Origin of the sequence: Neoroseomonas terrae (assembly GCF_018129025.1) — a bacterium.
Taxonomy (GTDB): domain Bacteria; phylum Pseudomonadota; class Alphaproteobacteria; order Acetobacterales; family Acetobacteraceae; genus Neoroseomonas; species Neoroseomonas terrae.
In genome coordinates this window covers 1-47034 of record NZ_JAAEDI010000041.1, presented here as the reverse complement: position 1 = coordinate 47034, position 47034 = coordinate 1, and the positions used below count along the sequence as shown (strand labels likewise).

Genomic DNA, 47034 nt, shown 5'->3' with positions numbered 1-47034 from the left:
TGCCGCGCCGCCGGACAATTCGATCAGCGCCGCGCCGCGCGGCGCGGCCAGCACCGCGCCGACGGCGCGCGTCGCCGCCTCGCCCGCCGCCATCTGCCCGACCGAAAGCTGCACCTTCGTCACCGGAGCCATCATCGCCGCATGGTCAAAGTACTGATGCGTCGCGAATTCGCGCTCCGCCGGCGCGAAGCCATCGGCCAGCAGCACGACCGGTGCGCGGTCCAGCGCCGCATGCGCCATACCGTTCGCCGCATTCCCCACGCCGGGTCCTCGCGTGCACAGCGCGACGCCCGGCGAGCCCGACAGCTCCGCCTCCGTTGCGGCCATGATCACCGCCGAGGTCTCATGCCGGGCCAGCACGAAGTCGATGCCACGTACCTTCGCGGCGGCGATCAGGTCGAGGCTCGAACCACCGCCGGGCACGCCGTAGATCCGCTTGGTGCCGGCATCCGCGAAGGCGGCGGCAATCGAATCGGCAGCGGTCGTCGTGGCGGTGTCGTTCATGGCATTCCCCCGGCTCGTTGGACAGCGCCAGGATAGGGGCGCCGCCGCGTGCTGCCCATCCGGGGGACAGGTTTCGCCCGCTTCCTGGGCAGAACGAGGCTGGATGTTGCGCCGCGTCACCAACACAGGCTTGCGCCGCCCCCCGGCCCCGGCGAGGCTGGCGGCCGGAGGACTTCGCGCCGGTGACCACGACCACCCCCGCCTTCGACGAGATGACGGCCGACGGCCTCTTTCGCGGACCTTACGCCGAGATCGCCCGCTGGCTCGCGGCGACGCCGCGCGAGGCGCTGGAACGTCGCCGGCACGAGGCCGAGCTGCTGTTCAAGCGCATCGGCATCACCTTCGCCGTCTATGGCGAGGGCGGCGACCCGGAGCGGCTGATCCCCTTCGACATCATCCCGCGCATCCTGGCGCGCGCCGAATGGGAATCGCTCTCGCGCGGGCTGGTGCAGCGGGTGAAGGCGCTGAACCTCTTCCTGCTCGACATCTATGGCGCGCAGGAGATCCTGAAGGCCGGTCGCATCCCCGCCGCGCTGATCCGCCAGAACGAAGCCTTCCGTCCTGAGATGAAGGGATTCGTGCCCCCCGGAGGCGTCTACACCCATGTGGCCGGCATCGACGTGGTGCGCACCGGCACGAACGATTTCTGGGTGCTCGAGGACAATTGCCGTACGCCTTCCGGCGTCTCCTACATGCTGGAGGGGCGGGAGGCGATGCTCCGCCTCTTCCCGGGCCTCTGCGCCGCGCATCACGTCGCACCGGTGAGCCACTATCCCGAGGAACTGCTGGAGACGCTGAAATCGGTCGCGCCACCCAACTGCCCGGGTGCGCCGCGCGTCGCGATCCTCACCCCCGGCTCCTACAACAGCGCGTATTACGAGCATTGCTTCCTCGCGGACGAGATGGGGGTCGAGGTCCTGGAGGGCCCGGACCTCGTCGTTGAGAACGACGTCGTCTACATGCGCACCACGACCGGGCCGCAGCGCGTGGACGTGATCTACCGCCGCATCGACGACGACTACCTCGATCCGAAGGTCTTCCGTCCGGAAAGCGTGCTCGGCGTGCCGGGGCTGATGGCGGCCTACAAGGCCGGCAACGTCGCGCTCGCCAATGCGCCGGGTGCTGGCATCGCCGACGACAAGGCGATCTACCCCTATGTGCCCGAGATGGTGCGGTTCTATCTCGGTGAGGAACCGCTGCTCGCCAATGTCCCGACCTATCTCTGCGAGCGTGAGGACGACCGCGCCTATGTCCTCGACCACCTCGACGAGCTGGTGGTGAAGCTGACGCATGGGTCGGGCGGCTACGGCATGCTGGTCGGGCCGCACAGCACGGCGGAACAGCGCGCCGAATTCGCCGCGCGCATCAAGGCGAAGCCCGCCGAATACATCGCCCAGCCGACGCTCGCCCTGTCCACCGTGCCGACGCTGGTCGAGAAGGGCATCGCGCCCCGCCATGTCGACCTCCGCCCCTTCGTGCTCTGCGGCAAGGAGGTGCGCATCGTCCCCGGCGGGCTGACCCGCGTCGCGCTGCGCGAAGGCTCGCTCGTGGTGAATTCGTCTCAGGGTGGCGGCACCAAGGACACCTGGGTGCTGGAGGATGATCCGGCCGACGTGCCCCGCGTGCCGGCCACCTCCTCCCAATCTCAGGGCCAGTCGCAATGCTGAGCCGGACCGCCGACAGCCTCTACTGGCTCGGCCGCTACATGGAGCGCGCAGGCAACAATGCGCGCGGCCTTCAGGTCACGCTGCGCATGGCGAGCCTGACCGGCGCAGTGGACCGCCGCAACAACGCCTGGCGGGCGCTGCTCACCGTCTCCGGCGCCGCGCCGGGTTTCGCGACGACGGGGCAGGAACTCACGCAGGACGCCGTGGTGCGCTACCTCGCCGCCGAGGCGAAGAACCCGTCTTCCATCCGGTCCTGCATCGAGGCCGCCCGCAGCAACGCCCGCGCCGTGCGCACCGCGCTGACGGTCGACATGTGGGAAGCGGTGAACGAGACTTGGTCGGAAAGCCGCCGCAGCACCGACGACACATTCACCCCGGACCACCTGCCGGCCTTCCTCGACTGGGTGAAGTCCCGCACCGTCCTGTTCAACGGCGCCTATGCCGACACCATGCTGCGCGACGAGGCCTGGAGCTTTGTCCGCCTGGGCACGATGGTCGAGCGCGCCGACAACACCGCCCGTGTGCTGGACGTGCACCACCACGCGCTGATGGGGGCGGAGGAGGGTGGAACGCTCGCCCATTTCCAATGGCAGGCGATCCTGCGATCGGTCTCGGCGCTGCGCGCCTATCACTGGGTCTATCACGCGCGGCTCGATCCGCAGCGCATCGCCGAGCTGTTGATCCTGCGTCCCGAGCTGCCCCGCTCAATGGTCGCCTGCTACGCGCGGATCGAGGAGACGCTGGACGGCATCGCCACACTGCATGGCGGCCGGCGCGGGGAAGCACATCGCCTCGCCGGCGAGATGCACGCCCGGCTGCGCTTCGGGCGCATCGGGGACATCATGGAAGGCGGCCTGCACGAGTTCCTGACGGCGACGGTGAACCGGAACCTGGAACTGGGGCGGCAGATCCAGGGGTTTTATCTCCAGGCCTGATCCGGCCCGGCATGCATCACGCGCTGCCGCGAATGATCAGTTCGTAGCCGACGTCGACACGGGAGGTCGTCGCCCGGCCGGCAGCGCGTTCGACCACCAGGGACGCCGCCGCCCGCCCGATCTCATACCCCCGTGTCCGGACCGTCGTCAGGCCGGGAACGACCTCGGCCGCGATCTCGAAATCGCCATAGCCCGCGACGGCGAAGTCCCGCGGCACGGCAATGCCACGGCGCTGGCATTCAAACAGGGCACCGACCGCGAAGATGTCAGTCACGCAGAACAAGGCATCCAGACGCGGCTCCCGCGCACGCAGCTCGGTCATGGCGAGCCGGCCGCCCGCGAAGCCAACGGTTTCGTCCGCATGGAAGATCAGGTCGTCGCGCAGACCGGCCTGCCGCAAGGCGGATTGGAAGCCGCGTTGCCGTTCAAGGAAACGGCTGCGCTCGGCCGGCAGGTAGCCGGCAAAGCCGATATGCCGGTAGCCGCGGGAGACGAGGAACCGCGCCATCTCCCCCGCTGCGTCGCCCAGCGTGAAGCCGACGGCCATGTCCAGGATCGGTTCGCTCAGTATCCAGGTTTCGACGAGCGGCACGCCGGATTGCCGCAGCAGGCGGACGGTGTCCGGATGGTGCTCGTTCCCGGTCAGCACGATGCCGGCCGGACGGCGGGCAAGCACCGATTCCACCGCCTGGAACTCGCTGTCGGCGGTGTCCGCCACCGCGAGAAGAAGCTGGAAGCCGTGCTCGGACAAGGCGTCGCTCAGCCCCTGTATCGTGCGGGCGAAACTGGAATTGCGGATGGACGGCACCAGCACGGCGACAAGGTTGCTGCGCCCGGACGCCAGCATGCCGGCGATGCCATTCGGCACGTAGCCCAACCGCCGCGCGGCGCTGAGGATGCGCTCCCGCGTTTCCGGCAGAACGATCTCGGGCCGCTTGAAGGCGTTCGACACCGTCATCGGCGACACGCCGGCCTCGCGGGCGACGTCGCTCATCCGGACAGCGGGCGGGGGCAGGGGCGGGCCGGATGTCATGGCCGCGCTTACCATGGGGGTCGACGAGGGTCGAACGGCGATTTCCGCTTGATCTGGATAATTGTAGCGCTACAACGACCCCAATTGATGTCAAGAAGGCGGCACTACAATGACGTTTTCCCTGGCAGCCCTCGATCCGGCCACCGGCATGTTCGGGATTGCCTCATCCAGTTCCAGCATCGCGGTGGGCAATCGCTGCCCGTGGGCGCGCGCCGGCGTCGGTGCCGTCCTGACGCAGCACCGTACCGACACGCGCGCCGGCCCGCTGGGGCTGGACCTGCTGGCGCGCGGATACAGTGCCAAGGAAACGGTCGATCTCCTGGTCGCGGGCAGCGAGCACCCGGGCCAGCGGCAATTCGCGGCGCTCGACCGGGAGGGGCGCGCGGCCTTCTTCAATGGTCCGCAGATCGAATCGATCAACAGCGGCTGCATCGGCACCGGTTGCGTCGCCGCCGGCAACTTCCTGGCGACGGCGGATGTCTCCACGGCCATGGTGCAGGCCTTCGAGGCGTCGCCCGCCGGCGCCTTCGTCGAGCGCCTGCTCGCGGCCCTCGATGCCGGCGTCGCCGCGGGCGGCGAAACCCAGCCGGTCATGGCCGCGGCCCTGTTGGTCGTCGACCGCCACTCCTGGCCGCTCGTGGACCTCCGGGTCGATTTCGAGCCTGACCCGCATCTCACGCTGCGACGGCTTTGGCGAAGCTACGAACCTTTGGTCGATCGCTTCGTCACTCAGGTGCTCCGGCCGTACGAGCTGAAGCCCCTGATCAATTCCGCGCTGACCATCTGACGGCACGAAGGGACACCCGGATGACATCTGATGACATGAGCCGCCGCCTGGCGCTGCTTTCCCTCGCCGCGCCGTTCGCCGTCGCGACGCGGGCCGAAGCGCAGGCGCCGTCATTCCCGACGCGCCCGATCACGCTGGTCGTCGCCTTCCCCGCCGGCGGCAGCAGCGACGTCACGGCCCGCATTCTGGCCGATGGTATGTCACGCGATCTCGGCCAGCCCGTCGTCGTGGAGAACCGTCCCGGCGGTGCGACCGTCGTCGGGACCATGGCGGTCGTGCAGGCCCCCAAGGATGGCTACACGCTGCTCTTCGCCTCGACCTCGGCGCTGACGACGAACCCGCATCTGTACCAGAACCTGCCGTACAAGGTGTCGGACTTCCAGCCGGTCTCCCTCGTCGCCGTGGCACCTTGGATCATCGCCATCTCGCTGACCGTGCCGGCACGGAACCTGCGCGAGTTCGTGGATTATGCGCGGCAGCGACCGGGCCAGTTGAACTACCACACTTATGGCCCAGGCACCGGTGCGGATCTGTTCGCCTCGATGGTGCTCGCCTCGACCGGCATTCGGGCTGAGCCGATCGTCTATCGCGGCGAGGCGCCGGCGCTGACGGCGCTCAGCACGGGCGAGATCCAGTTCATGCCAGCCAGCATCAGCGGCGCGCTGATCGAGCAGCACAAGGCCGGCCGCATTCGCATCATCGCCGTGGCGGATGCCGCGCGCAGCCCGGCGGCGCCCGACCTGCCGACTTTCGCCGAACAGGGCTTCACGGGACTTGAAGCGAATTCCTGGTTCGGCATCGCCGCTCCGGCCGGCACGCCGGCACCAGTCGTCGCCCGGCTGCAGCGCGCCGTCGCCGCCGCGATCGCCATGCCGGAGGTCCGCAACCGCATCGATGCGACCGGCTTCACCGCGCAATCCTCTTCGACCGAGGAACTGGCCCGGATCATCGATGAGCATTCGCGCCTCTGGGGCGGGGTGATCTCGCGCCTCGGCATCCGGCTGCAGCTCTGATGCGCTACGGAGCCCGACGCGGCGCTGCGCGGTCTTGACGCTACAGCCTTGATCGCTGTCTCTCCGCCCCATCGGAGGCGCCACCCATGACCTACTGCGTCGGGCTCTATCTGAACCAGGGCCTGGTCCTGCTCTCGGACACCCGTACCAATGCGGGCGTCGACCACATCTCGACCTTCTCCAAGATGCATGTCGAGGAAGTGCCGGGCGAACGCGTAATCGCGATGCTCTCCTCGGGCAATCTCGCGATCAGCCAACAGGTCTGGTCGCGCCTGCAGGAAGGCGTCTGGCTGGATGGCGAGCGTCACACGCTGCGCGACATCCCGACGATGTTCCGCGCCGCCCAACTCGTCGGCGCCGCGGTTCGCGCGGTGTTCGAGGCGGACGGACCATCGCTCCGCGCCCAGGGCATCGGCTTCGACGTGGCGCTGCTGCTCGGCGGGCAGATCGTGGGGCAGGGGATGCGGCTGTTCATGATCTACGCCGCCGGCAATTTCATCGAGGCGACCGCCGACACGCCCTTCCTGCAGATCGGGGAGCACAAATACGGGAAGCCGATCCTCGACCGCGTCGTGACGCCCGACACCAGCCTGGTGGACGGCGTGAAGCTCGCGCTGATCAGCATGGATTCCACGCTGCGGTCCAACCTGACCGTGGGCATGCCGCTCGACCTGCTGGTCTATCGGGAGGGCGGCTGCACCGCGACGCTGCGGATGCGCATCTCCGAGGACGAACCCTATTTCCGCTCGGTCCGCGAGGGCTGGTCGAACAGCCTGCGCGACGCCTACCGCGCCATGCCGGTGCCGGACTGGGTGCCCGGCTGAACCCCACGCCGGCGTGATCAGGGGTTGCCTCACCGCCTCGCACGCCGCATCAAGGCTGCCTTCACACGGGAGAACGCCAATGATCCGACCGACCCGCCGCCTCGTGCTCGGCGCTGCCGCCGCCGTGCTCGCCGCGCCTGCCGTGCGCGCCCAGGGCAGCGCCATCCGCATCGTGGTTCCCTTCGCGCCGGGCGGGTCGACCGATGCGGTCGCACGGCTCGTCACCCCTGGGCTGACGCAGCGCCTCGGCGTGCCGGTGGTGGTGGAGAACCGCGGCGGTGCGGCCGGTTCCATCGGCACCGACGTCGTCGCCAAGGCACGCCCGGACGGTCAGACTTGGCTGCTGACCTTCGACAGCCACGCGACGCTCGCCGCGCTGATCCCGCAGCTTCCCTTCAACCCGGATCGCGACCTCGACCCGGTCATGCTGATCGGCGGTGCGCCGTATGTCCTGGCCAGCAAGCCGGACAAGCCGTTCCGCAACATCCAGGATGTGGTGGACCGCGCGAAGGCGCAGCCTGACGGTGTCTCCTTCGGGTCCACGGGCAATGGCACGATCGGTCACCTGACCATGGTGCTGTTGCAGGGCAAGACGAACACGCGCCTGACGCATCTGCCCTATCGCAGCGGTGGCCTTGCGGTGAACGACACCGTCGCCGGCCATGTGGACATGATGATCGGCTCGGCCGCGGTGGTGAATCCGCATGTGCAGGGCGGCACGCTGCGCACCTTCGCGCAGTTCGGGCCGGAACGACTGGCGGGCCTCTCCGGCATGCCGACGGTCTCCGAGGCGGGATTCCAGGGCCTCGAGGCCGAGGCGTGGTGGGGCGTCTTCGCCCCGCACGGCACGCCGCAGGATGCGGTGGCGCGGATGAACGCCGCGCTGAAGGAATCGCTGTCCGACGCACAGGTCCGCCGCACGATGGAGGAGACGCAGCAGGCGCGCCTCGTGATGTCCGACCCGGCGACGCTCGGCACCTTCGTGCAGCGGGAAGTCGCGAAGTGGGGCGCCGTGGTCCGGGAGAACAACATCCGCGCCGATTGACGCCGAATCGTCACGCGCGCCAGAAGCGGCGGGATGTTCCGCCGCCGCCGGACCCTGCCGCCCGAACTGCGTGACGCGCTCCGCTTCGCCGAGCGCGTCACGCCCCGGCGCGGCCGCTGGCGGCGGCACCTGGCGATGCTGCTGCCGGGCGCGCTGGTGCCGTCGATGCTGATCATCATCGGCTACTTCGTTCTGCGCGACCATTGGGTTCAACCTCAGGCGCCGCAGCGCATTGAGATGCCCCCTGCCGCCGCCCCCGCCCAGACCGCGCGGCCGGCGATGCCGCGGGTGATTTATGGCGGTTCCACGCAGGCACCGGCTGGACCATCCGCGACCGGCGGTACCTTCAGCATCCGCGCCACGGTCGTCGATGGCGACACGGTGTCCGCCGGCGGCGACAGGCTTCGCCTGAACGGGATCGACGCGCCGGAGATGGCCCAGGTCTGCGAGCGCGGCGGCAGCGGATACCAATGCGGGGAGCAAGCCCGCGTTGCGCTCGGCCGTCTGCTGGGCAGCGGTGCGCTCACCTGCGAGACGATCGGCACCGACCGCTACGACCGCCGGGTCGTCCGCTGCGTGAACGCCGAGGGCCAGGACATCGCCGCGGCCATGGTCGCCGGGGGCTGGGCCATGGCCTATCGCCAGTTCTCGATGGCCTATGTCCCGCAGGAGGATGAAGCGCGCGCCCGCGGCCGTGGCATCTGGGCCGGGCGGTTCGAACCGCCCTGGGAGTGGCGCCGCCGCCAAGGCCACTGATCCGCAGCGGCATTGTTCCGGAACAGAACATTACGCCGATTTCAAGCCCCCGCGGGTTGACGCTGTGATGCCCGTCACGGCCAATGCCGCCCGGCTTCACCAACGGGAGAATCCCCTTTCATGCGCAAGACGCGCCTGTCCTGCGGCCTGTCTTTGGCCGCGGGCATTGCCGCAGGTGCGGTCGCTGTCATGCCGGGCGCTGCGTATGCCGGCCCCTGTGACGGCTTGCTGCCCGTCGCCGGCGAGTATTCCTCGGGCTTCGGGGGTCGTGGCCGCGGGTTCCACCCGGGCGTCGATATCCGCGCTCCCAACGGTTCCCCGATCACCGCCGCCCGGTCGGGCCGCGTCGTCTTCGCCGGGCGCTACTACGCCTATGGCCTGATGGTGGATATCGAGCATGCGGACGGGTCGGTGGCGCGTTACGCGCATCTCTCCCGCATCGCACCGGGCGTTGCGGTCGGTGCGCAGATCGGCCCCAACGGCAGCATCGGCGCGGTCGGCCGCACCGGCCGGACCACCGGCGCGCATCTGCATATCGAGCTGCGGGTGGACGGCCGCCCGGTCAATCCGTGGCCCTGGCTGACGCAGACCGCCTGCCTCGAGGATCGCCAGGTCGCCGAGGCACCGCGCTGAGACTTCCCGCCATGGCGTGCGCGCCCAACGCCTTCCGCTGAGCTGAACGACCCGCCGCTGCGGCGCACTCGCGCCGATCGGTTCCGCCGGCCCCGTATCTGCGGCCGATCAAGGGCCCTTCGGCCGTGGGTGGGGAGAGGGGCAAAGACCCTCTCGGCTCCTACCCTCGCGCCCGCCGCAACGCCGCCTGCGCCATCGTGTCGAGCGCATTCAGGAAGCGCGACCTGTCCGCCGCCGCCATGGGTGCCGGCCCGCCGGTGATCGTGCCGACCTCGCGCAGGTGGCGCGACAATTCCCGACCGGCCAGCGCGCTGCCAATGTTGTCCTCCGTCCACGGCTTGCCCTTGAAGGACAGCGCAAAGGCACCCTTCGCCAAGCATCGCGCCGCGAGCGGGATATCCGCCGTCAGGCAGACATCGACCGGCGTCGCTTCATCGGCGATCCAGTCATCCGCCTTGTCCGCGCCTTCGGACACCACCACCAGCCGCACGAAGGGTACGCCGGGCGGGCGGATCGGGCGCGACCCGTTCGTCACCAGGACAACACTCAGGCCGAGCCGGCCCGCGACGCGGATGATTTCCTCGCGCACGGGGCAGGCATCGGCATCGACGAGGAAGCGGGGCAAATCGGTCATGGCTCAGGCGTAGCGCCTGGACGGCCGTGCCACCACCCGCCTTGGCTGTCGTCGCTGCCGGTGCGATACCCGCCCCGACGAGTGAGGAGACATCTCGACGATGACGAGCGCGACCGATGCGCCACCGACCACCTGGCACGCCATTCTGCGCCAGGCCCTGAAGGACAACGACGTCCGGCTGGTCACCTATGTTCCCGACAACGTGCTCCGGCCGCTGATCGACGGCATCCATGCCGACCCCTTCTTCACCGCCTTCCCCTGCGCGCGTGAGGAAGAAGCCGTCGGCATCGTCACCGGCGCGAGCATGGCCGGGATGCGCGGCATCGTGATGATGCAGACCTCGGGCTTCGCGACGCTGCCGAACGTTCTGGCCTCGCTGCCCGTCGCCTTCCAGGTGCCGGTGCTGATGGTGGTCTCCGAGCGCGGCACGATGGGCGAGTTCAACCCAGGCCAGGCGATCGTCTGCCGCACCATGCGGCCGATCCTCGATTCGATGGGCATCGAACACCACACCATGACGCGCCTCGATGAGGCCGCCTTCATGGCAGACCGCACCATCCGCCAGGCTTTCGCCACGCGCTGGCCGGCGTGCCTGATCATCTCCCCTCTGCTGAGCGGAGCGCGCAAGTGACCGACAACACCGACAACCTGCATGTGATGAACCGCGCGGCGCTGACGAAGCGCCTGGTCGGCAAGCTGACGAAGCGCGAAGCCGTGATCGGCGGCATCGGCAATTCCAACTGGGACCTCTGGGCCTCGGGCAAGGATCGCGGCGAGAACTTCTACATGCTGGGCAGCATGGGCCTGGCCGCGCCGATCGCCTTCGGCGTCGCCATCGCACAGCCGAACCGCCGGGTCTTCGCGCTCGAGGGCGACGGCTCGCTGCTGATGCAGCTTGGCTGCCTGTCCACCATCGCGGCGCAGAAGCCCAAGAACCTCACGATCATCATCTGGGACAACGGGATCTATCAGATCACCGGCAGCCAGGGGACGCCCTCGGCCAGTGCCGGGACGGACATGGTGGCGATCGCCCGTGCCTCCGGTCTCGCTTCCGCCGCCTGGGCGGCGGATGAGGCGGAGTTCGACGCGCTGGTGGGCAAGGCCCTGACGACCGACGGCCCGCACGTCATCGGCGTGAAGATCGACAGGGAGCCCGGCCGCGACCAGACCGATCGCGACCCGATCCGCTTCCGGGAGACGTTCTCGCGCGCGATGGCGCAGGCGGTCTGATTCAGGTGAGCCGGACATGCGCCGACCAACGCATGTCCGGAACCTGTCACCCTGCGCATGGCGCCGCGACGAAGGCGATGCACGCCAGCCTGCATGCGACGGCCCTTGGGCGGCCCATGCATCCGGCGCGGTTGCCTGGGACGGCGCGATGCCCGCATCTTCCGGCCGCCAACGGACCGGGACCTGATTGATGCGCGTGCTGCCGACGCTCTGCCTACTCCTCGCCACGACGATGCCCGTTGCGGCGCAGGATGCGCGACCGACGCCCGACACGCCGGTGACGCTCGGCACCGTCACCTGCGCGCAGGCGCGGGCCAGCCGGCTGACGCCGCGGCACCTCGCCGCCGCCGAACTCGGCGCCCAGGCTGCGCGGGCAGGGCGCTCGCGCTACTCCACCGCTGCGGTGGATGCGGCCGAAGCCGCGCTGCGCCGCGACTGCACGGGCGATGCCGCGGCCGAGCGCCGCGTCACCGACATCATCCGCGCGCTGCCGGCCACGGCAGCGGCGGCGACGGATATCGACCTCGCCACGATGACCTGCCAGAACCTCGCGCCTGTCTGGCGGGACGGCGCGCGCAACCTCGTGCCCTTCATGGTCGGCTGGCGCGACGGAGTCGCCGGCACGATCACCCGTGCGGCGCTGGACAAGGTGGGGGAGGGCGTGCCCCGCCTCTGCCGCGATCAGACCAACCAGGATCGCCGGATCAGCGAGGTGCTCGCCGAACTCCGCTGACCATCACCCCAGGCGCTGCACGTCCCCGTCGACGGACAGCGCCTGCCCGCTGATCGTCGCGCCGAAGGGCGAGCACAGATACAGCGCCATGTTGGTGATGTCGTGTTGCGTCACGTAGCTGCGCAGGGAGACGTCGCGCAGTAGCTCCGCCTCCTTCTCCTTGAAGGACACGCCCTGCGCCTGCGCCTTCGCCTCGATGACGCGGCGGATGCGGTCGCCGGCGACGAGGCCCGGCAAAATCGCGTTCACCCGGATGCGGTCCGGCCCGAGTTCGATCGACAGCGACTTGGTGAACCCCACCACGCCCCATTTCGCCGCGGCATAGGGGCTGCGCAACGGAAAGCCGAAGCGGCCGGCGGCCGAGGACAGGTTCACGATCGACCCGCCACCGGCGTTGCGCAGATGCGGCACCGCACGCCGCGCGCAATGGAACATGGCGGCGAGGTCGATCCGCAGCGTCGCCTCCAGCGCCTCGGGCGTCACATCCTCGACGCGCGCCGTGGGCCCGGCGATCCCCGCATTGTTCACCAGCACATCGAGCCCGCCGAGCGTCGAAGCGGCGACATCGACGAATTCCTCGCAGGCGGCGGTGTCGCCCATGTCGGTGCGCATCCTGGGGTGCGGGCAGTCTGCCAGCGCCTCGTCATCCACGTCGCAGACGAAGACCTTGGCGCCGCGGCCGGCGAAGCTGTCGGCCATGACGCGGCCGATGCCGCCCGCCCCGGCGCTGATCGCGACCCTCAGCCCGGCAAGGTCCACCGTCAGCGGCTGGTTGCTGCCCTGCATGTCGTTCCCCCCTGTGAAAGGCTTCGGCCATGGTCGGGCCGGGACGCCCGGCGGGCAAGGGCGGCGTTCCGTCGCGCCGGGGTTCCGGTCTATGGTCGGCGCATGAACCAGATTGTGTCCCTGCCGACGATCGTCCTGATCGTCCTGCTGTTCCTGGCGGTGCTGACGGCGCTGCGGGGCATCCGCACCGTGCCGCAGGGCGAAGTCTGGACGGTCGAGCGATTCGGCGCCTTCACCCGGATGCTTACCCCGGGGCTCAACTTCATCATCCCGTTCATCGACGGCATCGGCCGCCGGGTGAACGTACAGGAGCAGGTGCTCGACATCCCCGAGCAGTCGGTCATCACGCGGGACAACGCCACCGTTGCGGTGGACGGCATCGTCTACTACCGCGTGATGGACCCGGCGAAGGCCGCCTATGCCGTGCAGAACCTCGGCTTCGCGCTGACCGCCCTGACCATGACCAACATCCGTGCAGTGATCGGCGAGATGGAGCTGGATGCGACGCTGTCCGGCCGCGAGCGCATCAACTCCTCGCTGCTCGCGATCCTGGACGGCGCGACGGAGCCCTGGGGCGTGAAGATCGCCCGCGTCGAGATCCGCAAGATCGAGCCGCCCGACAACCTGATCCGCGCGATGAACCTGCAGATGACCGCCGAGCGCGAGCGCCGTGCGACGGTCGCCAAGGCGGAAGGCGAGCGCGAGGCCGAGATCAAGCGCGCCGAGGGCGAGAAGCAGGCGCTGATCCTTTCGGCCGAGGGCCGCAAGGAAGCCGCCTTCCGCGACGCCGAGGCGCGCGAACGCCTCGCCGAGGCCGAGGCCAACGCGACCCGCTCGGTGGCCGAGGCAGCAACCGGCGCCGGCACCGACGCCCTGCGCTACTTCATCGCGGACAAGTACGTGAAGGCGTTCGAGGTGCTGGCCGGCAACAACGCACAGAAGCTGGTGATCGTGCCAATGGAGAGCAGCGCCCTGGCCGGCGGCATTACCCAGGCGATGGAACTGCTGCGAGGGCCCGATGGCACTGCGCCGCCGCGCATCCCGCCCCGCCCGCCGGCGGCATCGCCACTGCCGGAGGCACCGTCGCCATGGACCCCGCGCTGATCTGGATCCTTGCCGGGCTGGTGCTGCTCGGCGCGGAGACGATCCTGCCCGGCGTGTACCTGCTGTGGGTGGGGCTCGCGGCGCTCGGAACCGGGCTGATGCTGCTCGTGGCGGCACCGCCGTTCGCCGTGACCGTCACGGTCTTCATCATCCTCCTCGCTGCGGGGATCGCCGTCGCGCTGCGGCTGCGCCGCGCCGCGCCGGCCCGGCCGCAGGTGAACACGCCGGCCTCCGGCCTGGTGGGTCGGCCGGGCGTGATGATGGATCCGGGACCGACGGGGTTGCGCGTCCGCATCGGAGACTCAGACTGGGCCGCGCGGCTGCCGCGCGAGGTCGAACCTGTTCCGGTCGGCACGCGGGTGCGGGTCGAGGGCGTGGACGGCACGACCCTCGTCGTCCGTCCAGAATAAGGTTGCCCGTGCGGCAACGGCAGTGTCCCGGCACGCTCTAGTCACACCAAGGTGACCCCCGGAAATAAGCGTCAGGAACAATGCGCTGGCGCCTGTACTTCCGTCATGGTCGCTGCGGCGACGGTGAAATATCCCTGCCGGAGCATGATCGCGACTAAGGTAAGGATCGTCTGATAAGGCATCAGCCATGCTGAATCGCGTCATGGAGGTCTTGAGGGTCGGCCCCGACCGCCGGCTTTACCAGGTCAGCCTCGGCGAGAATTACGGTCTGGTCGAGATGGTCAGCGATGGAAGCATCCCGCTGCCTGACGACCGCGACCGGGCGTTGGGATCTCCCGATGTGCAGGCATTCCTGGAGGGGTGGCTCATGACGGATGGCGTGCTCCTCGGCAGCGCGCATCCGCCGCACCTTCGGTGGGACGATCTCTGCCGCTTCGTGCCCAGGGCCTGCAACGTCTGACAGGCCGGGGCGGACTGCCGCCGCCACGGAACCCTGGCGGCCTCTCCGCGTTGTCCGACGAGGAGGATCCAGCATGAGCAACACCTCGGCCCGCAACCATGCCCGCTGTCTGTTCGTCGTCGCCAACGGCAGCCGCGGTACCGCCTATCGGAAGCGGAGCGGTGAGAGTGGATACGATTCCGCCCTCGACTGGGATGAGCCGGACGCCCGCACCAAGGATGCCGACCAGGGCGAGGATCGTCCGGGCCGCGCCTTTCCCTCTGCCGGTTCCGGCGCCCGCAGCGGGATGGAACGCGACGGGCTGGACGATGGGCCGAAGGAACATGCCAAGCGCAATCTGGCGCGCCGCATAGCGGAGGATGTCTCCTTGGCGCTCCGGCAGGATGCCGCCGACAGTTTCGTGCTCATCGCCCCGCCGCCGGTAGCCGCGGCCGTGCTCGCCCACATGCCGGGCGACCAGCGTCGCGGCCTCGCTGCCGAGGATCATCACGACCTGACCTCGCTGCCAACCGACGCCCTGTTCCGGCGCCTTGACGACCTTCGCACGGCCGTTTGAGCGGATGCTGCTCGACCACATGGGATTCCGGGTGCGCGACTTGGTCAGCGCCCGCAGATTCTATGAGGCCGCCGCGCAGGCGGTCGGACTGGCCGTGATCGACAACAGCCCGACCTCATTCCTGGTGGTGCGTAGCGCGGGGGAGCCGATTCCCTTCCTGTGGATCGGCACCGACAAGCCGAGCTTCTGGGCGGCCGGGCACCAAGTCTCCGCAAGCCCGATTCATGTCGCCTTCCGCGCACCCGACCACGCTTCCGTCGATGCGTTCCACCGCGCCGCGCTTGCCGCCGGCGGCACGGACAATGGCGCCCCCGGCCCACGCGGGCCGGCTGAGATGGGCTATTATGGCGCTTATGTCCTCGATCCGGACGGCAACAACATCGAAGCCGGATACCGCGCTCCACGTCACGGATCGTAACGGCCCTTGATCCCGGCGCCGCGATGGGCCACGTCCTCAGGGCCATGAACACGCAGCACCGCCCCCCTGTCATCGACATGACCCCGGAAGGTGAGTTCCGCGACCCGGTGCCGCCAAAGCCGACAGGCACCTTCGACCGCCTGCTCGCCCGCATCGGCGGCATCGCGATGCTGGTGGCGCTCGGCGCAGCTGCGCTGGTATTCGCCGGCCTTGCAGTGCTCGCGATCGGCATCCTGCTTCCGGTGGCGCTGGTAGCCGGCGTGATCGGCGGCGGGTCCCTCTGGTGGCGCATGCGCCGCGCGGCGCGCAATGGCGCGCAGCCGATGCGCTTCGTGTTCATCCGCCGCTAGGACTCTGCCCGCGGCGTGGAGACTTGCGCCTAGGCTGCTTTGAGCCCGAATGTTTCCGCGAGCAGTGTATATGAATGCCGCCGCGCCGCCGGGTCGTGGCAATGGGTGATGACGGCGAACTCGGCGATTCCGCCATGCGCCGCCGACAGCGCCTCCAGCTTCGCCTTTACCTGTTCCGGCGCGCCGACCATCGCCGTTTCGCGCATCTTCTCGATCCGGGAGAGTTCGAGATCCGAGTAGGAATGCGCCTCGGCTTCCTCGACGCTGGGCAGGGGCAGATAGAGGCCGCGGTCGCGCTTGAGCCGCCATAGCTCGCGGGAGCGGAACAGTCGCTTCGCCTCCGCTTCCGTATCAGCCACAAGGCAGTAGACGCCGAGCGCCGGATGCGGCGCCGCCAGGCGCCCCGCCATGTCCGGCTTCGGCTGGAAGCTTTCCCGATACACCGCGATCGCCTGTTCCGAGCCACCGCCATCCGAGAAGAAATGCGCGAAGCAGTAGGGCAGGGCGAAATACCCCGCGACCTGGGCGCCGTAATCCGAGGATCCCAGGATCCACATCTCCGGCCTCGTCTCGACCGCCGGCTGCGCGACGATGGCGCGGAAGGGGTGGTTTTCCGGCAGCCCGTCACCCTGCCAGCCGAGCACTTCCATCACCTGCGCCGGAAAGCGGTCGGCCGCTTGATTGGCCGCGGGGTTCAGCGCGAAGGCGGTGCGGCCGTCGGACCCCGGCGCGCGGCCGACGCCGAGATCGACACGCCCCGGCGCGATCGCCTCGAGCACGCGGAACTGCTCCGCCACCTTCAATGACGCGTAGTGCGGCAGCATGATGCCCGCGCTGCCGATGCGGATGCGCTTCGTCGTGGCGCCGATCGCCGCGAGCAGCACCTCCGGCGCGGTGCCGGCATGCGAGGCGGAGTTGTGGTGCTCGGCGCACCAATAGCGGCGGAAGCCCAGCGCATCGCAATGCTGGGCGAGGGCGATGGTCTCCCGGATCGCCTCCCCGGGCGTGCGGCCTGAGGCGACGGAGGATTGGTCGAGCGCGGACAGCGTGAAGGCGGTCATGCGGCCGAGCCTACGCGCGCCGACCGGCCGCGGCGAGGGGCCCCGCCCCCGGGGTGAGGGGCGGGGATGCTGCCGTCAGAGACGGACCTGCAGGCCGAAGTAGAAGGTGCGGCCCTGTCCCGTGCCGTTCGTGCTGAGGAACGGCGTGTAGGCGACGTCGAACACGTTGGTCACGCGGGCATTGAGGTCGAGATTGTCGGTGACCCGCACGCTCGCGAAGAGATCGAACAGGTTGTAGGGCTTGCCGCCCTCGACCGCCGTCGCGCCCGTGAAGGTCGGGTTGAGCCCCGCGGTGAGCCCGCCGGAGACGTAGGTATACCGGGCACCAAGAGTCAGCCTTTCGTCGAACATGCGCCCGCCCGCCGTGACGGCGACGACGTGGTCCGGCGTGTACTGGCTGGCACCGAGCCCCGGCACCTGCGACGCAAGCTTGGAGTCCGTGTGGGTATAGTTGATGCTGCCGAAGGCTACGCGCGCATCGTAGTTCGCCTCGAACTCGAAGCCCTGGACGCGCGAGCTGCCCGGCACGTTCTGGTATTGGAAGGACCGCAGCGGCGCGACGTAGGTCGCGACGATGTAGTCCTCGACATTCATGATGAAGTAGTTGGCGCGGATGCGCAGGACGTCATTGTCGGTCAGCATCTGCCGGCCGCGAAGGTTCACGCCGAACTCCCAGCCCTGCTGGGTTTCGGGGCTCAGCTCCGGGTTCGGCAGGTAGGTGCCGCTGGTGGTGCCAGGGTGCGACCCGCCGAGCATCGTCTCCTGCAGGGTCGGCGCGCGCATGGAGCGGCTCCAGGTCACATAGGGCTGCAGCCAGTCGGTCGCCCGGATGGCGAGGGTGAGCCGCGGGTCAAGCGAGCCTTCGGAATTGTCGACGGTGTAGCGCCCGTACCGGATGTTCGGAATGCCGTCGCCGCTCAAGGAGTAGTAGTTGTAGCGAAGACCGGCCGTGAAATCGACGATGTTGTAGCTGAAGGTGGTGTCGGTGAAGATGCCGAGCAACTCGGAGTTGCCGTCCGCCGGATTGACACCGCTGTTGTTCGACGTAACCGAATCATGGAAGTACTCGACGCCGTTGTTGCTGACGACCTGGACCGGACCAAGTGCGAAGCGCGACAGGTTGGCAATGTCGAAGCCGATCCCTTCGTCCTCGATCGTGCGGTTGACGGCCGTTCCCGTACCGCCCGTGTATTTCATGGTCAGGTCGTTGTAGTAGGCGTTGGCCCGCAGATCGATCCACGGATTGCCGGGATTGTAGCGGTAGTTGGCCGTGTAGGTGCGGTTATTGACGGTCTGGTAATAGGAATTCGCGTAGAAGTCGTTGTCGTAGAGCACCATGCCGAAGCCCAGCGTGTGGCCTTCGCCGAGGTTGAAGTTGAGCCGCGCCAGGCCCGAGATCAGGTCCTGCCCGGTGCCCGGCACGCTTTGGCCATAGCCGTCGTGATAGTTGCGCGAGCTTCGGTGGCTGATCGCCGCCGCCACGCCAACCAGTTCGGTGCGCACGCCGGCCGCCGCCATTTCGGCGAAGTCGACGCCGTTGGAACCCCAGCCCAGCCGCGCGAGCGCGCCATAGGTCTGGCCCTCACGGACGATGTCATCGACGTTCAGCGTCCGGAAATTGGCGGTGCCGGCGAGGGCACCGCCGCCCGTCCCGATCACCGTGCCCCGCGTCACGTCGACGCCCGCGAGCAGCGCCGGGTCGACATAGGTGAAGCCACCGGCCTCGTGACCGGTGAAGCGGAAGTTCTGCCGCACGCCATCGACCGACATGTTCACGCGGCCCACGCCCTCGAACCCGCGGATGTTCACGGCAACGCCAGGCTGCTGTGCATTCTCACGCGTGAAGACGCCGGGCAGCGTCCGCAGCAGGTCGTCGACGCGGTTTCCGGCCTCGAGCCTCAGCATCTGGCCGTCGATCGTGCTCCTGTTCTCGGAGGCGCCCTGGCCCGTCACCTGGATGGGGTTCAGTTCGACCGCCGGTGGGGCAGCGGTCTGCGCCATCGTGGCTGTCGTGAGTGCGAGCGTCACCAATCCCATGGCGGAACCCGCCATGAGGGCATTGCGGGAACGGTACATATGCTTAACCCCCTGATCCTGTGGCCCGGAAAATCTGGCGGCCCGATGGAACGGCCGTGTTGCCGGCAGGCGACCGCCAGGGGCCGCTGTCGGAACGGCACTGTATTGGCGCCAGAATTATTCCGTTTCTTGCCTATGAGGACTGCGGCGGCGTGCCCGATTTCAAAGAGACTGACGAACTATTGGCCGAATCGTGCCATGGTCGGCAGTGATCTCCTTGGTGCCCCGGGCTCCTCGGTGGCGACCGCGATTTAATGATAATGAGAATCATTTGCAAGTGATGTGCGCGGGGCGGCGACGTCGGCGCTCCCCTTACGCGTCTGTCGCCCGTGCGCTCGTGGCGGAGAAGGCGGTTCGCCTTAGCTTGCCACCCGCCCGAACATCGCGCTCAGCAGCGCGAACAGAGCGCCGCCGGCGAGAAACCCGACCAGTGTCCCGTTGATCCGCACGTATTGAAGGTCGGCACCGACCCGCAACTCGATCTTCTCCGAGGCCGATTTCGCATCCCAATTGCCGACCACGCCCGCGATGAAGTCGGATAGCTGCGCCTGCGCGCTGGGCAGCAGCGTCATCAGCACGCGTTCCACCGCCTGGTTGAGCCGCTCGCGCGCACCGGGATCGTCGGCCAGCATCGCGCCGGCATTGGCGAAGACGCCCGACAGCAGCGCGACCGTACGCCCGTCGGGCCTCGCCGCATCGGCGACCAGCGCCGCCCGCAGCCGGCCCCACACATCCATCAGCCACATCGCGACGGAGGGATGGGCCAGGGCCTCCCGCAGCACGCGGCCGATCGCCTCGGCGCGTTCGGGGTCGGTCTCCAGCCGCTCGATCTCATGGCCCAGCCATTCCGCGAAGGCCGCGCGCAGCTCGGAATCCTCCGGCTCGACCTTGCCGAGCTCCGTGTTGATCGCGGCCAGGATGCGCTTCGCCACCGTGGCGCCGGCCAACCAGCCGATCACGGCGCCGCCCTCGGCGCGGATGCGCGCCTCGATCACGCCGCGCAGCGCCTCCTCACGCGCTGTCAGCAACACCTTCAGCTGGCCGATGGCAAGGCTGAACACTTCCTGGTGCCGGCCCGAGGCGACGAAGGCCCGCAGCACCCGCGACACCAGCCGCGCCCCGGCCGGCCCGGAAACGATGCGCGGCAGCAGCCGCACCAGCAGCCTGCGCGCGCGCCCGTCCTCCAGGCTCGCCACCAGCTTCGGCATGTTGCCGGCCAGCGCCTCCGCCGCGGGGCGCATCGCCGCCGGATCGGCGAGGAACCGCTGCACGATGCGCGCAAGGTCGAGCCGCCCGATCACCCGGCGCAGTTCTGCTTCCGTGAACACATGCGACGAGACGAAGCGCCCCAGCGCCCGCCCCAGACGTTCCTTCTGGTTCGGCACGATGGCGGTATGCGGGATGGGGATGCCGAGCGGGTGGCGGAACAGCGCCGTCACCGCGAACCAGTCGGCCAGCCCGCCGACCACGCCCGCCTTCGCCGAGGCCTGAAGCAGATCCGTCCAGTACCCCGGCGGCATCCAATAGGTCCCGACCAGCAGCCCCGCCATTCCGGCGAGCATTCCCGTCGCGAGAAATCGGTGGCGCCGCAGGCTGCGGCGAAGGTCGGCATCGGGGTCGGGTAGGAGAGGGCTGCCTTGCATCAGGCGCGGAGATAAGGCGCCGCGCCGCCCTTGCCCAGCACCGACCGTATGTTACATCATAACCTCATGACGTTCCGCCTGACCGATCCGCTCGCGCTGTCCGCCGGTGCCGCGTCGCGCCTGGTGCTGGCGGCTGGCGTGTCGGCGCTGCTGTGGGCGGCCGTGGCCTGGGCCATGGCGGCATGACCGGCCGGCGCGCACCGGCCGGGATCCGGCTCGACAATCTGACGCTCACCCATGGGGCGCGGGCGGCGGTGCACCATGTCTCCGGCCGCTTCGCGCCAGGCAGCCTGACGGCCGTGGTCGGGCCGAACGGGGCAGGGAAGACGACGCTGCTCCGGGCACTGGCCGGGCTGCACAAGCCGCAGGGCGGGGCCATCCTTCACGAAGGCACGGCCCGTATCGGCCTGCTGCCGCAGCTTGCTGCACTCGACCGCGCTTTTCCGATCGCCTGCCTCGACGTCGTGATGCAGGGGCTGTGGCCGCGCCTTGGCGCCTTCCGCGCCGCCTCCGCCGAGGACCGCGAGCGCGCCCGGCAAGCCCTCGCCGCCGTGGGCCTCTCTGGCTTCGAGCGGCGGCCCGTCGGCTCGCTTTCCGCCGGCCAGACACAGCGGCTGCTCTTTGCCCGGCTCCTCGTGCAGGACGCCGACATCCTGCTGCTCGACGAACCCTTCAATGCCGTGGATGCACGCACGGCCGCCGATCTGCTCCGGCTGGTGCGGGACTGGCACGGGGAGGGGCGAACCGTGGTGGCCGTGCTGCACGACCTCGACCTCGTGACGCGCGAATTCCCCGACACGCTGGTTCTCGCCCGCGACGCCATCGCCTGGGGGCCGACCGCTGATGCGCTGACGGCGGCGAACCGGATGAAGGCGCGGATGATGGCGGAGGCCTGGGCGGACGACGCCGCGGCCTGCGACCGCGCGGCGTGACGCGATGCGGGAGGGGCGCCGCCCCTCCCGGACCCTCCCCGCCAAAGGCCGAAGGGCCTTTGGAAACCTCGACTTGGCGCCCGGCGCCGCAGGCAGGACGAATGTTCCGACGCGCCTTCTGCCCGGTACCGGGTATTGGCCTCCGAAGGCCGCTTGGCTGATGCGGGCCTTGTCCGCGCCGGCGAGGCAGCCTGAGCGGGTGCTCATGGCCGGGTAGGGGACACCCTTTCCGGCCCGTTGCGACGATGCACGACCTTCTCATCGCCCCCTTCGCCGAATTCGGCTTCCTCCGGCGCGCCCTCGTCGGCTGCCTCGCGCTGTCCGTTTCCGCGCCTGTCCTCGGCGTCTTCCTCGTACTCCGGCGCATGAGCCTGACGGCAGACGTGCTGGCGCATGGCGCCCTGCCGGGCGTGGCGATCGCGTTCCTGCTCGCGGGCTTCTCCGCGCCGTTCCTGTGGTTCGGCGGGCTGGTCGCCGGCCTGGTGGTCGCCGTCGGCGCCGGGGCGCTGTCGCGCGCGACTGGCGGGCGGGAGGATGCGACGCTCGCGGCGCTCTACCTGCTCGCGCTCGGCGCGGGCGTCGCGATCATCTCCGTTGGCGGGGGTGGGGGCGCTGACATCACGCACATCCTGTTCGGCAGCGTGCTGGGCGTGGACGACCCGGCACTGTTGCTGATGGCCGGCGTCGCGACGCTGACGCTGCTGGTGCTGGCCTTCGCCTGGCGACCGCTGGTGCTGGAATGCTTCGACCCATCCTTCGCGGCGGCCGCCGGCGCGCGGGGCGGTGCGTGGCATCTGGTGTTCCAGGCGCTCGTGGTCCTGAACGTGATCTCGGCGTTCCAGGCGCTTGGCACCCTGATGGCGGTGGGGCTGATGATGCTGCCGGCGATCGCCGCCCGGCACTGGGCGCGGCAGGTCTCGGGCATGGCCTATGCGGCGGTGGGGATCGCGGTCGCGTCCTCCGTCGCGGGGCTGGTTCTGTCCTACCACGCGGATGTGCCGACCGGGCCGGCGATCGTGCTCATCGCCGGCGGCGCCTGGGCGGTGTCGGTGCTGGCGGGCCCGGTGGACGGGCTTCTGTCACGGCTGCTGCGGCGACGGCACCTCGCGGGCTGAGATCAATGCTCCGTCGGCCCGGCGCAAGGCCTCGCGCCGGGAGCGCATGGCACGACCGCGCCCGCGCCGTCATTGGCCCCGGCGCCGCGGGGATAGCATCCCCAACTGATCTCGACACGCCTTCGGCCTGGGCCGAGGCCGCGGGCCGCGAGCGCACAGCGCGACCGCGCCCAGACCGTCCCTAGTCCGCGGCGCCGGCCGTGCAGGGCGCGAAGGCAAGGCGGCCGGATGGCCGCCGCCCGCCGCTTGAGGGCCTATTAAAATGCCCGGCCTTCCCAGTGTGCCGCGCGCGCCTTCCCGTCGAGGTACTGGCTCGCCAGCAGGGCGGCGAGCACGATAGCGGGTGCCATCGCATGCCCGTAATCCGCGAAGACCAGCAGGGTCGTCAGCGCCCCCAGCATCACGACGGCCGCGATGGCACGGCCGAGTTCGCGGGTCCGCGGCATCGCGATCAGCCCGGAAGCGAGCAGTTCCAGCGTGCCGGTCACGAGGTGAAACCAGGCCGGATAGCCCCAGCGGGCATAGTCCTGCCGGATGGCGTCCGGCGGGAACAGGTTCAGCGTGCCGCCCACCAGGAAGAACACGGCCAGCAGGCCGTTCAGGGCAAAGCGCAGCAGGGATCGGGGCGAGCGGGAAGGGGTCATGTCGGCTCCGGCGAATGGGGGCGCGGCGCTTCCGCGCCCGGCCGACAGGGCTTATAGAACCTCAACCATGGTTGAGGTCAAGCGCACGAAGACGGGTCTGACGGTCGGGGAGGTCGCGTCGCGCAGCGGCGTGCCGGTCTCGACCGTGCATTTCTATGAGGCGCAGGGGCTGATCGCCGGCTGGCGCACCGCAGGCAATCAGCGGCGCTACGAACGTTCGGTGCTGCGGCGGATCGCCATCATCCAGGTCGCGCAGCGTGCGGGGCTGTCGCTGAAGGCGATGGCGGAGTTCCTCGTTGCTATGCCCGCCGGGCGCTCGCCCGCGGCGGATGACTGGCGGCGGCTCGCCGGGGCCTGGCAGTCGATGATCGACCAGCGGATCGAGACGCTGCGGCGCCTGCGCGACGAACTGGACAGTTGCATCGGCTGCGGCTGCCTTTCGCTGGCCGACTGCCCGCTACGCAATCCGGAGGACCGGCTGGCCCGCGACGGCGCCGGCCCGCGCATCCTGCTGCGGCGCTGACCGGAGCGCCGGGTTTCCATCGCCGCCCGACCCGTTCCATCCTGGCCGCAACCAATCGCCCCAGGAGGACGCCCCGCATGGGATCGCTGCTGTTCTCGCCGATGACGCTGCGTGGCCTGACCATCCCCAACCGTGCGGTGGTGCCGCCGCTGTGCCAGTACTCCGCGACCGAGGGCATGGCGAATGACTGGCACATGGTCCAGCTCGGCCGCTTCGCGGTGGGCGGTTTCGGCCTGGTCTTCTCCGAGGTCGTCTCCGTCCTGCGGGAGGGGCGGATCACCCATGGCGATCTCGGCCTCTGGTCCGACGACCACATCGCGCCGCTGAAGCGCATTGCGGATTTCATCAGGACCCAGGGTGCGGTGCCCGCGATCCAGCTTGGCCACGCCGGCCGGAAGGGCGCGATGCAGCGGCCATGGGAGGGCAACGGCCCGCTTGGCCCGGACCAGGTCGCGCGCGGCGAAACCACCTGGGACATCGTCTCTGCCGTGGCGAAGCCGATCGGCGACGGTTTCCTGACCCCCGCGGCGCTCGACGCCGCCGGCATGGCCCGCATCGTCGATGCCTTTGCGACCGGGGCGAAGCGCGCCCGCGCCGCAGGGTTCGAGGCGGTCGAGGTGCACTGCGCCCATGGCTACCTGCTGCACCAGTTCCTCTCTCCGATCTCCAACACCCGAAACGACAGCTTCGGCGGCGACCTCGCCGGCCGCATGCGATTCCCCCTGCAGGTCATCGAGGCCGTGCGCGCCGCCTGGCCGGAGGACCGCCCCGTCTTCGTCCGCATCTCGTCGGTGGATGGCGTGGATGGCGGATGGACGATGGAAGACAGCCTGGCCTTCGCCCATGCCATGAAGACGCTCGGCGTCGACGTGGTCGATTGCTCCTCGGGCGGCATCGGCGGTTCGGCGACAGGATCGAAGCGCGTGCCGCGCGGCTATGGCTTCCAACTGCCCTATGCGGCGGAGATCAGGCGGGAGACGGGCCTCGCCGCCATGGCCGTCGGCCTCATCATCGGCCCGCACCAGGCGGAGGCGGCGCTCGCCGCCGGTGAGGCCGACCTCATCGCCATCGGTCGCGAGGCGATGAACAACCCCAACTGGGCGCTGATGGCGCGCGGCGTGCTGGAGCCGGGCACGACGGAAGATGTCTTCGCGTGCTGGCCGCCCCAGCATGGCTGGTGGATGGAAAAGCGCGCCGCGGTGATCGAGGCCCTGGGTGCGCCGCCGGGATGACCGGCGCGCGGCGGCCCCGGATCACCCTTGCCGCTGCATACAATACGACCCTAGATTGATTATAAGTTAAGCGCAGGCGCATGGCTCTGCGCAAAAATGGGATAATTCTCATGAATTGGGGCGATCGGGAAGCGCTTCGCGTGGGCGCCGTCAGCATCTCCGCGCGCGGCTGGACGCAGAACCATGACGAGAATCCCGGCGACGACCTGACCCTCGTCTACAAGGTCGCGGCCGACAATGCCTACGACATCAACATCAGCAACGAGTTTCTCGAGACCTTCTACCAGTACTGGTACGTCTGGACGACGCCCTCGGGCATCGACCAGGACGACACGCTCTATACGGAGATCTACGGCACCTTCGGCACGGGCGAGGGCGACGACACGATCAGCATCGCCGTGCAGCCGCCGGCCATGCAGGACCAGTTCCAGTCGTCCTACATCCTGGCCGGCCCGGGCGACGACGTCATCTCCACGCCCGATCCCATCGATGACAACGCGCTCAACGCCTATGGCGGCTCGGGCAATGATTCCATCGTCGGCACCTGGCAGGACGACCTGCTGTATGGCGACGAGGCGGACTACTTCGTGCTCTGGCCGGGCACGACCGGCTTCACCCCGGCTGCCTATGATCCGTCGGGCGACGGCAACGACACGATCGATGGCCTCGACGGCAACGACACCATCCACGGTGGTGGCGGCGACGACATTCTCACGGGCGGGCAGGGCAACGACCTGATCTCAACCAGTTCGGGCAGCAACCAGCTGTTCGGCGGCGACGGGTCGGACACCATCACCGGCGGCACGGGGTCGGACTTCCTGTATGGCGGCCCGCGCGGCACCGGCTACCTCGACATCCTGACCGGCGGCGGCGGCGCCGACGTCTTCATGCTGAGCTACAGCGAGGAAGCGAATGACGGCGCTTCCTTCTGGGGCCAGTTCGTCGACAAGAACCTCGCCATCATCAACGGGGATGGTGTCCAGAGCGTCCTTGCCGATTTCTTCAAGGGCGAAGCGAAGGACCTCGCGACCGGCTTCATCTCCGCGGCCCTGGGCGGCATCGGCGACGCGCTGGTGGCGGATTTCTTCAGCTGGATCGCGAATCTCAGCCCGAGCGAGACGCCCGCCGAGGATGTCCTCGTCATTCGCGACTTCGATCCGAGCCAGGACATCCTGGTCCTCCCGGTGGCGGCCGGCGTGGATCTTGCGGAGACGGTCGTCTACTTCAACCCGGATGCCGGGGGCGACACCGGCTGGGGCATACAGTTCTATGACAATGCCAACCAGAAACTGTATGCCGAGGTAAGGCTGAGCGACGATTTCCTGGCCTCGGTCGGGCTCACGCAGAACGATGAAGACCAGATCAAGCTGCTCCTCAACATCGTCCTGTCGAACGCGACGAACATCGAGCATGACGGCAATTTCAGCTCGCTCTCGAACCTCAGCGGCTATCTCAGCGATGGTGGGTTCACGCCGCCATCCGGCGCCAACCTTCCCGCCGGCATGTCGGTCGAGATGTTCGGCGCCATCGGCGGGCTCATCTATCACAGCAGCCAGGACGACTACACCAACGCCTTCATCGTCGGCACGCAATATGCCGACGTCCTGACGATCAACCCGACGATCCTCCCGCCGGAATCGATGCAGGATCTCGACACCGTCTTCGCCGGGGTGCCATCCGAGGTGCATGGCCTCGGCGGCGACGACATCATTTACGGCTCCACCGATTCCGACATCCTGCACGGCGGCGACGGCAACGACCTGATCTACAGCTTCAGGGCAGGCAGCCTCGGCGAGGACATCACCGGCGGCACCGGCGACGACACGATCTATGGCGGCGGCAGCTCCGGCGCCTTCGACGGCGGTGATGGCACCGACACCTTCGGCGTGTTCTACGGCCAGTACATGGCGCCGATGCAGCTCTTCGTCGATCTGACGACCGGGCAGGCGGGCGAGCGCGCCGCGCCGTCCAGCACCACGGCGCCGGTCGGCAACGCCCCGCCCTTCACGCCCACCAACCTCTACACCCTCACGGGCTTCGAGAACGTCATCGGCGGTACGCTCAATGACTGGATCCGCATGACCGCGGGCGGCGTGGTCGAGGGCGGCGCCGGCGCCGACTACATCGACGCGACCGCCGGCGGCGTCACCTTCAGCTACGCCGGCTCGGCGCAGGGCGTCTCGGTCCAGCTTTTCAACACCGGCGCGAAGACCAGCGGCGGCGACGCGCAGGGCGATGTGCTGAACTACGCTGGCGGCTATCCGCTCGCACTGATCGGGTCCGCCAACGCCGACACACTCGGCGGCTTCTCCGCCGGCGAGTTCACCTTCACCGGCGGCGGCGGCACCGACCTGTTCCAGCTGGTGTCGGTCGTCCCGTCGGCCACCACCGTGACATATACGATCACCGACTTCTCATACCAGGACAACGACCTCATCGACCTGCGGCTGATCGGCGCCACACGGGCGCAGACGCAACTGCTCGGCGATCACCTCGTCATCCACAATCCGGGCGGCGTCGCCGCGACCATCAATGTCGTGCTGAAGGACTACAAGGGCTTCCTGCTCGACGACCAGGTGCTGTTCGCCGACAGCGTCTCCGGCAGCGGCCTCGCCGATCCCGGCGGCAGCGGCCTGTCCGGCGGCAGCGGCGACGATATCCTGGCGGGACAGGCGGGCAGGGACTTCCTGTTCGGCAATGCCGGCAGCGACACGATCGACGGCGGCGGTGGCGACGACATCCTCGATGGCGGCCGTGGGAACGACCGACTTCGCGGCGATGACGGCGACGACCGGCTGTCGGGCGGCCACGGCGACGACACGCTGCTCGGCGGCAGTGGCGACGACTTCGTGCATGGCGGCACCGGCCACGACGAGATCTGGGCGGGTGCCGGCGATGACCGCGTCCGGGCGGGGCCCGGCAACGACTTTGTCGCTGCCGGTGACGGCAACGACACCGCCACGGGCGGCTTTGGCGACGACACCGTCTGGGGCGGTGCCGGCGACGATTACCTGATGGCCGGCGCGGGTGACGATCTGATGGTGGGCAATGCCGGGGCCGACACCATCGCCGGCGGCGCCGGCCGCGACACCCTGTTCGGCGGCGACGGTGACGACCGGCTCTGGGGCGGGAATGGCGACGACCTGATCCGTGGCGGGGGCGGCGCAGACCGGCTCCTCGGCGGCAGCGGCCGAGACACCCTGTTCGGCGGCGACGGCAACGACAAGCTCTGGGGCGAGGACGGCGACGACCTGATCCTCGGCGGTCGCGGTGCGGACTGGATCCTCGGCGGCGCCGGCAGCGACACGATCGATGGCGGCGACGGTCGCGACGTCATCAATGGCGGCGCGGGCGCCGACGTGATGCGCGGCGGGGCCGGTGCCGACATCTTCCGGATGGTGTTCGGCGAGACGGAGGGCGACGCCATCCTCGACTTCAACGCCGGCGAGGGCGACCGCCTGGTGGTGGTGAGCACGCGCCCGGTCGCCGTCTCGGATCTGGGCGACGGGATGTTCTCGTTCACGGACGGATTCACGGCCGAGACGCTGCGCGTGACGGGGGCGACGCTCAGCGACTTTCATCTCATCGGATAGGTCACGCGCCTGGGGGACAGGCGTGCTGCCCTCCGGACCCCTCCTGATTGGCCCGATATCTCGGCTGTCGAATTGGAGGGGCGTTGCCCCTCCAAACCACCCCAGCAAAGGCCGAAAGGCCTTTGCAAACCTCAACCCGGTGCGGTGCGCCGCTGGCAGGAAGGGTGCCGCAACCCGCCCTTGCGCGCGAAGACCGCCGCGCCCCGCACCAACAGATTGCGGTCCAGGGGGTCCAACCCCCTGGCGGGTGGAGGTTCGGAGGGAGGGCAGAGCCCTCCTCTGACTTGCCGCCACCGGACATCGAGTAACCCCGCGCCGCTTCAATACTCGTATTCGAACGTCACCCCTAGCCGGTCGCCCGCGCTGCTGTTTCCACCCGTCTCCGCCTGCACCCGCACCCGCGGCAGCACGTCGACCTGCACGCCGACACGCGGGGGACCGCCATCGGCCCCCTGCCGCACGCCGACATAGACCCCATCCGCGACATACCGCCCGGTCTCCAGCGTCGCGCCCTGGCCGCGGCTGTCGCTGCCCTGGTTGCCGTCACTGCCCACCGCAAGGCGGTCGAGCGCCAGTGCCCGCCGGATGCGGTCGAGAATGCCGCCCGCACCGGGCACGTCGAGCCCCGCCGCGCCCGCCAGCACCTGGGCGAGCTGCGCAAGCTGGAACGGGCTCAGTTCGCTCGCCCGGCGGTCGAACAGCAGCCGCGACAGCACTTCGTCCTGCGGCAGTTCGGGGGTGGAGGAGAATTCCAGCTTCGGGTTGTTCGCCGGCCCGGTCACGGTCACGTTCGCCGTCACCTCCCGCGCCCGCGCCGTCGCCAGGAAGTCCAGCGAGGGCACCAGCGTGCCGGCATCGAAGGAGATGGTGCCGCGGCGGAAATCAAGCCGGCGGTCGAACACCGAGAACTCGCCCCGCCGCAGCGTCAGCCCCCCGGTAACGATCGGCGCGGCCGCGGTGCCGGCGAGGCCGAGCGTCCCGCCGAATTCCGCATCGATCCCGCGGCCGCGCACGAAGACGGCGCGCGGCGCGGCGATCTCGACCTCCAGCGCGATGGTCTGCCCGTTCCCGTTCGGATCGGTCCGCGGTGCGGGCGGCGCGAGCGGCGGGGTGCCTGCGGGCCGCTGCCCGGTCTCGCGCACGCCATCGAGCCGCTGCACACTGCGCGGCAGCCCCTCGGGCACGGTGATGTCGAGCCGCTTCACCGCGATGCGCCCGGTCAGCCGGGACTGTTCCAACAACTGCCCGGCCAGCCGCAGATCGGCATCGAACACGCCGGTCATCAGGTCCGACCGCAACGGCCGGGCATTGCGTGCCGTGACGGTGATCTCGGCCGGGAGGCCCGGCGCGGCCGGGGATATCGTGCCGGTCGCCCCCAGCGTCCCGCCGCCCGGCGTGCGACCGTCGAAACGCTCGATGGTCACCCGGTCGCCATCGCCACGAAGCTCGGCGGCGATGCCGGTCAGGGTGATGCCCTGGGCCAGGTCGCGGAAGGTCGCGTTCGCCACGCTGATCCGCCCACTCGCCTGCGGTGCGCCGACCGTGCCAGCCACATCCACCTGCAGCGTCGCCCGCCCCGTCACGCGCTGCGCCCCGGCCGCCAGCAGTGGCCCGCCCAGCGCCGCCAGGTCGGAATTCGCCTCCAGCCGCACGGCGAGCGGCGCATTCGCGGCGAAGCCGCCCGGCAGCCGCGCCGTGCCTGTCGCGCGCAGCGCCGTCCCGGCCGCCGCCTCCAGCCGCACATCGGCCGCCCGCGCCCCGGCCGTGCCCTCGACAACAACGCGACCGGCCGGCAGACCGCGCAGGGCGGGATCGGTGAAGCGCAGGCCGGTCGCCTCCACCCGGAAGCGCGCCGAAGGATCGGCGACCGGTCCGGTGACGCGCGCCTCAGCGCCGATCGTGCCTTCCGCCGGCGTGTCGGGGGACGCGAGCGCCATCAGCCCGGCGACCTGAAGCGCCGAGAGCGTGACGCGCAGATCGGCCTGTTCCGGACCCCACCGGCCTTCCGCGCGCAGCGTGCCGCCGCGGCTCGTGGTCAGCGTCAGCGCCTCGACCGCGACCGCGCCGTCGGCGGCCAGGAGGATGCGTGCCGGCGCCGTGGTCCGCAGGCTATCGGCCCCGCGGCGCAACAGCAGCTCCGGCACCTCGATGCGACGCGCCTCGCCATCCTGGGTCACCCTGGCGCGGGTGGTCAGCCGCGCATCCTGGGCGCGCCCTTCCAGCGAGGCTTCAAGCGCCGCCAGCGTCCCCGCCGCCTTCAGCGTGCCGCCGAGCGGCGTGCCGGCGACGGTGGCCTGCGGCACCTCGACCGTCACGTCGAAGCCCTGCACCCCGTCGCGCAGGTCGGCGACAGCCCGCATACCGACCCGTCCCGCCATCGGCGTTCCGGCCAGCGCGGCGAAGGGGGCCAGGTCCGGCACGTCGAGGTTCGCTTCACCCACGAAGGTCGCCGCCTGCGGATCGACCAGCCCCTGCGCGACGAGCCGCGCCGGGCCGAAGCCCGCGGTCAGCGCCTCGATGCGCAGCTTCTCGCCTTCCGGCAGGCCGCGCAGGTCGAGCGTCACGGGTAGCCCGGCATAGGTCGCGCGCAGGGTGCCATCCGCGCGCGGCGCCGAGAACGGCGTCGCGACCCGCAAGTCGAGCGCCAGCCCCTCGACGACCTGTCCCTGGCCTTCCAGCCGTTCCCCTTGCGCCGTCAGCGCCAGCGACGGATCGGTACGCGGCCCGGTGGCGCGCAGCTCCGCCTGCACCCCGCCGGCGAAGCCCGGGACCAGGGGCGCGAGGTCGGCGACGGTCGCGCGCAGCGTTGCATCCAGCGTCTCACCGACGCCGCCCTCGGCCGTGACGCGCAGCGCAGCGCCCTCCAGGGTCAGTGCCTCGATCCGGTCGGGCAGGGTGGCGCGCAGCGTCAACCGTGGCGCCGGTCCGAGGGCCGCGACCGCCTGCGGGATGCTGCTGCCGAAGCCTTCTGGCGCGACATCGAGCGCGACGGTCGGCGTTGCCATAGGCCCGGTCGCGCGCAGGTCGGCGCGCAGCGAGTCCCACCGCGCCGCCTCCGGCACCAGCTCCCCGAAGGCCGCGCTGCCGGCCAGCGCAACCCGCGCGCCGATATCCACCGTGCTGGCCGCCAGGTCGGCGCTGCCTTCCGCCGTCACCTCGCCGGCCGGCGCCCGCACCGTCAGCCCCCGCAACGCCACCCGCTGAGCGGCGTCGATCCCGGCATCGAGCGTCACGTCCAGCGGCATGGCGATGGGGCGCAGGTTTTCGGGCAGCAGCGGTGCCGCCTCCGCCCGAAGCGTCAGCCGCGCACCGGCCGCGCCGTCGGACGCGGCATGCACGTCGCCGCTCGCCGTCACGGTCAGGTCCGACCCCAGCGAGGCCCGCAGGTCCAGCTTCGCCCCGCTCGCCGGCCCGTCCAGCGTCAGCAGCGCCTCGGTGGCGCGATCCGGCAGGCCGAGCATGGTGGCGATCAGCCCGCCCGGGGGCTCTCGCGCTTCCACCCGCGCCTGCAGCCGGTCGGCGCCCGGCGCAAGATCGAGGTTCACCGTCACCTCGGCCGGCGCGTCGAGCCGCCGCGCCGCGATGCGCGCCGACAGCCGTCCGGCGGCGTAGACCAGCTCGCCCTCGGCCGACAGCACCGCGGCGACGCCTGCGACAGCTTCGCCGAGCTCGATCCGTTCCACCGCCAGGCGGTCGAGCCGTACCGAGACCGGCAACTCCGGCAAGGCCGGGATCAGCGGTGCGTTCGGGTCGGGGGGCGGCGGCGGTTCGCTCGACGGCGGCAGTCGGTGCAGGGCGACCCGCCGCGCCGAAAGAACGGTGATCCGCGCTTCCCGCCCGAGCAGCGCCGGCAGGTCGAGCGCGATCTCCGCCCCTTCCAGTTCCAGCCACGGTCCTTCGGCATCGGCCATCGCCAGTCGCGCCACGCCGATGCGGGAGGGCAGGGGGCCGGTCAGCCCCTCGATGCTCAGCCCCGGCACGAAGTCCCCGGCCAGCCGCGCGATCGTCGACCGCCCGCCCTCGGTATTCGCCCAGACCAGCGCGCCCGTCAGCAGCAGCAGGACCAGCAGCGGCAGGCCGACGATCACCAGGGTCGCGATTCGGAGGGTCCGCCGCATGTCAGAAAGCCTGCCCGATACCGACGTAAAGGCCATAGGCCGGATCGCCCTGCTGCGGGTTCAGCGGCACGCCCACATCGAGCCGGATCGGCCCGATCGAGGTGAGGTACCGGACGCCCGCACCGACGCCGACGCGTAGCGTTCCGCTTCCCGGCGTCTGTTCCTCGCTGACCGACCCGGCATCGACGAACGCGACTGCCCCCCAGGGGCCCGAGATCCGCTGCCGCCACTCGGCGGAAAGTTCGAGCAGGCTCGCCCCACCCAGCGGCCGGTTGCCCGCATCCCGCGGCCCGATCGACTGGTAGGTGTAGCCGCGCACCGACCCGCCGCCGCCCGAATAGAAGCGCTTGTCGAGGGTGATGTCGTCGAAGGTCGTCCCGACCACGGAACCGACCGAGGTGCGCAGCGCGAGCACACCCGCGCCGTTTCCGCTGAGATCGAGATAGGTGCTGCCGGTTGCCTGCATCCGCGTGAAGGTCGTGCCGTCCAGCAGCGAGTAGTAGGGCGTGACGTTGAGGTCGATGCGGTAGCCGCTGGTCGGGTTCAGCAGGCTGGTCGTGGTGTCGTAGCGCAGGCCCGTCACCAGCCCGAGCAGCGTGTAGTCGTCGAGCACGCCATAGCGGCCGATGCGTCCCGTCTCGAAACTCGGCCCGCCCTGGATCGTCAGCCGCTCCGTGAGCCGGTGCTGCGCGATGGCCGAGGCGACGATCGCCTCCCGGTCATAGGCTTCGAGATTCTCGTTCACCGCGCCGACGCGGGTGACGAGCTGGATGTCGCGTTGGAAGACCTCGGGCAGTGTCAGCGTCGCGAAGGCGCGGTAGGTGGCGTTGCCGAAGCTGCCGTCCGAGATACGTGAGGCTTCGGCTTCCAGCCGCAGACGCTCCGCGCCGCCGAACAGGTTCCGATGCTCCCAGAACAGGCTGACGGCGAGGCCGAAATTCGTCTCATAGGCGACCGAGCCACCGATCGCGCGCAGCGCCCGTTCGCTGACGACGAAGGCGATCGGCAGGGTGCCGTCAGGGCCGACGGATGTTCCCGCCTCGATCCGCACGCTGTCGAAGACGCCGAGGTTCATCAGCGCGCGCCGGGCGCGTTCGGCGCCGGCGGGGGAGTAGTCCTGCCCCTCGATCTGCCGGGCGGCGGTGCGCCGCAGCAGGCCGGTGTCGGTGCGCTGCTGGCCGCTCACCTCCGGTGACGCGAACCGCGCCCGGGGCCCGGGCGCGAGATGCCAGGTGATGTCCATGGCGCGTCGGTCATGGTCGACCGTGATCTCCCGGCCCGCCACGGCGGCGAGCGGATGGCCGCCATCGCGCAGCGCCGCCACCATCGCCCCTTCGGCCCCGGTCACGGTCTCCGCGCGCGCCGGGTCGCCTTCGGTCAGCCCCGCTTCCCGCGCCGCCGCCCGCACCGCGGCCGCATGCTCGGGCGGATCGGTCGTGACGGTCACCCGGCCGATGCCGTAGCGCGGGCCCGGGACCATGGTGATCACCACGGGCACGGGCGCGGTCGGGGCCTGCAGGCGGGCGGGCAAGGCCGGGTCGTCCGGCGCCAACCCGGCGATGGTCGCCGTCACCTGGCCGCCCCAGTAGCCCTCGGCCCGCAGCGCCTCCTGCAGCCGCGGCAGGTCGGCCCGCACGCGGCCGATCAGGCCGAAGGCGTCGGTCGGCGCGCGTTCCCGCAGCGCGACCGTCTGAGCCACGGCCTGGCCGAGCGTGGCGAGATCCTCATCTTCCCCCGCCGTGACCTCGGCCGTGTAGGGCAGCCCCGGCGGATCGGGCGGCGGGTCTTCGCCTGCCGGGGCGGGGGCGGGCGCCTGCGATGGCGACTCGGTCCGCGCGTCGCTTTCCTGTGCCCGGACGGGAACGAGAAGCAGCCAGGCACCGAACGCCGCGAGAGCGCCAAGGCCAGTGGTGAGTCGCAGCGCGGCGGGATAGGCTTTAGGAATCATGCACACCGATCTTGCCGCGACCCTTACATCCTGGCGCCGTCATCTGCACGCCAACCCGGGGCTGACACTTCACGAAGGAGAGACGGCGGCCTTCGTCGTCGCCCGGCTGAAGGAGATGGGACTCACCGATATCGCCGAGAACGTTGGCGGTCACGGCGTGGTTGCCACCATCCGGCGCGGCGGTGGTAACCGGTCGGTGGGCCTGCGCGGCGACATGGATGCGCTACCGATCCAGGAGCAGAACGAGGATCTCGCCTGGAAGTCCGCCAACCCTGGCGTGATGCATGCCTGCGGGCATGACGGGCACACCACCGCGCTGCTCGGCGCGGCGAAGCTGCTGATGGACGACCCGAACTGGACCGGCACTGTCCGGCTGGTGTTCCAGCCGGCGGAGGAAGGCGGTGGCGGCGCGCGCAAGATGATCGCGGACGGGCTGTTCGAGCGCTTCCCGATGGAGCGCATCTTCGGCTGGCACAATTGGCCGGGCCTGCCTGCCGGCACCATCGCCGTGCACGACCGCGCCGTGATGGCCGCCGGCGCGCGGTTCGAGATCACTTTCGATGGCCATGCCGGCCACGCCGCGCTGCCGCACCTGACGCGGGACCCGATGATCGCCGCAGGCCACGCCATCGTTGCGGTGCAGTCGATCGTCGCCCGCAACCTCGACCCGCTGAATGGCGGCGTCGTCTCGATCACCGTGGTCGAGGGCGGCGAGGCGCAGAACCAGATCACCGCCCGCGTCAGCCTCAAGGGCACCGCGCGCTGGCTGCGCGACGAAGATGGCGACACGATCCGCGCCGCGCTCGACCGCGTCGCCCAGGGTATCGCGGCGACCTTCGACGTGAAGGCGACCTTTGCCTTCAGGCAGGGCGTCGGCGTGACCGAGAACCATGAGGCCGAGCGCGATCTCGCCGCCGAGGCCGCGGCTGCCGTCACCACGGTGCGTCGCGACCTCGCACCGGCGATGACGGGGGAGGATTTCTCCTGGTTCCTTAAGGACGTTCCCGGCGCTTTCGTCTGGATCGGCAACGGCCCGGCGGAGAACGGCCGGGAACTGCACAATGCGCATTACGACTTCAACGACGATATCCTGCCGACGGCCGCGGGGTTCCTGGCCGAAACGGCGCGACGGGCGCTGGCCGGCCGATAGGTGATGCGGATGCTCCGTGCGCTGACGATCGGCCTCATCCTTGCCGGCCCGCTTCCCGCCCTGGCGCAACAGCCGGGCTGGGCCGGCACCTATGCCGCCACGGACGGAAGCGCGTTGGAGGCGACGCTGCGCGCCCCGCAGGGCGATCGTTATCCGATCGAGATCGGCACCGGAGACGGCGAAGGACGGTGCACCGGCGCGGTGGGTGGCGAGGTCGCCTTGGGTGCCGCGGGTAGCGGTGCGCTGCAGGTACCGAATGACAGCTTCGACCCGCAGAGCAGGATTCCCTGGCTGCGCGAGCGGTACTGCCGCATCGAGATCGCGATCTCAGGCCCGCGCATGACGCTGCGGGAGGGATTGGGGTGCCTTGGCTTCCACGGCGCCGCCTGCGGCTTCAGCGGCAGTCTCGAGCGCCGCTGAAGCCTCGAACGCCAGCCCGCGCCGCCGGGGCTCAAATCAGGTCGCGGGGTTGTGGAAGGGCCGGCCCGCCCAGCCTTCATGCAGCGGCGCGAGGAAATAGAAGGTGAGGCGGCGCGCCGCGAACCGCCACAGGCCGTCCTGCTTCACCATCTCATCGTCGTAATGTCCTGCCGAGATGTAGGACACCCCGTTCATCACCGAGAGATACTCCATCGATATCCGCCCCGTGGCACGGTCCCCGTTCAGCGCGACCGTGCCGTTCGAGCAGAAGTGCCAGAACTCCTCGGTCATGGCGGGGACCCGCTGCACGAAGAACTCGGTCAGCGCCGCCCGGCCGCGCACCGCCGACAGGCCTTCGAAGACACCGTCCTCGGTGAACAGATCGATGAAGGCCGGCCATTCCCGGCCATCCAGCAGGTGGCAGTACCGGGACCGCAGATCCGCAATGGCAAGCTGGTCCTCGATGGCGGTGAGCCGGCGTTCCAGGTCGGTCATGATCCGTCTGTCCTACCGATTGAATGATGGAGAGGGGCCCGCCGCCCGGGAGGTCCCGCTCAATCCGCCGCGATGTTTGCCTCCCGTGCGATCGCCTGCCAGCGCCCCGCGCTCGCGGCGATCCAGGCGTCGCTCTCGGCTGCCGGCACGCTCACCGGATCGACGAAGGCCCCACGGAGCCGCTCCACGGTCTGCGGCGCCATCGCCTTGCCCAGGGCCTCGCGCAGCTTCGCCACGGCCGGGGCGGGGGTGCGCTTCGCTACCGCCAGGTTGAACCAGATGCCGAGGTCGTAGCCCGGCAGCCCGGCCTCGGCCATCGTCGGCACATCCGGCAGGGCGCTCGCACGCGTCGTCGTCGTCACCGCCAGCGCACGGAAGGCGCCGGAGCGGATATGCGCCGTCGAGGTCGCCGAGGTGTCGAAGCCGAAATCCACATCCTTTGCCAGCATCGCCGCGACAAGCGGCGAGGACCCGCGGTAGGGCACGTGCGTCGCCTCGATGCCCGCCATCTTCATGAAGACGACGGCGGAGAGATGCGAGGACGACCCGTTGCCGACCGAACCAAAGACCATCGGCCGGCGCTTTGCCTCGGCGATGAAGCCGCGCAGGTCCGTCGCCTCGACCTTGCCGGGGATCACCGAGAGGATGTTCGCGACCTGCCCGAGCATGCCGAGGCTGGTCGTGTCGCGCACCGCATCGATGCCGGAACTGGCATAGACGATGGGATTAACCCCGAACAGCGCGGTGGTGCCGAGCAGGATGGTGTAGCCGTCCGCCTCCGACTGGAGGACGTGCTGCGTGCCGATATTGCCGCCGGCCCCCGCACGGTTCTCGACCACCACAGGCTGGCCGAGTTCGCGTGACAGCGGCTCGGCGACGATGCGGGCCACGATGTCGTTCACCCCGCCGGGCGGGTAGGTGACGACGATGCGCAGTGGGCGGGTCGGCTGCCAGGACTGGGCACGGACGGCAGGGGCCGCGAGCAGGGTGCCAAGGCCGGCAAGCGCGGCGCGGCGGGCGAACTGGGTCATGGGGACGGTCCCGTCTTCTTGGTGACATGTGGTTTCCTAACCGTTGCGCCGCGCCGCGACCAGGGCGGAGGCTCTCACGCCAGCACGCGCCGCAGCCAGGCCCCGGCCTCCGCCACCGCGCGATCCGATGCCTTCACATGGCCGAGCGCCCTCAGGAAGCCGTGCAGCACGCCGGGGAAGGTAGTGGCCTCCACCGTCACGCCGGCGTCTCGCAGGCGCTTCTCCATGGCGTGATTCTCGCCGGCCAGCACGTCGAGCTCCGCGACGTGCATCAGGCAGGGCGGCAGCGCGGCGAGTTCCGCCGGATCGGCGCGCAGCGGCGCAGCGAGGGGGTGCAGCCGGTCGGCCTCACGCGGGCAGTATTGTCGCCAGTAAAAGTCCATCTTCTCGCGGGTCAGGGTGTGGCCGGTGGCGAATTCGACATAGCTCGGCGTATCCAGCCGCGAATCATAGACGCCATAGTTCAGCAGCAGCCCCGCGAGCTTCAACTCGGGGTCCGTCTGCCGCAGCAGCAGCGCCGTCGCGATGGCCAGGTTGCCGCCGGCGGAATCCCCGCCGAGGACGATGCGCGACGGGTCGAGCCCCCATTCAGCCCCGTGCTTTGCCACCCAGCGCACCACCGCGGCGCATTCCTCCAGCGCCTGCGGGAAAGCGGCCTCGGGCGAGAGCGCGTAGTCCGGGCCCACCACCGCGCAATCGCCGGCCGCCGCATAGCCGCGCATGATGTGGTCGTGGGTGTCGATGCTGCCCCACACCCAGCCGCCCCCGTGGATGTAGACCATCACCGGCAGCGGCGCGTCGGTCCGCGGCTTGTGGACGCGGCATGCCAGCCGCCGCCCGCGCACCGACAGCCAGCGGTCGCCGCTCTCGGCGACCTTCGGGCCGCCCGCGGCGGCAAGCTGTAGCCCCGGCCCGTCATTGGACGCGCGTGCGGCGTCCAGGGGCGGGGTCATCACCACCGGCGGGAAGGCGCGTCCGCGCTCCTCCATCATGGCGGCAAAGGCGCGCATCTCGGGGTCCCAGCGGTCCTGGTTCATTCCATCATCCTTGCATGCCCTCGCAGTGGATGACGGCGGGGCGAAACGGGCAAGATGTCCGCGGTTGCGGCGCGGGCCGCAGCGGCCCATGTTGCAGTGCACAAATGCTGAATTCCCTCTCCCACGCGCCCCGAGGCGGCTTCCGGCCCGCAGCGTTGTTCCACCCCGGCAGCCTCGTGCTGGTCACGGCCGAGGGCAGCGCCGAGGCGCCGTTGCTGGCCCGCAACATCGCCGCAGGCGGCTTCCGTGGGCGGCTGATGGCGGTCGGCGGCAGCCCTGCGGGCTTCGAGGCCTTTCCCGACATCGCCTCACTGCCGGCTGCGCCCGACCTTGCCGCGCTCTGCGTGCCGCCTGAAGCGCTGGAACCCGCCATGGCGGCGCTTGCCGCGGCGGGCTGCCATGCGGCGGTGGTCCCGGGGCCTGCACCGGACCTATCCGGCATCGAGCAGCGCACAGGGGTGCGTGCGGTGGGTCAGGGCTCCTTCGGGATCGCGATCCCCACGATCGGCCTGAACGCCACCCTGTCCCACATCCCACCGGCCAAGGGGCGGCTCGCCCTGGTCACGCAATCCTCGGCGATCGCCCGCGCCGTACTGGATTGGGCGGCGGCCGAGGCGGTTGGCTTCAGCCACGTCATCGGCATCGGGGGGAACCAGGGGCAGGGCTTTGCCGGCGCGCTCGACTGGCTCGCGCGGGACCCTGGGACGGGGGCGATCCTGCTCGACATCCGGCGCATCAAGAACCGGCGGCTGTTCATCTCAGCCGCGCGCGCCGCGGCGCGCACCCGGCCGGTGGTCGCCATCCGCGCCGGCGGGCGGCTCGCCGATGCCTCCGGCCAGTCGGATGCGGTGATGGAAGCCGCATTGCGACGCGCCGGCGTGTTGCGCGTCGCGGGGCTCGATGACCTGCTCGCCGCCGCCGAGACGCTGGCGCGGGTGCGGGTCTCGCCCCGCCCGTCAGGCGGCGCCGGGGACCGGATCGCCGTGGTGACCAACGGCATCGGCCTCGGCAACCTCGCTTCCGACGCGACGCTTGCCGGCGGTGGTCGGCTTGCGGGTATTGATGATACGGCGCTTGCCGCCCTGTCCATCGGCCTGCCGGACGGCTGGAGCGGCAGGAATCCGCTCGCCCTCGGTCCCGGCTCCGGACCGCGCCTTGGCGAGGCCGCCGCCATGCTCGCGGCCCTGCCCGGCATCGATGCGGTCGTCGCCGTGCACGCGCCCGAGGCCGAGACAGACCCCGACCTGGTGCGCGAGGCCCTCGCCGCCGCGGTGAAGGCGAGCCGCGGCGCACCCATCCTGGTCGGCTGGCCGGGGCTGGCAACGGCCGGCATACAGCGCGCAAAGCTGGCCGAGGCCGGCGTCGCCTGCTTCCCCACCCCGGAGGGCGCCGTGCGCGGCGCGCTGCACCTGGCGCAGGACCGCCGCAACCGCGCCGTCGCCGCGGAGCTTCCGCCGCGGGCCGTGCTTGACCTCGCCCCCGACCGGGCGCGCGTCGCGCGGCTGTTTGCCGCGGCCCGTCTCGCCGGCCGGCGCGAACTGACCGAGGAGGAAGCGCTCGCCGTCCTCACCGCCTATGGCATCCCGACCGTACCGGGCCGCGCCGTCTCGGGTCCGGAGGAGGCCGGGGACGCCGCCGCGATGCTGGGCTTCCCGGTGGTCCTGAAGATCCTGAGCCCCGACCTCCCTCGCAAGACCGAGGTCGGCGGGGTGGCGCTGGGCCTCACCAGCCGCGCCGCCGTGCAAGCCGCGGCCGATGCGATGCAGGCACGGATCGTGGCCGCCCGCCCGGCGGCGCGGCTGACGGGGTTCCTGGCGCAGCGCCAGGCCCGCCGCGCAATGGAATTGCGCCTCCGCCTGGGTGACGATGCGATGTTCGGCCCCTGGATCGCCTTCGGCAGAGGCGGTACCGCCGCCGATATCGACCCCGACGAGGGCTTCGACCTGCCGCCGCTGAACCTGACGCTGGCCCATGCGCTGATCCGGCGGACACGGACGGCGCGGTTGCTGGAAGGCTGGCGCGACCACCCCGCCGCAAACGTCCCGGCCATCGCCGACGCGCTCGTCCGCCTGTCCCAGATCGCGGTCGATTTTCCGGAGATAGAATTCTTCGGAATCAATCCACTGACGGCTGATCCTGATGGTGTACTTGCATTGGATGCATCGCTGGTCCTGCGCCCGCCCGGCCAGATCTCGCTGCTCGCCATCCCGCCCTATCCGGCCGAACTCGCGCGGCCCTGGCGCGGGCGCGACGGCCGGGGCGTGCTGGTCCGGCCGATCCGCCCGGAGGATGCCGCCGCCCATGCCGAGGCCTTCCGCCGCCTGAGCGGCGAGGATGTCCGCTTCCGCTTCTTCTCCGCCATGACCGAGCTCAGTGCCGCGCAGATCGCCCGCATGACGCAGATCGACTACGACCGGGAGATGGCTTTCATCGCCGTGGAGCATGCCGAGAACGGGTCGGACCTGACTGTCGGCACCGCCCGCCTGATCCGCGAGCCCGGCGGCGAGAGCGGTGAGTTCGCCGTGGTCGTCGATCCGTCCTGGAAGGGGCAGGGGCTCGCGCGCCACTTGATGGAACGGCTGTTCGACTGGGGCCGCGCCGTCGGCATGAAGGAGATCGTCGGCCAGGTCCTGGCGGAAAACCGGCCGATGATGGGCTTCATGCGCGCGCTGGGCTTCTCCCTCCGCACCAGCCCGGAGGATGCGGAGGTGATGGAGGCGAAGAAGAGGCTGGTTTAGCCGCGGGCGCGGGACATCCGGGTGGCTTGGCCCGCGCCGTTCACTCCTTGATCGCGGCGGTGGCCGTCTCAGGCCGGCGCGTGCTGCCGGATCAGGTCGCGAAGCCGCGTGGCCGCCTCGGCACCCTTCAGCGCGTCGCGCCAGGCGGCTTCCGCCACGCGCTGATGCGTGCCGACCGCCTCATCCGCCGCGGTGATGAAGGCGACGCCGGCGGCGGCCGACGGATGCGCATCGGGGGCGAAGGCGCTGCCGACGACATGTGCCCGTTCCCGTCCACGCAGCACCATGAATGGCCCGGCGGGCTCGGTCCCGGCGATCAGGCCGAGCTGCAGCCCGATGGGCACGCTCTCCATCTGCTCGGCGATCGCCTCGGCCTCGGCGCGGGCGGCCAGCCGGCACCGCATGCGGGCCCGCTCGGACAGGGTCAGGCCGGCCGCGACGCCGTCGGTCAGCATCCGGGCGATGCTGCCTTCGCCAAGCAAGGCGATGATGTTCGGCCTGCGCGCCTGTTGCAGCTTCTTGCGTGCCGTCAGCAGGCCGAGCATCTGCTCGACCTGCGTTCGGGCGAGCAACCGGTCGGTGCTGGCATCCGCATGCTCGGTCCAGGCCTCGGCCACGGCACCGTCGAAAGCCTCGGTCGCGACGGGGTAGCAAAGGGCACCGCCCACCTGGAGGACCTGGTCGGCCTGCTCCTCGACCTGGCGCAGCCTCTCCTGGAAGGCGGCGGGCCGGCCGAAATACTCGACGCCGATGCCGAGCAGCGACAACGGCGAGATCTTGAGCAGCTCGGCCAACCGGCGGATGGTGTCGAGCTTGATGACTTCGCCCTTCTCGTACCGGTAGAGGGCGGCCCGGGAAACACCGAGACGTGCGGCAATTTCCTCGGCGCGGAGGCCGGATTCAAGGCGGTAGGCCCGCAACTGCTGGCCGATTTCGGCAAATCGCATTTCTACCCTCCCGTGGGGCGGCGCCGCCTCAGAATAGCGAAGGGCGCCACGCTTTCCGAGACGAAATCTCATGAGATCGGAAGCGGTGCGGTTTCCGGGGCCGGGTGATACCGCGTGAGCACCGCTTCGCGAGGCGAGGCGGCGGCGACCATGTGACGGTTCAGCGTCGGGGAAGTTGTTTATTATCAGGAGGTAAATAAGGTCGTCGCGCGTGTGGCGCCGATCATCCGCGGTGGCCGCGCGGCGCCTGGATCCTCGCGCGGTTGTGTCTGAACCGGCTATCCCGCCGCCGTTAGCGGTTGTGATGATCCGGGGGCGGACCTTCCAGCGCCCCCGCGATCCGGCCGAGTCGCGACAATCCCCACGCCACCACCAGCAGCGACAGCAGCACGGCGACGAGGGTCGGCCAGCGTAGGCCGAACAACTCCCCAAGCCCGCCCAGGATCAAGGCGCCCATCGCCGGGCAGGCACGAGTGATGAGGCCCCAAAGGCTCAGCACCCGCCCCCGCATGGCGGGATCGGAGGCGCTTTGCGCCAGCATCTGCACGCTGATCCCGTGCACCGACCCGGCCGCGCCCATCAGCGCCGCGCAGACCACCCCGAAGACGAACCAGCCTGTCGCGACGAACCCCGCCGTGGCGAGCGCCAGGGCCCCCACCCCGAGCACCGCGAGCCGCGTCGTGCCGTCCAGCCGGCCCCGTGCCGCGACGGCAAGGCCGGCGATCAGCGCCCCGACGCCGAACGCCGCCGTCAGCACCGCCAGCGATTCCGCCCCACGACCGAAGGTACGCTCGACGAAAGGGGGCAGGATCTCCTGCACGCCGCGCAGCAGGAGAGCGGCGACGGCGGCGAAGCCCAGGATCGGCCCGAGCCCCGGATGGCGCGCGGCATAACGCAGGCCGTCCACCATCTCCCCGAACAGGGAGGCGGTGGCGGCGTGGCCACGCCGGGCCGCGGCTTCAACCACCAGCATCGGCGTCGTCGCGGTCGCGAAGAAATAGGCCAGCGCGTTGCAGGCGATCGCCGGCCAGACCCCCGCGACGGCGATGATCGGCCCGGCCAGCGCCGGCCCGATGAAGCGCGCCACGTTGAAGGTCAGGGAATTCAGCGCCACCGCCGCCGGCAGGTCCGCGGGCGGCACCAGCCCCGGCATCAGCGATTGCCGCGCCGGCTGCGCGAAGGACGCGGCGATGCCGCCGATCACCTCGAAGACCAGCAGCACCCCGATCGTCATCTGGCCGGTCGCCACCAGCACGGCGATCAGCGCGCCGTTCAGCCCGATCGCCGCCTGGCTGATCATGGTCATCTGCAGCCGGTCGGCGCGGTCGGCCACCGCGCCCGCCAGCGGGCTGACGATGACCGCCGGCGCGAGGTCGCAGAAGGCGATGACGCCGACCCAGAAGGCGCTGCCCGTCAGTTCCCAGGCGAACCAGGACACCGCGATGCGGTGCATCCACAGCCCGGTCCAGGCGGTCAGCGAAGCACCGAAGAAGATCTTCGCGTTGCGGTGCGACAGCGCGCGGGAAAGTGTCGAGAGGGAAGCCATGCGCGGCGGGCCGCGCCGTCAGTTCCTGCGGCCGCGCGTCGTGGGGGTGGGGGTGGCGGCATCCACCGGCTGCGGGCCTGCCTGGGCGGTGCGGATGCACTCGCGGATCAGGTCCTCGCGCTGCGACCGGCGGTTATAGGCATCCGACTGCACGCGTAGCGTCGGGATGTTGTTGGTCGCATCCGTCATGAACATCGCGTCGTCGTCCCGTACCGCCTGGCCACGCTCGCGGAACACGACGACGCGCTCCGCCTCGGCCGTGCAGCGCTGGCGCAGGTCGCTGTCGGTGCCCGCGCCGGCGGTGGCGGCCCGCAGCGAGCTCGGCGCATCCGCATTGGCGCAGGCCCCGAGCAGCGGCAGGACGACGAACATGATGAGCGGGGCCTGGCGGGTCATTGGGACGCTCCGGATGGAATCGGGCGCGACAATAGGCGCCTCAACCCCGTTTCGTCGAACCGCGCAGCGGCGTCCAGCGGCATGGCCGCGGCTGCGCGCAGCAGTTCCGGGTGCAGTTCGATCCCCTGCGGCGTCATCGCGTAGAGGCCCATGAGCCAGCGCGCCCGGGACATGATTTCCACCAATGCGAGAAGGCGCAGGCAGATCGACAATCCGCGGATCGTCGCCAGGTCGTTCACCGCATCGACCGCCTCGGCCCAGCAGGCGGCATCGGCATCGGCCAGAAGCATCTCCTGCGGGCTGCCATCCTGCCGGCGGAACAGCAGGCGGCGCGGCGGACCCCAGCGCTCGGCCGCCGCCGCGTCCCGGGCGCGATCCCAGGCAGATTCCAGGTCACGCGGGGCGACGGGGGGCAAGCTCTCGGGAGGGCGGGGAATCGCGTAGGACAGCAACCCATCGGGGCCACGCGCGACCCGGATGGGGGAAGGCATGCGCGCTATGTGGCGCGGCGGTATCGTGAGTGCCAGACCCGTCGCCGGTGCTGTGTCGGGGCCGCTCTCGTGACCATGGCGGCGGTCCGGCTTGACCATTTCGCTCCATGGCACAGTCTCGCCCCATGACCGACACCGCCGACCTGACCGCCACCGACGCCCTTGCAGCGATACGCGCCGGGCGCCTGACCGCCGCCGCCTATCGCGAGGCCTGCCTTGACCGCATTGCAGCGCGGGAGCCGGTGATCCGGGCCTTCGCCTGGTTCGACGCCGATCTCGTTCGCCGTGCTCCGGCGGGTGAGGGACCGCTCGCCGGCATGCCGATGGGCGTCAAGGATGTGCTGGATACGGCCGACATGCCGTCCCAGTACGGCTCGCCGGCCTGGGCCGGGCACCGGCCCCGCTCGGATGCCGCCTGCGTGGCGGCTGCGCGCGCCGCCGGCGCGACCATCATCGGCAAGACCGTCACCACCGAATTCGCCACCCGCCATCCTGGACCGACCGCCAATCCGGCGAATCCGAAGCACACCCCGGGCGGTTCGTCCTCCGGCTCGGCCGCCGGCGTCGCGGCGGGCTTCTTCCCGGTTGCCTTCGGCACCCAGACGGCGGGCAGCATCGTCCGCCCCGCCGCCTATTGCGGCGTCGTCGGGTTCAAGCCGAGCTACGGCACGCTGCACCGCGGCGGCATGAAGGTGATGAGCGAGAGCCTCGACACGATCGGCGTCATGGCGCGGTCCGTCGCCGATTGCGCGCTGGCGATGGGTGCGATGTCCGGCCTCGATTTCGGCGCGCCGGATGCGAAGGCCGCCCGGGCACCGCGCCTTGCCCTGGTGATGGGACCGACGGCGGACCAGGCCGCGCCCGAGACGGTCGCGCTGTTGGAGCGTGCCGCGGAAGCCTGCCGCCGCGCCGGCGCGACGGTCACTCCCGTCACGCTGCCGGCCGTGTTCCAGGCGGGCTACGACGCCCACCCCTATGTCATGAACATGGAATCGGCCGAGGCGCTGGGCTGGGAACTCGCCGATGCCCGCGCCCAGATCTCCGGCGTGCTCCAGGAACGGCTCGACTGGGGCCGGAGCCAGCCGCGCGGGACGCTCGTCGAGGCCCGCGCCGCCTTCGCCGCCGCCCGTGCCGCGCTGCCGGCCGCAATCGAGGGCTTCGACGCGGTGCTCTGTCCCTCTGCCCCCGGGGAAGCGCCGGAAGGGCTCGGCTGGACCGGAGATCCGGCGTTCAACAGCCTGTGGACGCTGCTGCACGGGCCGTGCGTGACGGTGCCGGCCGGCGCCGGCCCGAAGGGCCTGCCGCTCGGCGTGCAACTCGCCGGCCGTATCGGGGATGACGCGGCCGTGCTCGGTTGGGCGCGGTGGGTGCAGGCGGCGCTGTAGCGCTGCCCGTCACCCCGTCTTCGCCATACCCGGCAGTCCCTTCAGCGCATCGGTCGTATCGAAGTCCCGCAACACGGCGTCGTCGGCCATTTCGACCTCCACCATCCGGTCGGCGTACTTGCCGATCAGGTGGCGGGCGCCGACATCGCCGGTGATCGTCGCCATCTCCGGCAGGAATTCCCGAGCCCACAGCATCGGGTTGCCCTGCTTGCCACGGAAGGTCGGCATGATGATCGACCGCCCTTCCTCCGGATCGAAGGCGGCGATCAGCCGGTCCAGCATCGGCCCCGCGACCAGCGGCATGTCGCCCAGGCACACCAGGAATCCCTCGGCATCGGGCGGCAGCGCCGCAAGTCCGGCCTTCAGCGACGCCGACAGGCCCTCGGCATAATCTTCCGCATGCGCGAGCAGCACCGGGCGGTTGCCCAATGCCTCCTCGACCCGGTCGCGCTCATGGCCCGTCACCACCACCACGGGGCGGGCGTGGCTGCCGAGGACGTTGTCCACCACCCGCGTCACCATCGCGACACCCTTGTCGTCCGCGACCAGCAGCTTGTTCAGCGGCGCCATGCGCCGCGACCGCCCGGCGGCCAGCACGACGGCCGCGACGTGGCGCGCCCGCCGCGGGGCGCGGG

General features: G+C 70.4%; 44 protein-coding genes. 26 read left to right on the top strand and 18 right to left on the bottom strand.

The annotated features are described in order from the left end of the window. Positions 1-504 (bottom strand): thiamine pyrophosphate-binding protein (locus GXW78_RS26180; RefSeq protein WP_246522652.1); only part of this gene is annotated, 504 nt, incomplete at its 3' end. 182 nt (positions 505-686) lie between these two features. On the opposite strand from GXW78_RS26180, the gene GXW78_RS26175 reads away from it, so the two are divergent. Together GXW78_RS26175 and GXW78_RS26170 are read left to right on the top strand one after the other, a co-directional pair. Beyond that, on the top strand, positions 687-2171 hold the full coding sequence (locus GXW78_RS26175; protein ID WP_456307092.1) for a circularly permuted type 2 ATP-grasp protein: 1485 nt from the start codon (positions 687-689) through the stop codon (positions 2169-2171). Beyond that, positions 2165-3106, top strand: a complete 942-nt coding sequence (locus GXW78_RS26170) for an alpha-E domain-containing protein (protein WP_211871867.1) — start codon at positions 2165-2167, stop codon at positions 3104-3106. The genes GXW78_RS26175 and GXW78_RS26170 overlap by 7 nt, the downstream gene beginning before the upstream one ends. A gap of 16 nt (positions 3107-3122) precedes the next feature. On the opposite strand, the gene GXW78_RS26165 is transcribed toward GXW78_RS26170, so the two are convergent. After that, positions 3123-4100, bottom strand: a complete 978-nt coding sequence (locus GXW78_RS26165; protein WP_211871866.1) for a LacI family DNA-binding transcriptional regulator — start codon at positions 4098-4100, stop codon at positions 3123-3125. Positions 4101-4248: 148 nt separating this feature from the next. On the opposite strand from GXW78_RS26165, the gene GXW78_RS26160 reads away from it, so the two are divergent. The 6 genes from GXW78_RS26160 (at position 4249) to GXW78_RS26135 (ending at position 9197) form a co-directional block, all read left to right on the top strand. Then, entirely contained in the window at positions 4249-4926 is a 678-nt protein-coding gene (locus tag GXW78_RS26160; protein ID WP_211871865.1) for a DUF1028 domain-containing protein, read from the top strand. 35 nt (positions 4927-4961) lie between these two features. After that, the gene (locus GXW78_RS26155; RefSeq protein WP_211871864.1) at positions 4962-5939 is read left to right on the top strand and encodes a Bug family tripartite tricarboxylate transporter substrate binding protein; all 978 of its coding nucleotides are present in this window, start codon (positions 4962-4964) and stop codon (positions 5937-5939) included. Positions 5940-6025: 86 nt separating this feature from the next. Further along, the gene (locus GXW78_RS26150) at positions 6026-6763 is read left to right on the top strand and encodes a proteasome-type protease (protein WP_211871863.1); all 738 of its coding nucleotides are present in this window, start codon (positions 6026-6028) and stop codon (positions 6761-6763) included. 79 nt (positions 6764-6842) lie between these two features. Continuing rightward, on the top strand, positions 6843-7808 hold the full coding sequence (locus GXW78_RS26145; protein ID WP_211871862.1) for a tripartite tricarboxylate transporter substrate binding protein: 966 nt from the start codon (positions 6843-6845) through the stop codon (positions 7806-7808). Between the two features lie 33 nt (positions 7809-7841). Next, complete coding sequence (locus tag GXW78_RS26140) at positions 7842-8564, top strand: thermonuclease family protein (protein ID WP_211871861.1); 723 nt, start codon at positions 7842-7844, stop codon at positions 8562-8564. Between the two features lie 120 nt (positions 8565-8684). Next, complete coding sequence (locus GXW78_RS26135; protein WP_211871860.1) at positions 8685-9197, top strand: M23 family metallopeptidase; 513 nt, start codon at positions 8685-8687, stop codon at positions 9195-9197. Between the two features lie 160 nt (positions 9198-9357). On the opposite strand, the gene GXW78_RS26130 is transcribed toward GXW78_RS26135, so the two are convergent. Next, positions 9358-9831, bottom strand: a complete 474-nt coding sequence (locus GXW78_RS26130) for a YaiI/YqxD family protein (protein WP_211871859.1) — start codon at positions 9829-9831, stop codon at positions 9358-9360. 100 nt (positions 9832-9931) lie between these two features. On the opposite strand from GXW78_RS26130, the gene GXW78_RS26125 reads away from it, so the two are divergent. From GXW78_RS26125 to GXW78_RS26115, 3 genes are all read left to right on the top strand, one after another. Continuing rightward, positions 9932-10462 (top strand): thiamine pyrophosphate-binding protein, encoded by a 531-nt coding sequence (locus GXW78_RS26125; protein ID WP_211871858.1) that lies wholly within the window; start codon positions 9932-9934, stop codon positions 10460-10462. Beyond that, complete coding sequence (locus GXW78_RS26120; protein WP_338147853.1) at positions 10459-11061, top strand: thiamine pyrophosphate-dependent enzyme; 603 nt, start codon at positions 10459-10461, stop codon at positions 11059-11061. Before GXW78_RS26125 ends, GXW78_RS26120 begins: the two co-directional genes overlap by 4 nt. Positions 11062-11251: 190 nt before the next feature. Then, positions 11252-11794, top strand: a complete 543-nt coding sequence (locus tag GXW78_RS26115) for a hypothetical protein (RefSeq protein WP_211871857.1) — start codon at positions 11252-11254, stop codon at positions 11792-11794. Positions 11795-11797: 3 nt separating this feature from the next. On the opposite strand, the gene GXW78_RS26110 is transcribed toward GXW78_RS26115, so the two are convergent. Beyond that, entirely contained in the window at positions 11798-12580 is a 783-nt protein-coding gene (locus GXW78_RS26110) for an SDR family oxidoreductase (protein ID WP_246522651.1), read from the bottom strand. A gap of 102 nt (positions 12581-12682) precedes the next feature. Here GXW78_RS26110 and GXW78_RS26105 point away from each other — a divergent pair, with 102 nt between their 5' ends. The 6 genes from GXW78_RS26105 to GXW78_RS26080 all read left to right on the top strand — a co-directional run bounded on the left by GXW78_RS26105 (position 12683) and on the right by GXW78_RS26080 (position 15878). Beyond that, entirely contained in the window at positions 12683-13684 is a 1002-nt protein-coding gene (locus GXW78_RS26105; protein ID WP_211871856.1) for an SPFH domain-containing protein, read from the top strand. Continuing rightward, positions 13669-14094 carry an NfeD family protein gene (locus tag GXW78_RS26100; protein ID WP_211871855.1) on the top strand — a complete coding sequence of 142 codons (426 nt, stop codon included), beginning with the start codon at positions 13669-13671 and terminating at the stop codon, positions 14092-14094. Before GXW78_RS26105 ends, GXW78_RS26100 begins: the two co-directional genes overlap by 16 nt. 187 nt (positions 14095-14281) lie before the next feature. Beyond that, the gene (locus tag GXW78_RS26095) at positions 14282-14554 is read left to right on the top strand and encodes a hypothetical protein (RefSeq protein ID WP_211871854.1); all 273 of its coding nucleotides are present in this window, start codon (positions 14282-14284) and stop codon (positions 14552-14554) included. Between the two features lie 73 nt (positions 14555-14627). After that, complete coding sequence (locus GXW78_RS26090; protein ID WP_211871853.1) at positions 14628-15110, top strand: host attachment protein; 483 nt, start codon at positions 14628-14630, stop codon at positions 15108-15110. Next, positions 15085-15528, top strand: coding sequence for a VOC family protein (locus GXW78_RS26085; protein ID WP_211871852.1), 444 nt, complete (start codon positions 15085-15087; stop codon positions 15526-15528). The genes GXW78_RS26090 and GXW78_RS26085 overlap by 26 nt, the downstream gene beginning before the upstream one ends. A 44-nt stretch (positions 15529-15572) precedes the next feature. Continuing rightward, positions 15573-15878, top strand: a complete 306-nt coding sequence (locus GXW78_RS26080) for a hypothetical protein (RefSeq protein ID WP_211871851.1) — start codon at positions 15573-15575, stop codon at positions 15876-15878. 29 nt (positions 15879-15907) lie between these two features. Here GXW78_RS26080 and GXW78_RS26075 read toward each other — a convergent pair whose 3' ends face one another. The 3 genes from GXW78_RS26075 to GXW78_RS26065 form a co-directional block, all read right to left on the bottom strand. After that, a complete protein-coding gene (locus tag GXW78_RS26075) occupies positions 15908-16939 on the bottom strand; it encodes an LLM class flavin-dependent oxidoreductase (protein WP_211871850.1) in 1032 nt (343 codons plus the stop codon). 75 nt (positions 16940-17014) lie between these two features. Further along, on the bottom strand, positions 17015-18991 hold the full coding sequence (locus GXW78_RS26070) for a TonB-dependent receptor domain-containing protein (protein ID WP_211871849.1): 1977 nt from the start codon (positions 18989-18991) through the stop codon (positions 17015-17017). Between the two features lie 383 nt (positions 18992-19374). Continuing rightward, positions 19375-20658, bottom strand: a complete 1284-nt coding sequence (locus tag GXW78_RS26065; RefSeq protein ID WP_211871848.1) for a DUF445 domain-containing protein — start codon at positions 20656-20658, stop codon at positions 19375-19377. A 182-nt stretch (positions 20659-20840) separates the two neighbouring features. On the opposite strand from GXW78_RS26065, the gene GXW78_RS26060 reads away from it, so the two are divergent. Then, positions 20841-21590: a metal ABC transporter ATP-binding protein gene (locus GXW78_RS26060; protein ID WP_211871847.1), complete on the top strand. Its 750-nt coding sequence runs from the start codon at positions 20841-20843 to the stop codon at positions 21588-21590. Between the two features lie 245 nt (positions 21591-21835). Further along, the gene (locus tag GXW78_RS26055; RefSeq protein WP_211871846.1) at positions 21836-22705 is read left to right on the top strand and encodes a metal ABC transporter permease; all 870 of its coding nucleotides are present in this window, start codon (positions 21836-21838) and stop codon (positions 22703-22705) included. A 257-nt stretch (positions 22706-22962) separates the two neighbouring features. On the opposite strand, the gene GXW78_RS26050 is transcribed toward GXW78_RS26055, so the two are convergent. Further along, the gene (locus GXW78_RS26050) at positions 22963-23349 is read right to left on the bottom strand and encodes a DoxX family protein (protein ID WP_211871845.1); all 387 of its coding nucleotides are present in this window, start codon (positions 23347-23349) and stop codon (positions 22963-22965) included. Between the two features lie 67 nt (positions 23350-23416). Here GXW78_RS26050 and soxR point away from each other — a divergent pair, with 67 nt between their 5' ends. The 3 genes from soxR (at position 23417) to GXW78_RS26035 (ending at position 28697) form a co-directional block, all read left to right on the top strand. Then, a complete protein-coding gene (gene soxR, locus GXW78_RS26045) occupies positions 23417-23872 on the top strand; it encodes a redox-sensitive transcriptional activator SoxR (RefSeq protein WP_211871844.1) in 456 nt (151 codons plus the stop codon). Between the two features lie 77 nt (positions 23873-23949). Then, positions 23950-25104: an NADH:flavin oxidoreductase/NADH oxidase gene (locus GXW78_RS26040; RefSeq protein ID WP_211871843.1), complete on the top strand. Its 1155-nt coding sequence runs from the start codon at positions 23950-23952 to the stop codon at positions 25102-25104. Positions 25105-25214: 110 nt separating this feature from the next. Then, positions 25215-28697, top strand: a complete 3483-nt coding sequence (locus GXW78_RS26035) for a hypothetical protein (RefSeq protein WP_211871842.1) — start codon at positions 25215-25217, stop codon at positions 28695-28697. Positions 28698-29017: 320 nt separating this feature from the next. Here GXW78_RS26035 and GXW78_RS26030 read toward each other — a convergent pair whose 3' ends face one another. Continuing rightward, the gene (locus GXW78_RS26030) at positions 29018-32815 is read right to left on the bottom strand and encodes a translocation/assembly module TamB domain-containing protein (RefSeq protein WP_211871841.1); all 3798 of its coding nucleotides are present in this window, start codon (positions 32813-32815) and stop codon (positions 29018-29020) included. A 1-nt stretch (position 32816) separates the two neighbouring features. Beyond that, on the bottom strand, positions 32817-34763 hold the full coding sequence (locus GXW78_RS26025) for an autotransporter assembly complex protein TamA (protein WP_211871840.1): 1947 nt from the start codon (positions 34761-34763) through the stop codon (positions 32817-32819). Between GXW78_RS26025 and GXW78_RS26020 the strand changes: the two genes are divergently transcribed. After that, on the top strand, positions 34762-35913 hold the full coding sequence (locus tag GXW78_RS26020) for an amidohydrolase (RefSeq protein ID WP_211871839.1): 1152 nt from the start codon (positions 34762-34764) through the stop codon (positions 35911-35913). The two genes, GXW78_RS26025 and GXW78_RS26020, sit on opposite strands and share 2 nt — an antisense overlap. A 9-nt stretch (positions 35914-35922) precedes the next feature. Further along, positions 35923-36333: a hypothetical protein gene (locus GXW78_RS26015; protein ID WP_211871838.1), complete on the top strand. Its 411-nt coding sequence runs from the start codon at positions 35923-35925 to the stop codon at positions 36331-36333. A gap of 36 nt (positions 36334-36369) precedes the next feature. Here the strand turns inward: GXW78_RS26015 and GXW78_RS26010 are convergent, their stop codons facing one another. From GXW78_RS26010 to GXW78_RS26000, 3 genes are all read right to left on the bottom strand, one after another. Next, positions 36370-36828 carry a nuclear transport factor 2 family protein gene (locus GXW78_RS26010; RefSeq protein WP_211871837.1) on the bottom strand — a complete coding sequence of 153 codons (459 nt, stop codon included), beginning with the start codon at positions 36826-36828 and terminating at the stop codon, positions 36370-36372. 59 nt (positions 36829-36887) lie between these two features. Then, entirely contained in the window at positions 36888-37859 is a 972-nt protein-coding gene (locus GXW78_RS26005) for a Bug family tripartite tricarboxylate transporter substrate binding protein (protein ID WP_211871836.1), read from the bottom strand. 74 nt (positions 37860-37933) lie between these two features. Beyond that, a complete protein-coding gene (locus GXW78_RS26000; protein ID WP_211871835.1) occupies positions 37934-38896 on the bottom strand; it encodes an alpha/beta hydrolase in 963 nt (320 codons plus the stop codon). Positions 38897-39000: 104 nt separating this feature from the next. Here GXW78_RS26000 and GXW78_RS25995 point away from each other — a divergent pair, with 104 nt between their 5' ends. Beyond that, the gene (locus GXW78_RS25995; RefSeq protein ID WP_211871834.1) at positions 39001-41634 is read left to right on the top strand and encodes a bifunctional acetate--CoA ligase family protein/GNAT family N-acetyltransferase; all 2634 of its coding nucleotides are present in this window, start codon (positions 39001-39003) and stop codon (positions 41632-41634) included. Positions 41635-41702: 68 nt separating this feature from the next. Here GXW78_RS25995 and GXW78_RS25990 read toward each other — a convergent pair whose 3' ends face one another. From GXW78_RS25990 to GXW78_RS25975, 4 genes are all read right to left on the bottom strand, one after another. Further along, a complete protein-coding gene (locus GXW78_RS25990) occupies positions 41703-42581 on the bottom strand; it encodes a helix-turn-helix domain-containing protein (RefSeq protein WP_211871833.1) in 879 nt (292 codons plus the stop codon). Positions 42582-42873: 292 nt separating this feature from the next. Further along, complete coding sequence (locus GXW78_RS25985; protein ID WP_211871832.1) at positions 42874-44127, bottom strand: MFS transporter; 1254 nt, start codon at positions 44125-44127, stop codon at positions 42874-42876. Between the two features lie 18 nt (positions 44128-44145). Further along, positions 44146-44523: a hypothetical protein gene (locus GXW78_RS25980; RefSeq protein WP_211871831.1), complete on the bottom strand. Its 378-nt coding sequence runs from the start codon at positions 44521-44523 to the stop codon at positions 44146-44148. Beyond that, positions 44520-45014, bottom strand: coding sequence for a hypothetical protein (locus GXW78_RS25975; RefSeq protein ID WP_246522650.1), 495 nt, complete (start codon positions 45012-45014; stop codon positions 44520-44522). The genes GXW78_RS25980 and GXW78_RS25975 overlap by 4 nt, the downstream gene beginning before the upstream one ends. Before the next feature lie 125 nt (positions 45015-45139). Between GXW78_RS25975 and GXW78_RS25970 the strand changes: the two genes are divergently transcribed. Further along, positions 45140-46399: an amidase gene (locus GXW78_RS25970; RefSeq protein ID WP_211871830.1), complete on the top strand. Its 1260-nt coding sequence runs from the start codon at positions 45140-45142 to the stop codon at positions 46397-46399. A gap of 9 nt (positions 46400-46408) precedes the next feature. On the opposite strand, the gene GXW78_RS25965 is transcribed toward GXW78_RS25970, so the two are convergent. Then, positions 46409-47034: nucleotidyltransferase family protein (locus tag GXW78_RS25965; protein ID WP_211871829.1), on the bottom strand; the 626-nt coding region annotated here is incomplete at its 5' end.

Bases quoted from the DNA above. Each gene is read 5' to 3' on its own strand.
- GXW78_RS26170 (WP_211871867.1), top strand. From the start codon at position 2,165: ATGCTGAGCCGGACCGCCGACAGCCTCTACTGGCTCGGCCGCTACATG.
- GXW78_RS26165 (WP_211871866.1), bottom strand. From the start codon at position 4,100: ATGAGCGACGTCGCCCGCGAGGCCGGCGTGTCGCCGATGACGGTGTCG.
- GXW78_RS26160 (WP_211871865.1), top strand. From the start codon at position 4,249: ATGACGTTTTCCCTGGCAGCCCTCGATCCGGCCACCGGCATGTTCGGG.
- GXW78_RS26155 (WP_211871864.1), top strand. From the start codon at position 4,962: ATGAGCCGCCGCCTGGCGCTGCTTTCCCTCGCCGCGCCGTTCGCCGTC.
- GXW78_RS26150 (WP_211871863.1), top strand. From the start codon at position 6,026: ATGACCTACTGCGTCGGGCTCTATCTGAACCAGGGCCTGGTCCTGCTC.
- GXW78_RS26145 (WP_211871862.1), top strand. From the start codon at position 6,843: ATGATCCGACCGACCCGCCGCCTCGTGCTCGGCGCTGCCGCCGCCGTG.
- GXW78_RS26140 (WP_211871861.1), top strand. From the start codon at position 7,842: ATGTTCCGCCGCCGCCGGACCCTGCCGCCCGAACTGCGTGACGCGCTC.
- GXW78_RS26135 (WP_211871860.1), top strand. From the start codon at position 8,685: ATGCGCAAGACGCGCCTGTCCTGCGGCCTGTCTTTGGCCGCGGGCATT.
- GXW78_RS26130 (WP_211871859.1), bottom strand. From the start codon at position 9,831: ATGACCGATTTGCCCCGCTTCCTCGTCGATGCCGATGCCTGCCCCGTG.
- GXW78_RS26125 (WP_211871858.1), top strand. From the start codon at position 9,932: ATGACGAGCGCGACCGATGCGCCACCGACCACCTGGCACGCCATTCTG.
- GXW78_RS26115 (WP_211871857.1), top strand. From the start codon at position 11,252: ATGCGCGTGCTGCCGACGCTCTGCCTACTCCTCGCCACGACGATGCCC.
- GXW78_RS26110 (WP_246522651.1), bottom strand. From the start codon at position 12,580: ATGCAGGGCAGCAACCAGCCGCTGACGGTGGACCTTGCCGGGCTGAGG.
- GXW78_RS26105 (WP_211871856.1), top strand. From the start codon at position 12,683: ATGAACCAGATTGTGTCCCTGCCGACGATCGTCCTGATCGTCCTGCTG.
- GXW78_RS26100 (WP_211871855.1), top strand. From the start codon at position 13,669: ATGGACCCCGCGCTGATCTGGATCCTTGCCGGGCTGGTGCTGCTCGGC.
- GXW78_RS26095 (WP_211871854.1), top strand. From the start codon at position 14,282: ATGCTGAATCGCGTCATGGAGGTCTTGAGGGTCGGCCCCGACCGCCGG.
- GXW78_RS26090 (WP_211871853.1), top strand. From the start codon at position 14,628: ATGAGCAACACCTCGGCCCGCAACCATGCCCGCTGTCTGTTCGTCGTC.
- GXW78_RS26080 (WP_211871851.1), top strand. From the start codon at position 15,573: ATGAACACGCAGCACCGCCCCCCTGTCATCGACATGACCCCGGAAGGT.
- GXW78_RS26075 (WP_211871850.1), bottom strand. From the start codon at position 16,939: ATGACCGCCTTCACGCTGTCCGCGCTCGACCAATCCTCCGTCGCCTCA.
- GXW78_RS26070 (WP_211871849.1), bottom strand. From the start codon at position 18,991: ATGGCGGGTTCCGCCATGGGATTGGTGACGCTCGCACTCACGACAGCC.
- GXW78_RS26065 (WP_211871848.1), bottom strand. From the start codon at position 20,658: ATGCAAGGCAGCCCTCTCCTACCCGACCCCGATGCCGACCTTCGCCGC.
- GXW78_RS26060 (WP_211871847.1), top strand. From the start codon at position 20,841: ATGACCGGCCGGCGCGCACCGGCCGGGATCCGGCTCGACAATCTGACG.
- GXW78_RS26055 (WP_211871846.1), top strand. From the start codon at position 21,836: ATGCACGACCTTCTCATCGCCCCCTTCGCCGAATTCGGCTTCCTCCGG.
- GXW78_RS26050 (WP_211871845.1), bottom strand. From the start codon at position 23,349: ATGACCCCTTCCCGCTCGCCCCGATCCCTGCTGCGCTTTGCCCTGAAC.
- soxR (WP_211871844.1), top strand. From the start codon at position 23,417: ATGGTTGAGGTCAAGCGCACGAAGACGGGTCTGACGGTCGGGGAGGTC.
- GXW78_RS26040 (WP_211871843.1), top strand. From the start codon at position 23,950: ATGGGATCGCTGCTGTTCTCGCCGATGACGCTGCGTGGCCTGACCATC.
- GXW78_RS26035 (WP_211871842.1), top strand. From the start codon at position 25,215: ATGAATTGGGGCGATCGGGAAGCGCTTCGCGTGGGCGCCGTCAGCATC.
- GXW78_RS26030 (WP_211871841.1), bottom strand. From the start codon at position 32,815: ATGCGGCGGACCCTCCGAATCGCGACCCTGGTGATCGTCGGCCTGCCG.
- GXW78_RS26020 (WP_211871839.1), top strand. From the start codon at position 34,762: ATGCACACCGATCTTGCCGCGACCCTTACATCCTGGCGCCGTCATCTG.
- GXW78_RS26025 (WP_211871840.1), bottom strand. From the start codon at position 34,763: ATGATTCCTAAAGCCTATCCCGCCGCGCTGCGACTCACCACTGGCCTT.
- GXW78_RS26015 (WP_211871838.1), top strand. From the start codon at position 35,923: ATGCTCCGTGCGCTGACGATCGGCCTCATCCTTGCCGGCCCGCTTCCC.
- GXW78_RS26010 (WP_211871837.1), bottom strand. From the start codon at position 36,828: ATGACCGACCTGGAACGCCGGCTCACCGCCATCGAGGACCAGCTTGCC.
- GXW78_RS26005 (WP_211871836.1), bottom strand. From the start codon at position 37,859: ATGACCCAGTTCGCCCGCCGCGCCGCGCTTGCCGGCCTTGGCACCCTG.
- GXW78_RS26000 (WP_211871835.1), bottom strand. From the start codon at position 38,896: ATGAACCAGGACCGCTGGGACCCCGAGATGCGCGCCTTTGCCGCCATG.
- GXW78_RS25995 (WP_211871834.1), top strand. From the start codon at position 39,001: ATGCTGAATTCCCTCTCCCACGCGCCCCGAGGCGGCTTCCGGCCCGCA.
- GXW78_RS25990 (WP_211871833.1), bottom strand. From the start codon at position 42,581: ATGCGATTTGCCGAAATCGGCCAGCAGTTGCGGGCCTACCGCCTTGAA.
- GXW78_RS25985 (WP_211871832.1), bottom strand. From the start codon at position 44,127: ATGGCTTCCCTCTCGACACTTTCCCGCGCGCTGTCGCACCGCAACGCG.
- GXW78_RS25980 (WP_211871831.1), bottom strand. From the start codon at position 44,523: ATGACCCGCCAGGCCCCGCTCATCATGTTCGTCGTCCTGCCGCTGCTC.
- GXW78_RS25975 (WP_246522650.1), bottom strand. From the start codon at position 45,014: ATGCCTTCCCCCATCCGGGTCGCGCGTGGCCCCGATGGGTTGCTGTCC.
- GXW78_RS25970 (WP_211871830.1), top strand. From the start codon at position 45,140: ATGACCGACACCGCCGACCTGACCGCCACCGACGCCCTTGCAGCGATA.